At 64.6% G+C, this 56991-nt stretch carries 47 protein-coding genes, 1 pseudogene and 1 riboswitch (2 of these 49 cut by a window edge); of the genes and pseudogenes, 17 read left to right on the top strand and 31 right to left on the bottom strand.

The genetic code is table 11. The annotated features are described in order from the left end of the window. On the bottom strand, positions 1-1077 hold the 5' portion of the coding sequence (locus GYA95_RS10590; RefSeq protein ID WP_015270532.1) for a GntP family permease. Its footprint begins 276 nt before the window's first position; the window shows 1077 of its 1353 coding nt (coding positions 1-1077); it begins with the start codon at positions 1075-1077; its stop codon lies beyond the left edge, outside the window. 111 nt (positions 1078-1188) lie between these two features. Beyond that, a complete protein-coding gene (locus GYA95_RS10585; RefSeq protein WP_015270531.1) occupies positions 1189-1728 on the bottom strand; it encodes a gluconokinase in 540 nt (179 codons plus the stop codon). A 206-nt stretch (positions 1729-1934) separates the two neighbouring features. Here GYA95_RS10585 and gntR point away from each other — a divergent pair, with 206 nt between their 5' ends. The 3 genes and pseudogenes from gntR to GYA95_RS28295 all read left to right on the top strand — a co-directional run bounded on the left by gntR (position 1935) and on the right by GYA95_RS28295 (position 4553). Continuing rightward, entirely contained in the window at positions 1935-2954 is a 1020-nt protein-coding gene (gntR, locus tag GYA95_RS10580; RefSeq protein WP_054572869.1) for an HTH-type transcriptional regulator GntR, read from the top strand. A 243-nt stretch (positions 2955-3197) separates the two neighbouring features. Then, positions 3198-4016, top strand: a pseudogene (locus GYA95_RS28300) (PAS domain-containing protein); the annotation flags it as partial. Positions 4017-4115: 99 nt separating this feature from the next. After that, positions 4116-4553, top strand: a complete 438-nt coding sequence (locus GYA95_RS28295; RefSeq protein ID WP_232873949.1) for a methyl-accepting chemotaxis protein — start codon at positions 4116-4118, stop codon at positions 4551-4553. Here GYA95_RS28295 and GYA95_RS10570 read toward each other — a convergent pair. The 8 genes from GYA95_RS10570 to GYA95_RS10535 all read right to left on the bottom strand — a co-directional run bounded on the left by GYA95_RS10570 (position 4528) and on the right by GYA95_RS10535 (position 12220). After that, a complete protein-coding gene (locus GYA95_RS10570) occupies positions 4528-7800 on the bottom strand; it encodes a transporter substrate-binding domain-containing protein (protein WP_015270528.1) in 3273 nt (1090 codons plus the stop codon). The two genes, GYA95_RS28295 and GYA95_RS10570, sit on opposite strands and share 26 nt — an antisense overlap. A 13-nt stretch (positions 7801-7813) precedes the next feature. Next, positions 7814-8428 carry a response regulator transcription factor gene (locus GYA95_RS10565; RefSeq protein WP_015270527.1) on the bottom strand — a complete coding sequence of 205 codons (615 nt, stop codon included), beginning with the start codon at positions 8426-8428 and terminating at the stop codon, positions 7814-7816. 219 nt (positions 8429-8647) lie between these two features. After that, positions 8648-8890 carry a DUF1272 domain-containing protein gene (locus GYA95_RS10560; RefSeq protein WP_013972792.1) on the bottom strand — a complete coding sequence of 81 codons (243 nt, stop codon included), beginning with the start codon at positions 8888-8890 and terminating at the stop codon, positions 8648-8650. Positions 8891-8956: 66 nt separating this feature from the next. After that, complete coding sequence (cobM, locus tag GYA95_RS10555) at positions 8957-9709, bottom strand: precorrin-4 C(11)-methyltransferase (RefSeq protein ID WP_015270526.1); 753 nt, start codon at positions 9707-9709, stop codon at positions 8957-8959. 33 nt (positions 9710-9742) lie between these two features. After that, complete coding sequence (locus tag GYA95_RS10550) at positions 9743-10129, bottom strand: cobalamin biosynthesis protein (RefSeq protein ID WP_015270525.1); 387 nt, start codon at positions 10127-10129, stop codon at positions 9743-9745. Continuing rightward, the gene (locus GYA95_RS10545; RefSeq protein ID WP_015270524.1) at positions 10129-10815 is read right to left on the bottom strand and encodes a CbtA family protein; all 687 of its coding nucleotides are present in this window, start codon (positions 10813-10815) and stop codon (positions 10129-10131) included. Before GYA95_RS10545 ends, GYA95_RS10550 begins: the two co-directional genes overlap by 1 nt. 10 nt (positions 10816-10825) lie before the next feature. Continuing rightward, on the bottom strand, positions 10826-11014 hold the full coding sequence (locus tag GYA95_RS10540) for a CbtB domain-containing protein (protein WP_003258255.1): 189 nt from the start codon (positions 11012-11014) through the stop codon (positions 10826-10828). 93 nt (positions 11015-11107) lie between these two features. After that, positions 11108-11330, bottom strand: a riboswitch (cobalamin riboswitch). 410 nt (positions 11331-11740) lie between these two features. Then, positions 11741-12220 carry a GNAT family N-acetyltransferase gene (locus tag GYA95_RS10535; protein ID WP_015270523.1) on the bottom strand — a complete coding sequence of 160 codons (480 nt, stop codon included), beginning with the start codon at positions 12218-12220 and terminating at the stop codon, positions 11741-11743. Between the two features lie 133 nt (positions 12221-12353). On the opposite strand from GYA95_RS10535, the gene GYA95_RS10530 reads away from it, so the two are divergent. The 5 genes from GYA95_RS10530 to GYA95_RS10510 all read left to right on the top strand — a co-directional run bounded on the left by GYA95_RS10530 (position 12354) and on the right by GYA95_RS10510 (position 16417). Beyond that, positions 12354-12974: a LysE family translocator gene (locus GYA95_RS10530; protein ID WP_015270522.1), complete on the top strand. Its 621-nt coding sequence runs from the start codon at positions 12354-12356 to the stop codon at positions 12972-12974. A gap of 21 nt (positions 12975-12995) precedes the next feature. After that, the gene (locus tag GYA95_RS10525) at positions 12996-13880 is read left to right on the top strand and encodes an alpha/beta fold hydrolase (RefSeq protein ID WP_015270521.1); all 885 of its coding nucleotides are present in this window, start codon (positions 12996-12998) and stop codon (positions 13878-13880) included. A 120-nt stretch (positions 13881-14000) separates the two neighbouring features. After that, positions 14001-14888 (top strand): pirin family protein, encoded by an 888-nt coding sequence (locus GYA95_RS10520; RefSeq protein ID WP_015270520.1) that lies wholly within the window; start codon positions 14001-14003, stop codon positions 14886-14888. A 154-nt stretch (positions 14889-15042) separates the two neighbouring features. Beyond that, the gene (locus GYA95_RS10515) at positions 15043-15972 is read left to right on the top strand and encodes a DNA-3-methyladenine glycosylase family protein (protein WP_015270519.1); all 930 of its coding nucleotides are present in this window, start codon (positions 15043-15045) and stop codon (positions 15970-15972) included. A gap of 184 nt (positions 15973-16156) precedes the next feature. Further along, positions 16157-16417: a DUF1652 domain-containing protein gene (locus GYA95_RS10510; protein WP_043935665.1), complete on the top strand. Its 261-nt coding sequence runs from the start codon at positions 16157-16159 to the stop codon at positions 16415-16417. A gap of 19 nt (positions 16418-16436) precedes the next feature. On the opposite strand, the gene GYA95_RS10505 is transcribed toward GYA95_RS10510, so the two are convergent. From GYA95_RS10505 to GYA95_RS10475, 7 genes are all read right to left on the bottom strand, one after another. Further along, entirely contained in the window at positions 16437-17051 is a 615-nt protein-coding gene (locus tag GYA95_RS10505) for a Yip1 family protein (RefSeq protein ID WP_015270517.1), read from the bottom strand. A gap of 96 nt (positions 17052-17147) precedes the next feature. Next, positions 17148-17435: a hypothetical protein gene (locus GYA95_RS10500; protein ID WP_013972780.1), complete on the bottom strand. Its 288-nt coding sequence runs from the start codon at positions 17433-17435 to the stop codon at positions 17148-17150. 167 nt (positions 17436-17602) lie between these two features. Then, on the bottom strand, positions 17603-18250 hold the full coding sequence (gene alkB, locus GYA95_RS10495; protein WP_043936173.1) for a DNA oxidative demethylase AlkB: 648 nt from the start codon (positions 18248-18250) through the stop codon (positions 17603-17605). A gap of 164 nt (positions 18251-18414) precedes the next feature. Then, the gene (locus GYA95_RS10490; RefSeq protein ID WP_015270515.1) at positions 18415-19860 is read right to left on the bottom strand and encodes a curlin-associated protein; all 1446 of its coding nucleotides are present in this window, start codon (positions 19858-19860) and stop codon (positions 18415-18417) included. A gap of 16 nt (positions 19861-19876) precedes the next feature. Then, positions 19877-20350 carry a curlin-associated protein gene (locus GYA95_RS10485; RefSeq protein WP_015270514.1) on the bottom strand — a complete coding sequence of 158 codons (474 nt, stop codon included), beginning with the start codon at positions 20348-20350 and terminating at the stop codon, positions 19877-19879. 15 nt (positions 20351-20365) lie between these two features. Then, positions 20366-22597, bottom strand: coding sequence for an Ig-like domain-containing protein (locus GYA95_RS10480; RefSeq protein ID WP_015270513.1), 2232 nt, complete (start codon positions 22595-22597; stop codon positions 20366-20368). Between the two features lie 32 nt (positions 22598-22629). Next, positions 22630-23958 (bottom strand): hypothetical protein, encoded by a 1329-nt coding sequence (locus GYA95_RS10475; protein WP_015270512.1) that lies wholly within the window; start codon positions 23956-23958, stop codon positions 22630-22632. A 446-nt stretch (positions 23959-24404) separates the two neighbouring features. Here GYA95_RS10475 and GYA95_RS10470 point away from each other — a divergent pair, with 446 nt between their 5' ends. The 8 genes from GYA95_RS10470 to GYA95_RS10435 all read left to right on the top strand — a co-directional run bounded on the left by GYA95_RS10470 (position 24405) and on the right by GYA95_RS10435 (position 33605). After that, positions 24405-25145 carry a gluconate 2-dehydrogenase subunit 3 family protein gene (locus GYA95_RS10470; RefSeq protein WP_015270511.1) on the top strand — a complete coding sequence of 247 codons (741 nt, stop codon included), beginning with the start codon at positions 24405-24407 and terminating at the stop codon, positions 25143-25145. Positions 25146-25148: 3 nt separating this feature from the next. Next, a complete protein-coding gene (locus GYA95_RS10465; RefSeq protein ID WP_015270510.1) occupies positions 25149-26933 on the top strand; it encodes a GMC family oxidoreductase in 1785 nt (594 codons plus the stop codon). A gap of 12 nt (positions 26934-26945) precedes the next feature. Next, entirely contained in the window at positions 26946-28190 is a 1245-nt protein-coding gene (locus GYA95_RS10460; protein WP_015270509.1) for a cytochrome c, read from the top strand. Between the two features lie 272 nt (positions 28191-28462). Continuing rightward, positions 28463-29482 (top strand): transcriptional regulator PtxS, encoded by a 1020-nt coding sequence (gene ptxS, locus GYA95_RS10455; protein ID WP_013972769.1) that lies wholly within the window; start codon positions 28463-28465, stop codon positions 29480-29482. Positions 29483-29549: 67 nt separating this feature from the next. Further along, a complete protein-coding gene (locus tag GYA95_RS10450; protein ID WP_015270508.1) occupies positions 29550-30338 on the top strand; it encodes a TIM barrel protein in 789 nt (262 codons plus the stop codon). Continuing rightward, entirely contained in the window at positions 30331-31281 is a 951-nt protein-coding gene (locus GYA95_RS10445; RefSeq protein WP_015270507.1) for a sugar kinase, read from the top strand. The genes GYA95_RS10450 and GYA95_RS10445 overlap by 8 nt, the downstream gene beginning before the upstream one ends. Positions 31282-31338: 57 nt before the next feature. Beyond that, the gene (locus GYA95_RS10440; RefSeq protein WP_015270506.1) at positions 31339-32631 is read left to right on the top strand and encodes an MFS transporter; all 1293 of its coding nucleotides are present in this window, start codon (positions 31339-31341) and stop codon (positions 32629-32631) included. A gap of 11 nt (positions 32632-32642) precedes the next feature. Continuing rightward, positions 32643-33605 carry a 2-hydroxyacid dehydrogenase gene (locus GYA95_RS10435; protein WP_015270505.1) on the top strand — a complete coding sequence of 321 codons (963 nt, stop codon included), beginning with the start codon at positions 32643-32645 and terminating at the stop codon, positions 33603-33605. A gap of 76 nt (positions 33606-33681) precedes the next feature. Here GYA95_RS10435 and GYA95_RS10430 read toward each other — a convergent pair whose 3' ends face one another. Then, positions 33682-34986, bottom strand: a complete 1305-nt coding sequence (locus GYA95_RS10430) for an MFS transporter (RefSeq protein WP_015270504.1) — start codon at positions 34984-34986, stop codon at positions 33682-33684. 520 nt (positions 34987-35506) lie between these two features. Here GYA95_RS10430 and GYA95_RS10425 point away from each other — a divergent pair. After that, positions 35507-36382: an AEC family transporter gene (locus GYA95_RS10425; RefSeq protein WP_013972763.1), complete on the top strand. Its 876-nt coding sequence runs from the start codon at positions 35507-35509 to the stop codon at positions 36380-36382. 120 nt (positions 36383-36502) lie between these two features. Here GYA95_RS10425 and GYA95_RS10420 read toward each other — a convergent pair whose 3' ends face one another. From GYA95_RS10420 to tssH, 13 genes are all read right to left on the bottom strand, one after another. After that, positions 36503-37096: a hypothetical protein gene (locus tag GYA95_RS10420; RefSeq protein WP_161551388.1), complete on the bottom strand. Its 594-nt coding sequence runs from the start codon at positions 37094-37096 to the stop codon at positions 36503-36505. Positions 37097-37511: 415 nt separating this feature from the next. Continuing rightward, positions 37512-38645: an HlyD family secretion protein gene (locus GYA95_RS10415; protein ID WP_161551387.1), complete on the bottom strand. Its 1134-nt coding sequence runs from the start codon at positions 38643-38645 to the stop codon at positions 37512-37514. Beyond that, positions 38642-40291, bottom strand: a complete 1650-nt coding sequence (locus GYA95_RS10410; protein ID WP_015270501.1) for an MFS transporter — start codon at positions 40289-40291, stop codon at positions 38642-38644. The genes GYA95_RS10415 and GYA95_RS10410 overlap by 4 nt, the downstream gene beginning before the upstream one ends. 159 nt (positions 40292-40450) lie before the next feature. Further along, complete coding sequence (gene uvrA, locus GYA95_RS10405) at positions 40451-42967, bottom strand: excinuclease ABC subunit UvrA (protein WP_038409691.1); 2517 nt, start codon at positions 42965-42967, stop codon at positions 40451-40453. A 155-nt stretch (positions 42968-43122) separates the two neighbouring features. Further along, positions 43123-44220 (bottom strand): type VI secretion system protein TssA, encoded by a 1098-nt coding sequence (gene tssA, locus GYA95_RS10400; RefSeq protein WP_015270499.1) that lies wholly within the window; start codon positions 44218-44220, stop codon positions 43123-43125. Positions 44221-44315: 95 nt separating this feature from the next. Beyond that, positions 44316-44834 carry an Hcp family type VI secretion system effector gene (locus GYA95_RS10395; RefSeq protein WP_013972759.1) on the bottom strand — a complete coding sequence of 173 codons (519 nt, stop codon included), beginning with the start codon at positions 44832-44834 and terminating at the stop codon, positions 44316-44318. A gap of 143 nt (positions 44835-44977) precedes the next feature. Continuing rightward, positions 44978-47473: a type VI secretion system membrane subunit TssM gene (tssM, locus tag GYA95_RS10390; RefSeq protein ID WP_015270498.1), complete on the bottom strand. Its 2496-nt coding sequence runs from the start codon at positions 47471-47473 to the stop codon at positions 44978-44980. Then, positions 47470-48378, bottom strand: coding sequence for a type VI secretion system-associated protein TagF (gene tagF, locus GYA95_RS10385; RefSeq protein ID WP_015270497.1), 909 nt, complete (start codon positions 48376-48378; stop codon positions 47470-47472). Before tagF ends, tssM begins: the two co-directional genes overlap by 4 nt. Next, a complete protein-coding gene (locus tag GYA95_RS10380; RefSeq protein WP_015270496.1) occupies positions 48375-52178 on the bottom strand; it encodes a type VI secretion protein IcmF/TssM N-terminal domain-containing protein in 3804 nt (1267 codons plus the stop codon). The genes tagF and GYA95_RS10380 overlap by 4 nt, the downstream gene beginning before the upstream one ends. Positions 52179-52208: 30 nt before the next feature. Next, positions 52209-52925, bottom strand: a complete 717-nt coding sequence (gene icmH, locus GYA95_RS10375; RefSeq protein ID WP_013972755.1) for a type IVB secretion system protein IcmH/DotU — start codon at positions 52923-52925, stop codon at positions 52209-52211. Continuing rightward, positions 52922-54265: a type VI secretion system baseplate subunit TssK gene (gene tssK / locus GYA95_RS10370; RefSeq protein WP_013972754.1), complete on the bottom strand. Its 1344-nt coding sequence runs from the start codon at positions 54263-54265 to the stop codon at positions 52922-52924. Before tssK ends, icmH begins: the two co-directional genes overlap by 4 nt. Further along, positions 54262-54984, bottom strand: a complete 723-nt coding sequence (gene tssJ / locus GYA95_RS10365; RefSeq protein WP_015270495.1) for a type VI secretion system lipoprotein TssJ — start codon at positions 54982-54984, stop codon at positions 54262-54264. The genes tssK and tssJ overlap by 4 nt, the downstream gene beginning before the upstream one ends. A 24-nt stretch (positions 54985-55008) precedes the next feature. After that, positions 55009-56991: the 3' portion of a type VI secretion system ATPase TssH gene (gene tssH / locus GYA95_RS10360; RefSeq protein WP_015270494.1), read on the bottom strand. 615 nt of this gene lie beyond the right edge of the window; the window shows 1983 of its 2598 coding nt (coding positions 616-2598); the start codon falls outside the window, past its right edge; it ends in the stop codon at positions 55009-55011.

Raw genomic sequence — 56991 nt, 5'->3', positions numbered from 1 at the left:
ACGGATTACCGCTGCTACCAGCCAGGCCAGCATGATGGGCGAAATCTCCGCCTGTACGGCCATCTGCCCGATCACGTTGCCCACGCCGGTGTCTACCAGCATCTGCTTGAAGCCACCACCTGCACCCACGATCAGCACGATCGCCGCAGTCGGTGCCAGGCTCTGGTCGAGCATCTTCATGATCTGCTGGCGGTTGAAGCCACGGGCCGAGCCAAAGGTATAGAAGGCCAGCAGCAGGGCAGCGAGCAGGGCGGTGATGGGGTGGCCGATCAGGTCCATCCACTGGCGCACGATGTGCTCGGCAGGCAGCACCACGTCGGCGAAGGTCTTCAGCAGCATCAGCACCACCGGCAGCAGCACGGTGACCAGGGTGATGGTGAAGCTCGGCAGATTGCCCTGGTCGGACTCCTTGGCGATTTGGTCCATCAGCTCCTGGGACGGGGTGCCCGGGATGTAGCGGGAAATGAAATTACCGAACAGCGGGCCGGCGATGATGGCGGTAGGCAGCGCCACGATCAGGCCATAGAAAATGGTCTTGCCGATGTCGGCATGGAAGATGCCGATTGCCAGCAGCGGGCCCGGGTGCGGGGGCACCAGGCCGTGCACCACCGACAGGCCGGCCAGCAGCGGAATGCCGATCTTGATCAGCGATACACCGGAGCGCCGGGCAACGATGAACACCAGCGGGATCAGCAGCACGAAGCCGATCTCGAAGAACAGCGGGATACCCACCAGGAAGGCGGCGAACATCATCGCCCAGTGCACGTTCTTCTTGCCGAAGGCGCGGATGAGGGTTTGCGCGATCTGATCGGCCCCCCCGGAGTCGGCCATCAGCTTGCCAAGCATGGTGCCCAGGGCGAGCACGATGCCGACGAAGCCCAGAACACCGCCAAAACCGTCCTGGAACGATTTCATGACCTTGGCCACAGGCATGCCGGAGGTGAGGCCAAGGAAGCCGGCCGCGATGGTCAGTGCGACGAAGGGATGGACTTTGAAGTGGGTGATCAGCAGGATCAGCCCGACGATGGTAACCAGCGCGTCGAGCAGCAGGAAGGTATCAGTAGCCAGTCCGAACATGGTTTGAAGGCCTCGGTCTTATCGTTGTTTTGGCGTAGCTTTTTTGCAAATTTGCTTGCGCTTGAGGGGCAGGGTAGCGCTGTCTTGGGTGAGCCGGGAAAACCGCCAGGGTCAGGCGGTTTGTGCCAGGCCCGGCTCACTGCGGCCCTTTAGCCAGCTGTCGACCGCTTCGGCAAGCGCTTCGATGGGCTGGGTGGCGTCGAGCGCAAGGGTCAGGGGTTCGCCGTGTGGCGGCTCCAGGGCAGCGAATTGGCTATCGATGAGGCTCGCCGGCATGAAATGCCCGGGGCGGGCCAGCACGCGTTTCTCCGCCTCGGCGGGTGACAGCTCGAGGAACACGAACACCAGCCCGGGCATGGCGTCGCGCAGGGAGTCGCGATAGCGGCGCTTGAGGGCCGAACAGGTCAGGATCGGACGTTCCCCGGCCTGGGTCGTGGCTTGCAGCTCCTGACCAAGACGCACCAGCCAACCGGCACGGTCGCTGTCGTCCAGGGGGATGCCAGCGCTCATCTTGCGGATGTTTTCGGCAGGGTGGAAAGCGTCACCTTCGATCAGGCGGCCGCCGCTTCTGGCAGCGATGGCAGCGCCGATGCAGCTTTTGCCGCAACCGGCCACGCCCATCACCACGATGGCGGACAGGGGAGAATTCATCAGTACCTCCTGCGGGTGAGATAGCGCTGTCTCGTTGTCGACGAACAGCCACCTCCCCGGTGTTATTGGTCTTGTCCCTACGCAGTATGGACGCTTGGCGGCGGGCGCGCGTTGGCCGCTACCAAAGATTACATTGCCTGCGTCCTGAGACAGCGCTACCTTAGTGGCCGTTCCCTTTCCTTGCAAGTAGTAAAATTACAACATCCATGTCCCGCACCGGCTCCCGTACCACAGGTCGTCCCACCCTGGCAGAAGTTGCCAGGCTTTCCGGGGTTTCCCCGATTACCGCGTCGCGCGCCCTGCGCGGGGTCAGCACGGTTGCGCCGGAGCTGGTGGAAAAGGTCGTTGCTGCCGCGGCGAGCCTCGGTTATGTCGCCAACCCGGCGGCCCGTGCCCTGGCATCGGCGCGCAGCCAGTCAGTGGTGGTGTTGATCCCGTCGCTGTCCAACCAGCTGTTCATCGACACGCTGGAAGCCATTCATGAGGTCATGCGCCCGCGCGGGCTCGAGGTGCTGATCGGCAACTATCACTACGATCTTGCCGAAGAGGAGAACCTCATCCGCAACTACCTGGCCTATCAGCCCTGCGGCATGCTGCTGACCGGTTTCGAGCGCAGCGAGGCATCGCGGCAGATGCTGGCGGCCAGTGGCGTACCTTGTGTGCACATGATGGAACTGAATGGCGAAGCTGGTGCATTGTCCGTCGGCTTCTCGCAGCAGCAAGCCGGGCGCGCCGCCGCCCGCCACCTGATCGAGCGCGGGCGCAAGCGCCTGGGGTTCATTGCCGCACAGCTGGATCCACGAGTGATGCAGCGTGCCGAAGGGTTCCGCCAGGCGTTGGCCGAGGCCGGCTTGCAGGCGGCCGAGTTGGAAGTGCTGACGCCGGAGCCTTCTTCCATTGCCCTGGGCAGCGCGTTGTTCAGCCAGTTGCTCCAGCAGGCGCCGGATGTCGACGGTATCTTCTTCTGCAACGACGACCTGGCCCAGGGCGCGGTGCTGCAGGCATTGCGCCAAGGGGTGGAGGTGCCGCGGCAGGTGGCGATGGTCGGTTTCAACGACCTGCCGGCTTCGGCGCACATGGTGCCGCGGCTGACCTCGATTCGCACGCCTCGCGCCGCCGTGGGGCGCGGTGCTGCGCAGGCGCTGCTGGCGCTGCTCGATGGCAAGCGGGTGCCGAATGCGCAGCAGGACCTGGGCTTCGAGTTGATGGTGCGGGAGAGTTCCTGAGTTTGTCTTGAGTGGTGTGGTGGGTTCGAGACCGAGCGCCGCCCGCGCGGCGCTTCGCAGCACAAGGCTGCTCCTACATCTGTTTCAGGCCAGTAACGCCTGTGCCAGAGCGTTCGCGCACAAACCTCACAGGAATAATTGGCCCGAAACAGATGTAGGAGCAGCCTTGTGCTGCGAAGCTCCGCGCGGGCGGCGCTCGATCTCACAGGCGCCACAAAAGCCACGACCTACGCCAGGCGATCTATGCTCAGGACACCGCGCATACAGGAGCCCGGCGTCATGTTCGATTTCCACCGCAAGTCCGATCTGGTCGAAATCCAGCGCAGTCATCAGGCATTGGCCAGCTTGCAGGCCAAGCTGGCGGCGATCAGCCGCTCCATGGCAATGATCGAGTTCACCCCCGACGGCACGATCCTCGATGCCAATGAGCGCTTCTGCCAAGCCATGGGCTACAGCGCCGAGGAGTTGCGCGGCAAGCATCATCGGCTGTTCTGCGACCCTGGCTACGCGAAAAGCGCCGAATACCAGCAACTGTGGCGTGAACTGGGGCAGGGCAAGGCCATCAGCGGTACCTTCGAGCGCATCGACAAGGCCGGACGCGAAGTCTGGCTGGAAGCCAGCTACATGCCGGTACTGGACGAGCAGCGCCAGGTCACCAGCGTTATCAAGGTGGCATCCGACATCAGCCAGCGAGTGATGGAGGAGCACGAGAGCGAAAGCCTGCTCAAGGCCATCAGCCGCTCCATGGCGGTAATCGAATTCACCCCGCAAGGCCGGGTGATCAAAGCCAACCAGAACTTCCTCGACACCATGGGCTATCGCCTGGACGAGGTGGTCGGTCGCCATCACGGGCTGTTCTGCCTGGCGCACGAGCGCGAATCGGCCGAGTACCGCGAGTTCTGGGCATCGCTCAACCGCGGCGAGTACCACTCGCACCGTTTCGAGCGTGTCGACAAACATGGCCAGACGGTCTATCTGGAGGCCTCCTACAACCCGATCTTCGACAGCAAGGGCCGCTTGTACAAGGTGGTGAAGTTCGCCAGCGACATCACCCGCCAGGTCAGCACCCAGCAAAGCGCGGCCGATGCTGCCCATGCCAGTTCGGTACAGACCGATGCCTGCGCGCGCAAGGGCACCGAAGTAGTACAGCAGGCGGTACAGGTGATCGAGCAGATTTCCCATGAACTCAACGACGCGGCACGCAGTATCGATGCGGTGAGCAAGCAGTCGGATGTGATCGGGCAGATAGTGCTGACCATCCGTGGCATTGCCGACCAGACCAACCTGTTGGCTTTGAACGCAGCCATCGAGGCGGCCCGCGCCGGCGAGCACGGGCGCGGTTTTGCCGTGGTGGCCGACGAGGTGCGCAGCCTGGCGGCGCGCACCAGCAAGGCTACCCTGGAAATCGTCGACGTGGTGCGGCAGAACCACAACCTGTCGCTGTTGGCCGTGGCCAGCATGCAGTCGAGCCTGAAGCGTACCGGCCATGGTGTGGCGCTGGCCAACGAAGCCGGTACGGTGATCATGGAAATCCAGCAGGGTTCACGGCACGTGGTAAACGCTATCAGCCAGATCAGTTCGACGCTGCAATTGCACTGAGCACATCGCCCAGCTCGTCCAGCAGGGTCTCCAGGCTGGCCTGTAGTTGCAGGCGAAGGTCAATCGTCGGCAGGCCTTGGTCGTGGGCCTGCTCGATGGCTTCGCAATCCTTGACCAGCGTGCGTACCTTGAGCATCTTCGCCCCACCTTTGATCCGGTGAGCCAAGGCGCGCAAAGTTTCGCCGGGGGCGTCTGCTGGCAACGCCCGCAAGGTGGCCAGGTCTTCGCTGACGCTTTGTGACAACTGCTGCAGCAAGTTCCGCGTCAGTTGTTCGTCGTCCTGGGTCAGGTGGCGCAGTTCGCCAAGGTTGAACCCGCTGGCGCGCCGTGCTGTCGGCTGCTGCCGGGGGTGGGCGTGGGGCAGGTGGGTCTTGAGCGTACGCAGGCCGATGGGTTTGAACAGGCATTCGTCCATGCCGCTGGCCAGGCAGCGGGCACGCTCCTCGGCCTGGGCGTTGGCGGTGACGCCGAGAATGCGGCATGCCGCCAGGCCGCGTTCGCCCTCGAGGCTGCGGATACGGCGGGTCAGTTCGTGGCCGTCCATGACCGGCATGCTGCAGTCGGTGATTACCAGGTCGAAGCGCGCAGCCTGCCAGCGTGCCAGCGCGATTTCCCCGTTTTCCGCCAGCGTGACCCGATGCCCCAGGGTATGCAGTTGCCGCTCCAGCAGCAGCAGGTTGGCGGGGTAGTCGTCGACCACCAGTATGTTCAAAGGGCCGCTGCTTGTTTCCAGCACAGGGTCGTGCTGGTCGGCCTGCACCGGTGCAGCGCAGGCGGGCAACTGCAGGCTGACCTGCACCTTGGTGCCAAGGCCTTCGACGCTCTGCAAGTTCAAGGTACCGCCCATCAACTCGGCCAGCGTGCGGCTGATGACCAGTCCCAGGCCGGCGCCCTGGCGTGCCCGGGGGCCGTCGGCCTGGACGAAGGTATTGAACAGCCGGGCCTGGTCGGCAGGGCTGATGCCGATGCCGGTGTCTCGCACACTCAGCTCTACTGCCAGGCTGTCAGTGTCGGTGGGCGGGGGCAGTAGCAGGCTGGCCTGGACTTCACCGCTGTCGGTGAACTTGATGGCGTTGCTGATAAGGTTGGACAAGACCTGCTTGAGGCGCAGTGGATCAGCCAGCACCCACACCGGCGCAGCGGGCAGTTCGCTGTGCAGGTGCAGGCCTTTGGCCCTTGCATTGCCTTCGAACACCCGCACGGTGGCGCGTACCAGTTCTACCAGGTTGGTGGGCACTGGCTGCAGGGTGACATGCCCGGATTCGATACGGGAAATGTCGAGAATATCGCCAATCAGCTCAAGCAGACCAATGGCCGAATCGTGGGCGGTCTGCAGGGTCTGGGTGTCGCAGCGGCCGCCGCGGCTGTCTTCCAGGGCCAACTCCAGCAGGCCGATCACGGCATTCATCGGGGTACGGATTTCATGGCTCATGGTGGCCAGGAAGGTGCTTTTGGTCTGGCTGGCCTGTTCGGCGTCGTCCTTGGCCTGGCGCAGCTGTTCAAGCAGGCCGCGGCTAAGCGCCAGTTGCGCTTGCAGGGCATGCTGGGCCTCGGTGCGCTGGTTGATCAGCTTGCGCAGGTAGCTGTTCCAGAACACCACCCCGGCCAGCAGCAAGGCCGACAGCACCAGCACTTGCAAGGCCAGCGTGCGGTAGTCGCGCCAAGGGCTGTCACTGACCAGGGTGGTGGTGCGCCAGCGGTTGATCAGCTGGTCCAGCTCTTCGGGTGGAATGCTCAGCAGCGCCTTGTCGAGGATTGCCTGCAGCTGTGGCTGGTCCGCGGCCACGGCGAAGGCGGCGATGGCCGGGTCATCGTCGAGCACGCTGGCAATGCGCAGGCGGTCCTTGAACACATGGCTGATGTAGTAGGCGGCATTGATATGGCTGCTCAGGGCGACGTCGGCGGCACCGTTGGCCACGGCCTCCATCAGGCCGAGCGGGTTGTCCACCTCGACCATCCTGGCCTGCGGATAGCGTTGTTGCAGCACGGCCCGTTGCGGCGAACCGCGTACCAGGGCGATGCGCATGCCATCCAGCGCCATGGCCTGCGGCGGTAATGCATTGTCGCCACGGGTGACCAGCACCCGTGGGCTGACCAGGTAGGGACGGGTATAACGCAGTTGTTTCGAACGGTCTGTGCTGTAACCCAATGCGCCGATCATCTGCGCATCCCCGCGCGCCAGGCGCTCGATCATTGCTTGCGCCGACGGGCTTTCGACCGGCTTGAAATGCAGCCCCGTGCGCAGCGAGATCTGCTTGAGCAGCTCGAGGGTGATGCCGCTGGGGCGATGCTTGGTGTCGTTGAAGGTCAGTGGCGCCAGCGAAGTGTTGACCAGCACGCTGACGTTGGGGTTGGCAGCTATCCAGGCTTCTTCTTCGGCGGTCAGGGCGGTGAGGTGGCGCTGCAGCAGCAGGCTGGTGTTGCCACTGCTCCAGCGGCGCAGGATATTCAGGCGTTCGCTTTCGCTGATACGCGCCAGCGCCTTGTTGACCAACTGTTGCAGGCGCGGGTTGTCACTGGCCATGGCAAAGGCAAACGCGCCAGGGGCAACCTGACAGAAGTGGTCGATCTTCAGTGTGCCCTGGTAACTCTTGCCAATCGCGAAGTCGGTACTGATGGCATCGCCCAGGTAGGCGTCGGCCTCGCCCAGTTCGACGGCGGCCAACCCGGCCAGGGTGGAGCGATACAGGCTCAATTGCGCCTTGGGGTACAGGCGGCGGACGCTGCTGGCCGGCAGGTAATGATCGACCATGGCCAGGCGCAGGCCGGCGAGGTCGGGGGTGTTCTTCAGGCTGCGCCCCTCGCGTGTGACGATGACTGGCAGATCGTCGGCGTAGCTTGAACTGAGGCTGAGCTGGGCATCCGCTGCCTCGAAGGCGTTGGAGCTGCCCAGCAGGTCGATACGGCCGTCGCGCAGCGCAGCGATGGCTTCGTGGCGGCTGTCGAAGCGTCGTACTTCGATGGTTGTACCCAGCTGTTCTGCGATGATGCCAGCGTAATCGGCGCTGAGGCCTTCGTAGTCGTGCAGGCTGACATTGATCTCCAGCGGTGGGTAGTCGGGGCGCGAACTGCCAAGTACCAGGTGCTGGCGTTGCTGTAGCCAATGCCGCTCTTCGCTGGACAGCGCAAGCGGGGACGCGGCGCTGACCGAGCGTGCCAGCAACTGGCGAGGTTCGCTGTTTGCCAGCAGCGCGCCGGAACCGGCCAGGCCGATGACCAGTAGGGCGCTTGCCAGCAGGCGCTTCATTGTCATCGAGCGCTCAGTAGACGCTGTTGCGCTTGGCCAGGTCGACCATTTCAACCAGTGATTCGGTCTTGAGCTTTTCCATGATGCGGCCCCGGTAGGTGCTTATGGTCTTGGCGCTGAGGTTCATGCAGGTGCCGATATTCTTGTTGTTCTCGCCGCGCGCCAGGCGCCGCAGCACCTCCATTTCCCGGTTGGACAGGCTGGACAGGCGCACTGGCTCGCTTTCCAGCGAGTTGCTGTTGACCGACATCTGCGGGAAGGTCGAGTAGCCCTTGACCAGCGCTTTCAGGGCAAACAGCAACGCCTCGTGGTCTTCTTCCTTGGTGACAAAAGCGCCGATGCCAGCATCCAGGCAGCGCCGCACATACAGGTCGGTGGCCTGGCCGGTCAGCACCATGATCTTGGGCGCCGGCTCCAGGCATTGCAGGCGCTTTATCACTTCCATGCCATCCAGGCCGGGCAGGCCGATGTCGAGAATTACCACATCCGGTCGCAGGTCGCGGGCCACCTGCGCCACCTCGCTGCCATTGCCGACCTCGCCGACAACACGGAAGCGCTCGCGTTCGAGCAACATGCGCAAGGACAGCCGGACGATGGGGTGGTCGTCGACGATCAGCACGGTAGTCATGAAGAAAACTCCTGTCAGGATGTGGTCCGCTTCCTGGATCACTCAGGAATACGTCTGCAAGTGGGGTTATCGGAAGCGCTGCACGATACGACCATTCCCGAAATTTGGTAATGCCGAGTATAGAAGTGTTGAAAGTCCACGTGCTTGTTGTTGAAAAGTCCTACAAAAAGTGGGAAAGACATCACCCTGGCAAAGCGGCGATGCCTGTTTTTGTAGTCGTCATGCGCAGGCGGAGTGTGATTTGCTCACGCGCTGGGTTGAGGCGGGGTTGTTGGCCAGTGCCTGGCCGACCCGTGTCGGGCGTGCCACCAGCTGGCCGGTGCAGTTCGGGCAGCGGCCCTGGAAACGGGTTTCGGCGCAGGTGCGGCAGAAGGTGCATTCGAAGGAGCAGATCAGCGCATCGGGGCTGTCACCCGGCAGATCGGTATCGCAGCACTCGCAGTTTGGGCGTAGGTCCAGCATGGGCATGACTCCTGTTTGCAGGCGGGAAACCGGAGTCTGCTACGCCTGCGGCGAACCTGGCAATGCTCAGTCGCCAGGGCGATACAGGTGGGCGTGCCCGGCGCGATACAAGGCCGATTCGGCAAACGGTGTGTCGCCCAGCACGTGGCCCACAAGGATCAGCGCCGTGCGCCGGAAATCCTTGGCCGCGACGCGTTCCACGATATCGCCGAGGGTACCGCGCACCCAGTCCTGGTCAGGCCAGGTGGCACGATGCACCACCGCCACCGGGCAGTGCGTGCCGTAGTGCGGCAGCAGTTCTTCGACGATACGCGACAGGTGCTTGACCCCCAGGTGAATCGCCAGGGTGCTGCCATGGCGCGCCAGCTCGCCCAGCTGCTCGCCGGGCGGCATCGGCGAGCTGTCACCATAGCGGGTGAGGATAACGGTCTGCGCTACCTGGGGCAGGGTCAGTTCGCAGCCGAGCAGGGCGGCGCTGGCCGCTGTAGCGGTGACCCCGGGGATGATCTGGTAATCGATGCCCAGCGTTTGCAGATGGCGGATCTGCTCGCCGATGGCGCCGTACAGGCTGGGGTCGCCACTGTGTACCCGAGCCACATCCTGGCCTTGCTCATGCGCACTGCGCATGGCGGCGATGATCTGTTCCAAATGCAGTTCGGCACTGTTGATCACGGTCTCGGCCTGGTGGCCCTCGAGCACGGCGGCCGGCACCAGCGAGCCGGCATAGATGATCACCGGGCACTGGCGGATCAGCCGTTGGCCCTTGACCGTGATCAGTTCCGGGTCGCCGGGGCCGGCGCCGATGAAGTAGACCGTCATGGTAAGTCCTTGCAGGAAAGAGGGGTGAAACGTTCAACAGGCCAGGGCGAGAGTAGCCGGGCCCAGTACCTGGCGCGTCAGCAGCAACCTGGCCGTGCCGAGCCGCTGGCTGGCCAGGGCCAGTGCCGCACTCTCCGCCACGCCCCAGCAGCCACAGTGGGCATGGGCAGCGGCGGAGCGGTGGCTGAGCTGGAGTTCGTAGGGTTGCAACTGCGCGGTATCGTACAACACCAAAGGCAGGCCGAGGCGTTCGGACAGTTGCTGCAAGCCGGGCTCGTCGGCCTTCAGGCTGATGCTGGCGATGCCTTGCAGGTCGGCTAACGCCAGGCCCTGGGTGGCCAGGGCCTGGCGCAGCAAGATTTCCAGCGTATCCGCCGGGCAACCCCGACGACAGCCGAAGCCGGCGTAGAAGGCAGGCATCAGGCCTGGCTGGAGCGCCGGAACAGCCAGGCGCTGATCAGGCCCAGGGCCAGCCAGAATGCGGCGTTGGTCAGCCAGGAGGCCACTTTGAACTGGGTTTCCAAGGCGGCGGGGGCCAGGCTCTCGTGCACCTCGGGTTGCGGCGCACCGATCACATGGGGAATGACCAGCAGCACAGCGCCCAGCGCCTTCAGCAACCAGTGGCGAGCGAACACCAACAGGGCCAGGCCCAGCGCGGTGGCACTGGCGGTGCCGATCCACCAGGCCTGGCGTTGCCCCAGGTCGGCTGCGGCAGTACCTGGCAGTTCCGGCGGCAGGCCCAGGGTCGGGGCCAGGCAGAACACGGCGAAGCCGGCCAGGCCCCAGAGTGCGCCGGTGCCGGCTCGCTTGGGTTCACGCAGGCTGTACAGGGCGGTGAGAATCAGGGCGAAGCCGACCGCGACCACCAGGTTGCCGCCGGTGGTGGACAGCACTCGCTGCCAGCCGTCTTCAGGTGCCCAGGCCTCGGCGCTGTGTTCATGCGCTGCCACTTCGCCGGCATGCTCGTGCTCGGCGACGGGGGCCGAGGATTCGTAGGTTTCTGCCTCGAGAATCAGCGGGGCGACCCAAAAGCTCTGCAGCAAGGTCAGCAGCAAGGCCGCCAGCAACCCGCTGAAGCCCGCGGTGCGGGCAATGCGTGTGATCATCGGGTTGTACTCAGTGGCAGGGGAATGCGGCGCTGTGGCGGGTGTCGTGGGCGGCGTTGTGCACGGCCTCGATGTGCGAAAAGCCGGCGAAGTACACCAGGCACAGGCCCAGCAGGCTGGCGCCGATGGCGATGACGACACGCTGGCTGAGGGTGACGGGGGTGGTAATGCTGTGTTGCTTGGCGCTGGTGACGGGCATGACGCGTTCCTCTGCTTTTTGTGGGCAACGGGCAAGCGCGGCAGCCCCGAGCGTGGCAGCCCAGGGGAATGCAACAGCGCCCGCCCACCGCGGGGTGTTCATGAACGCCAGGCCGGTCTCCGGGCTTGCGAGGAGGAGCCAGGCTCCTGGAAAGCGTCACCTTCCCATGCCGGGGATCAGGCACAGTGGTACAGACGCTTCGCTCGCTTACCGTTGCGGGGGCAGCACCGGCCTTGTCCGGCCCTGCTGGAGGGCCTGTGACGCACCGGTTTCCCGTTTCACCCCCATCGGGGGCACCTGAACGCGAGGCATAAGGAGACCATGGGGCGGGGCTGGCGTCAATTGCCCTGATGATAGGGCTTTGGTTTTGCAGTGCCTGGGAGATCGAGCGCCGCCCGCGCGGCGCTTCGCGGCACAAGGCCGCTCCTACATCTGTTTCCGGCCAATTACTCCTGTGCCAGGTGGGTTGCAGCCTTGGTGCTTGGCTGAAGATTGATGAGGAGCAGTCGTGCGCCCCTCGATATCGAATGGAACAAACAAGACGGACAGAGGTGAACTCACAGGAGTAACTGGCCCGAAACAGATGTAGGAGCGGCCTTGTGCCGCGAAGCGCCGCGCGGGCGGCGCTCGATCTCCCAGGCGCTGAAAAGCTCAAGGCATGCGCACTCAAGCCCTCATGTAAGCCGGTTCGGCCTGTAGTGGTCTATGCCGTGAGCATCCACCCGGTCAGCCCCGGGCAAACGCCGCCAGCTTCTCGCCATCCAGCCGGTAGCGCACCCACTCATCCTGCGCTTCGGCCCCCAGCTTCTGATAGAAGCCGATAGCCGGCTTGTTCCAGTCCAGAACGCTCCATTCAAGCCGTCCGCAATTCTTCGCCACCGCCTCGCGGGCGATGTGCCGCAGCAATTGCCGCCCGGCACCGTCGCCGCGCTGCTCGGGCGTTATGTACAGGTCTTCCAGGTAGATGCCGTTGCGCCCGAGCCAGGTCGAGTAGCTATAGAAATACACGGCAAAGCCGATTGCCCGGCCATCGCGCTCGCACATCAGGCTATGCACGGTGCTGCCCTCGCCAAAAAGGCTGTGCTCGATATCGGCAACGCTCGCGATCACCTCGTGGCGGGCGCGTTCGTACTCTGCCAGCTCGGTGATGAAGGCAAGTATCTGCTCGGCGTCGGCGCGAACGGCAGGACGGATGGTGAGGCTCATGGGACGGCTTCCTTGATCTGATGGTAGCGGTACAGCGATGTGTATCTACACAATTTCGTTAAACTGTACCGGTCGCAGAGGAGGGCGACTCCGTTAGTGTGACAGCACCCATAAAAAAAGTGGATTGCCTGCCATGCTTGCCTCTGCCGACCTGCTGACCGCCTTCGTGCTGTTCGCCTTCGTGTCTTCCATCACTCCCGGCCCCAACAACACCATGCTGCTTGCCTCCGGGGTGAATTTCGGTGTGCGTCGCTCGATCCCGCACGCCCTGGGCATCAGTGTCGGTTTCATGGTGATGGTGCTGGCTGTCGGCCTGGGCCTGGGCGAGGTGTTCAAGGCCTGGCCGGCGCTGTATACGGTATTGCGTTACACCGGTGCCGCCTACCTGCTGTACCTGGCCTGGAAGATCGCCACCTCCGGGCCGGTCGGCACAGCTTCGTCCAGTGCCCGCAAACCGCTGGGCTTCTGGGGAGCGGCGGCATTCCAGTGGGTCAACCCCAAGGCCTGGGTGATGGCAGTCGGGGCAATCACCACCTACACGCCGGCGCAGGGCTATGTGACCAACGTCATTGTCATTGCTGCCTTGTTCGCCCTGGTCAACCTGCCGAGCGTCGGGGTGTGGGTGATGTTCGGCAGCGCCCTGCGCAACTTGTTGCAGAACCCGCGCTGGCTGATGCTGTTCAATGTCCTGATGGCCTTGTTGCTGGTGATTTCACTGTACCCGCTGCTGTTTGTAGAATCAGCGTTTTCCTGACCCCGCGAGTACGGTAAGCCGATGCAGTTGATCCCCTGGTCTCACGAATGCGCCGAAGGCTTCACCCTGCGGGGCTGGCGAACCCCGGCCAGTGGCAAGCCGTTACTGCATTTTCTGCACGGCAACGGCTTCTGTTGCCTGGCCTACCAGCCATTGCTGATGCGCCTGGGCGAACATTTCGACCTGTGGCTCAGCGATGTGCAGGGCCATGGTGACAGCGACCATGGCGGGGTGTTCCGTGGCTGGAACCGGACCGCTGCGCTGGCGGTGGAGGCTTTTGCAGCCGGGCGAGGCGAGTATGGTGACGTACCGCGCTTTGCCGTCGGGCACAGTTTCGGTGGCGTGCTCACCGGCCTGATCCTGGCCAGTGAACCGCAACTGTTCACGCGTGCCGTGCTGCTCGACCCGGTACTGTTCAGCCGGCGCATGCTGGGTGTGATGGGGATGGCAGCCCTGGTCGGCTTGCACCAGCGCCATGCCCTGGCGCGCAAGGCTGCCAGCCGTCGCAGCCATTGGCCCGACCGCGAGGCAGCCCTGGCTTCGCTGCATGGGCGGGGTATCTTCAAGGGGTGGACCGATGCGGCGCTGCGGGCCTACGTGGAGCATGCCATTGGCGACTGTGGCGAAGCGGTGGTGCTCAAGTGCCGGCCCAGCCGCGAAGTGGAAATATTCAGTTCGTTCCCCAAGCGCATGTGGGCGAGCCTGGCGGCAATCCGTACGCCCACGCGGGTGCTGTACGGCGAGCACACCTACCCCTTCGTACCGCATTCGGTAAATCGCCTGGTGGCGCTCAACCCTAAGGTCAGCGGCAGGCAGGTTGCAGGTGGGCACTGCTTCATGCAGGAGCATCCTGAGGCGTGTGCCGAAGAAGTGCAGGCCTTCCTGCTGCAGGGACCGGCGGGATAGTTTTTTCAGGCAGCTGGCTGTGGATTGTCCTTTAAATGAGACGATGCATGCCATTTTAGCCGGCTATTGCCTGATTGGTCTCACTGGTAAGGTTATCTCAACCAAGAGAGGAGCCTTCTCATGAAAACGATTCTGGGTATTCACCGCAGCCCCCACGCCCACTGGGTAGGTGATGGTTTCCCGGTGCGCAGCCTGTTCACCTACGACAACCTGGCCAGCAAGATCAGCCCGTTCCTGCTGCTGGACTATGCCGGCCCTCATGACTTCACCCCGACCAGTGCGCGGCGTGGCGTTGGCCAGCACCCGCACCGCGGCTTCGAGACCGTGACCATCGTCTACCAGGGCGAACTGGAACACCGTGACTCCACCGGCGCTGGCGGCTTGATCGGCCCTGGCGACGTGCAGTGGATGACTGCTGCCAATGGCATCATCCACGAAGAGTTCCATTCCCCAGGTTTCGCCCGTTCTGGCGGTACGCTGGAGATGGTACAGCTGTGGGTCAACCTGCCGGCGCGGGACAAGCGCGCAGCGGCCGGCTACCAGACGCTGCTGGCCAAGGACATCCCGGTGGTGACGCTGGACGGCGAGGGCGGCAGCCTGCGAGTGATTGCCGGTGACTATCGTGGGCATTCGGGGCCGGCGCGGACCTTTACTGCGATGGATGTCTGGGACCTGCGCCTGAATGCCGGTGCAGCCTTGCAACTGCCGGTCGCCGCTGGGCGCAATGCGGCGCTGGTGGTGTTGCGCGGCAACGTGCGGATTAACGGCGAGCGAGAAGCCGGCCCATCCAGCCTGGTGCTGTTTGACCGGGGCGGCGAGGATGTCGCTATCGAAGCGCTGGAAGGTGCCAGCTTGCTGCTGCTAAGCGGTGAACCGATCGATGAGCCGATCGTGGGCTATGGCCCGTTCGTGATGAACAGCCAGGCGGAAATTGCCGAGTCGTTCGACGACTTCCATGCCGGGCGGTTCGGGCAGATGCAGGATGCACGGGACGGTGCGGCGCATTGATCCTGGTTGATTGAATGGCTTGTCCGGCCCTATCGCCGGCAAGCCAGCTCCCACAGGTACAGCGACAATCTCGAGAGCAACGCTGTACCTGTGGGAGCTGGCTTGCCGGCGATAGGGCCGGTACAGGTTTTACTTTTGCTGGCATGATGCAGCCATGCCAAAGCTCACCCCCCTGCACGCCGTACGCCGATCATTGCCCACCCCCGGCCACCACACCTTGTGGCTGCGCTACCGTGCTCCTTACCACTGGCCCTCGACCCTGGCCTTCCTCGCTGCCCGCTGCATCCCCGGCATCGAGACCTGCCTCGACGGCACCTACCGCCGCACCCTGGTAATTGCCGGCCGACACGCCGTCTTGCACGCCACACCTTCGGGCAGCCAGTACCTGCGGGTCCGCCTTGAAGGCGTCCCGGCCCACGCGCTACCCGGCCTGACCGCCAGACTGAGGCGATTTTTCGACCTCGACGCCGATCCCGTGCGCATCAATGCCGAACTGTCCCGCGATCCACTGATGGCGCGCCTGCTACGGGAGCGTCCAGGCTTGCGGGTGCCACAAGGCTGGGACGCCTGCGAACAGGCAATGCGCACTGTGCTGGGCCAGCAAGTCAGTGTGGCCGGGGCCATGACTTTGGCCGGCCGCCTGGTGCAACGCCACGGCGTGCCCTTGCGCTGGCCCGCACCCGGCCTGAGCCACGTATTCCCGGCGTTGCCGGTATTGGCAGCTGCGAAATTCGATGGCATGGGCATGCCGCGAGCGCGCGCCGCCACCCTGGGCACGCTGGCCAATGCATTGCTCGCCGAGCCCAGGTTGCTGCGCCGCGGGCAGGTGCTGGATGAACTGCTGCGCAACCTGTGCCAGCTCAAGGGTATCGGCCCCTGGAGTGCGCACTACCTGGCATTGCGCCAGGTCGGCGCGGCCGATGCCTTGCCGCTGGGCGATGTGGCGCTGATCAAGGCGTTGCGCCTGCTCGAAGGCGAGGATGCCCAACTTGCGCAACGAGCCCTGGCGTGGCGACCGTGGCGAGCCTATGCGGCACAGCATCTTTGGGCATCGCTGGGGCCTGCCGGGACCGCTCGTCGCTAAGTCTGCCATTGCGTTCGAACGCCCAGCCCGCGCAGGCAATCTTCCACTAAGGTGCTAGAGGATTCCCTGCATGATCATTGCCCAGGCGCATGAGCGCCTGCCCCGGCATGCGCAATATCAATTGGCACCTCGCCCGACAAAGGCGTACTCACACAACAGGCCATCCCAAAGAGAGGGTCGTACCATGTCGTTGATAGGAGTTTCGATGCTAGAAATGCGGCAGATGATCGAGCAGGCCTGCCTGCCCGACCGTTGCGAAGTCAGCTGCACGGATGGCGCCAACCTGACCATACGCCTGGGTCAGGGCCAGAGCCTTGACGAGGGCGTGACCCTGAGCGGGGTCCCCCTGCAAAGCCTCAACAGTTGCCGTGACCTGGTCAACCTGGTGGGGCAGCTGCACGCGCTGCGTGCCAGCCACCCGGCGACACTCAAGGCGATTGCCTGAGGCGCCTGCCGCGCCCCGGTCAGCCCACGCTGGCCGGGCGCACATATTCCGGCATCAGGCCGTTGAACCAGAACAGGATCATCGCCACCAGGATGGTGACCAGCAGCAGTAACCCCACCCCCCACACGCAGGTCGCGAACAGCATGGCCTGTTCCTTCTTCAGCCGCAGGAAGGTCTGCAATCCGCCATACAGCAACACGCTGGCATACGCCGAGGCAGCCAGCAGTGCCGCCAGCGCCAGCCAGCGGATCGGTAGCAGGCCGACCACCCCGGCAAAGAACCATGGTGTTGCGCAGTAGGCGGCAAAGCCGATGCACTGGTTGAGGCTGGGCTGTGCATCGAAACCGCGCGACATCCAGCGGATCATCGTGCCCATCAACATTACTCCGACGACCGTAGTGGCGTAGAGCAAGCCCGCCAGTTGGGCGGCGCTGGTCATGCTCAGGCGCACCCGTTCCTCGGCCGCCAGGCTCCAGCCGAAGGTGGTCGTGCCGACGAACAGGCACACAGCGGGGATCAGTGCCAGGGCCAACAGGCGCGGCAGATATTGCTGCGGGTGGTCTTCCTCGGCCCGGCGGATTTCCAGCCAGGCGTCGGCGGGGTGAGTGAAGAGCTTGAGCAACGGACTGTTCATTGACGTTCTCCGCGTTCTTCGGCAGGCATGGGCCCTTTTGCTATGGAGACGTGACGCGCCCGGTGGGTTCAGCCGGGTTGATCGCCGTTGATCGTCTTACAGCAGCTCCAGCAGCAGGTTCAGGCCGCCATCACCGCACTTGCCCTGGTCGCGGACCACTCCGTGGTAACTGCGCCCGTCCCAGACGAAGGCCACGCTGTGGGCGCGGTCGACCTTGTCGGGCAGGGGCGGGCAGATGTGCAGGCGCAGGCCGGGGCGGCCTTGCAGGTCGAGGGCGGCGAGTTGGCACTGGCACTCCACGCTTTGCGCCACCGGGCCGAACAGGGTGTCGCGTACGTAATCGAGCTGTAGTGAGGCATTGGGCGCGCGGCAGGGCATTTTCATGGGCGCGCGGCTCCGCTTTGAGAGGGCGGGGAACAGGGCTGGTAGGGCATGGCGGGCTCCAGGCTGAACAGGGCATGGCATATCGTTTGAAGCTTGCCAGGCCAAGATGTTCAACCTGTTTCATGCGCGTTTATCCTGTTTGCGCCGGTTACGGGCCGTTGGCCGCTTCAGCCACCGGCCTTGCGCAAGGTCAGGTTGATCCGCCGTTCACCCAGGCGCGGATGCACGCCGGGCTTGATCGGGAGCACGCCGTGAAAGCGCAGCCGGTCCTCGCCACCCCAGACCAGCACATCGCCATGGCTCAGCGGGATGCGCTGGGTCTTGTCGGTGCGCTGCAGGCCACCGAACAGGAACACCGCCGGCAAGCCCAGCGACACCGACACGATCGGCTGGCCGAAGTCCTGCTCGTCGCGGTCCTGGTGCAGGCTCAGGCGGGTGCCCGGCAGGTAATGGTTGACCAGGCAGGCATCCGGCACGAAACCGTCGAACCCGGCCATGGTCGCAGCGCGGGCGGCCAGTTCGAGCAACACGGGGGGCAGGGCGGGCCAAGGTTTGCCGCTGAGCGGGTCGCAGGGGGTGTAGCGGTAGCCGTGTTCGTCACTGACCCAACCCAGCGTGCCGCAGTTGGTCAGCCCTACCGCCATGCGCAGGCCGCCCGGGGTGTGCATGTGCCGGTACGGCGCGGCACGCAGCACCGGGCGCAGGGCATCGAGCAGGGCCTCGATCTCGGCCAGGGCGAAGCCGGGCAGCAGCACGGTATGGCTGGCCAGGCGTTGCGGCTGGGGGCCGAACAGGTCGAGGTCGGACTGGATCATGGGGCAGGCATCGGTTGGGGTGTGGACCATTGTAATGCGCTTGGCAGGCTTGGCCTATTCGCGGACATGCCCGGGAACAGGCCGGCAAGAAAAGAAGTTCTGACAGTAATAAAAAGGAACCGCGGCACCAGGGAGAGGAGCACCGCGGTTCAAGGGGGAGCGATCTACTGCTGGGTCACAGTGGCCACGTTCGCACTGCCCAGTTGGCTGATGGTCGCGGTCTGCGTCACACCGCTCTGGTCGACATACGCCTTGTTGCCCTGGCCTCCCTGGGTCACGTAGGCAATGTTGTAGCTGTCAACCTGCTTGATGTTGGCTTCGTTGCCGCTACCGTACAGCTGGTTGGTGTAGCTCTGGTTGCTGTAGCCGGACTGGTCCAGGTTGATGACGTTGCCGTTGCCCTGGCTGTTGCCGTAGGCATAGTTGTCGGTGCCACGCTGGTCGGCGATCAGGATGTTGTCGGTGCCGTTCTGTTCGAAGTACAGCTCGTTGTTCATGTCGGCCTGCTTGGTCTCCATTTGGTTGCCGGTGCCTTTCTGGGTCAGCGTAGCCAGCTGGTTGTCACCGTTCTGGGTCAGGTTGACGCCGTTGCCATTGCCATTCTGGTTGATGGTGGCAGTCTGGTTGGTACCGAACTGGCCGCCCATCTTGGCGCCTTTCCAGTTGCTGGCGGTGACGCTGTTGCCAGTGCCCTTGGTGTTGATGGTCAGGTTGAGGTTTTCACCGTTCTGGTAGGTGAAATGCACGTTGTTGCTACCAGTCTGGGTGATGGTGGTGGTCGAGTTGCTGGTCTCGAACTGGTCCGACCAGCTGGCGTTGGCCGTGCCCTGTTGCGACAGGCTGACCTTGTTGTTCATGCCGAAGCTCTGGTCGATATAGCCTTCGTTCATCTGGCCGGACTGGGTCACTGATGCCTGGCTGGCGGTCTGGTTGTCCTGCCACACTTCCACCGAGTTGCCGCCACCGTACTGGCCAATGCCGATGGTGCCGCCGGTGCCGTCGCGCTGGTCGCCATACGCCCAGTTGCCCGTGCCATCCTGGTAGACCTGGATATCACCATCGACGTGGCTCAGGTGCTCGGCGGCGGCGTAGTTTTCCTGGCCGGTCTGGTTGATGCTGCTGCGGTTGTTGCTGCCACCAAAGATCTGCTCGATGAAAGCTTCGTTGCGCTGGCCGGATTGCCAGGAGGTGGCCTTGCTGCCTTCCTGGCTTTCCTGCCATACGGTCGAGGCGTTTTGCGCGCCTTGCTGGGTTTGCAGCGACTGGTTGTCCAAGCCCAGTGACTGGCTGGCGAAGGCATCGTTGTAGCTGCCGCTTGCGTGCTGGGTGACCTGGCTGCCGTTCTCGAACAGCTGGTCGGCGTAGCCTGCGTTGTATTGGCCGTTGGCGCTCTGCTGGATATCGCTGGTGCTATCCGATTGCACCGCCAGGTGGTTGTTGCCCTTGCCGGTCTGGGTCTGGGTAGCCGAAGCGAATGGCGCCAGGGACTGGCTGACTTCAGCGATGTTTTCCTTGCCATCCTGGGTCTGGGACGAGGTGCTGTCAGCAGCCATGGCCTGACCTGCGAGGGCCAGGACGATAGCGGCACTTAACGGAGCGAGCTTGTACATGGGGGTGCCTCCAGGTCTATCGGTATTGGGTTATCTGCACGTGCTGGCCATTGCCGGCCTGGGTCACGGAGCTGTTCAGGCCTGTGCCGGACTGCACGATGCTGGCGCTGTTGTCGTTGCCGATCTGCTCGATGGCCGCACTGTTGCTGCTGCCGGTCTGGCGGATCGACGCGCTGTTGCCATTCCCCTGTTGGCTGATGAGGGCCATCAGGTCACTGCCTTCCTGCAAGATGTACGCTTCCTGCGCGCCACCGGCCTGGACGATGCGGCCCAGCAGGGCCTGGCCGTTCTGGTCGAGGGCGGCGCGGTTGCCCGCGCCTTGCTGCTCGATCACCGCAGCCTGGCCGGCGCTGGCCGGCAGCAGACGGATGATCACCGGTTCGCCGAGGTCGTTGCCGGGTGCGAGGTCGGCATTGTCCAGCAGGTCCTCGGCCCAGCAGGCCTGGCCCACCACGGCCAGGCCGAGCAGCAGGGAGTACAGGCGTCTCATTGCAACCTCCGGCCTTTACTGCACGGTTACGTTGACGGTGCGTGTGGTGCCCTGGCTGGTGGTGATCGTCGCCGTCGGTGCCGCAGTCGGGATGATCGTGGTGCTATTGCTCACCGCCAGGCGCCAGCGGCCGGTCAGCGCCACCGTGGCGGTGCCAAGGGTCTGCACGCCGGTAGTGGTGGTTACCCGCACGGTGACGGTATTGCCGGTGGTGACCGACGAGGTACCGCTGAGGTCCCAGTTGTAACGGTTGTTGGAGCGTGCCGTGACCGTGGCGGTCGTGACCGTGAAGGTTTCGGCGGCGGGCCGTGGCGATACGTTGACGGTGACGGTGCCGGCGTTGGACAGGGCCCCCAGCGAGTCACGAGCCTGGTAGGTGAAGGTAGTGGTGAAGGCCGTGGTCACCGTGGCCGGTGGGGTGTAGGTCACCGTGGTGCCGTCGGTACTGACGGTGCCCCGGCCGGCAGCCGGCTGGGTGACGGCAGCAACGCTCAGCGGTACGTTGCCTTCCGGATCGGTGTCGTTGGCCAGCACGTTGATGGTCAAAGGCACGCCCAGGGTGGCGACCGTTTCCGGGTTGGCGGTCGGGGCCTGGTTGGGCGCCACATTGATGGTGACCGTGGCCGGTTCCGACTTCAGGCCCTTGGCGTCCACTGCCCGGTAGCTGAAAGTGGCCACCACGGGTTGCGTGGCCCCGGCTGGCGGGGTGTAGGTGACCGAGGTGGTGCCGTTCATCACCACGCCGCCAAGACCGGTACCGGGCTGGGTGAGGTCGCTGATGGTAAGCGGTACGTTGCCATCCGGGTCGCTGTCGTTCTGCAGCAGGTTGAGGGTGATCGGGATGCCCACGCTGGTACTGCCGGTATCGGCCTGGGCCAGCGGCGGCTGGTTGGCCGCCTCGACCGGCGCGTTGCCGACCACGACTACCGGTTCGACATCGCTGCCGCCGCGTGCCGACTTCACCGTGATGGTGGCTGGTGGCTGCGGCACGTCGTTGACGGTCAGGCTCTGCAGCGTGCCCGCCTTGGACAGGCGACCGTAGCCTTGGGCGATCAGGTCCGGGACCGCCACTTCGTCACTGGAACTGGCCTCGATCAACAGGCGCTTGTTGGCCCAGTCGTAGCGTGCGGTGCCGACCTTGACCACGTCGGTGAGCTTGCTCGACAGCGCGGTTGGCTGGGTACCGCCGGCGCTGTCGCTGGCGGTGACCACCACCACTGCAGGCGGTGCTTCCTGGCCGAACTGCTGGTGGAAGAACAGCCCGTTGTTGTCGGCGGTGAGGGTGTACTGGCACGGCGAGGGCGGGGTGCCGACCAGGGCAATGCCATTGCGCATGCACAGGCTGGCTGCGCTGGGCGCCTTGGCGAACACTTCCGTACGAGTGCCGGTGGCATTGCGCGAATAGGTGGCGCGTTCCAGGCTGACCGGGGTCTGGGCCCGTTGGTCGAGTACCTTGCCTGAAACAGTGAAGGTGTTGGTCTGGATGGTGCCAGCGGGGCCTTGAATGCGCACGAAATTGGTATTGAAGGGGCTGCCGGTCACCGCCTCGGTGATATTGGGGTCGCCGATGTAGGTTTCGATGGCGCCGGTATCGGGGTTGACCTCGGTGTAAGGCCCGCCAACACCCTTCAGCCAAGGGCCGATCGCCCCCGCCAGCGCTCCCCGGAAGTTGCCTGGTGCGCCAATGCCAATGTCCCGGGTGATGTTGATCGCCCGACGCCCCGCCGTGGTGACGTTGACCGTCTCCACCCCGTAGGGATGGGTGATTGTGTAGGTACCGGTACTTGGAACCGAAGCACGGATGCGGATCCGGGCGAAGCTTTGCTGGTCACCATCGACAGGGTTTTCGGCGGCGAAGGCAGCCTCCACCCCGGCTACATAAACCTCCAGTTCATAGCCGCTGTTGCCGACCTGCGGAATGGCGGTTTCCGCCAGGAACCAGAACATCTCGGGCGGCCAGTTGTCCGGGAACACCAGCGGCAGGGCATCGTCATAGATGCCAGGCTCGGGCAACAAGGTACACATGTAGGCCGGTGCCCCCGGCGCGCCTGGTGCACGCGTACTGGTAGCACGGGACTGGCACAGCTCCAGGGACTGGTCGAGGCTGTCCTTGTACCACATCGGATAGCCACCGGTGGCGAAGGTGTAGGGCCCCGGGTCGACATCGGACAGCGCGGCAAACGCGGCGCTGGTAACGGTAAGGGAGAAACCGGCGGCCAACAGCGCACGGCGCGACCAAGTGTTCATGCTGCCTCCTTGAAGGCTGAGCCTTTGTCTGTTCATGGCACCAGCACCACGTCTTCGGTGTCGCTACCGCCGTTGGTACTGGTGACCTGCACCTTGGCCGGCGGGATCGGCGACAGGCTGGTGCTCAGCGTCTTCACGGCACCTGTGCCGCTCAGGTTGCCGATCAGCGCGCCGTTGCCGGTGTGTGCGGTGAGCACTGGCGGCGTGGTTTCGTCGCTGGTGCTGGCCACCAAGGTCAGCTCGCCGGTGGACAGACGGAACTGGGCCTGGGTGATAACGACCAGGTCGGTCAGCGGTACATTGGCGGTGGTCGGGCTGCTGGCAGGGATCGCCACGCTGTTGTCGGCGGTCAGCGTCAGGATCGTCCCGGCGGCCGGGTCGAGCACCGACTGGGCGTACCAGGCACCGGTACCGTTGGCCTCGGTGAGGTTCAGGTTGGGTGTCTGGCTGGTCAGGGTGACGCTGGCCGGTGGCGGCGGGGCCATCACGAAGATGTCCTGCTGGGCGCGCAGGTCGCCGTTCTCGGTATGCCGCGAGTAGGTACTGCGTTGCGGCATCAGCGGGGTTGGCAGGGTCACTTCGGAAAGCTTGCCCGAAACCGCGAACAGCTCGGTGCGCAGGTCGATGCCGCCGGGGCCTTCGATGCGCACGTAGTTGGTATTGAAGGGGCTGCCGGTCACCCGTTCTTCCAGGTTCGGGTCGCCGATGAAGCGCTCGCTGCCTTCGGTGTAGGGGCCGTTGACACTGCGCAGGAACGGGCCCACATCGCCTTTCAGGGCGCCGGTGAAGTCGCCTGCGCCGGCAATGCCGATGTCGCGGGTCATGTTGATCGCCCGGCGCCCGGGCGCAGGTACGTCGAACACTTCGACGCCATAGGGGTGAGTGACCACGTAGGTGCCGGCGGTTGGCACGTCGACCCGGATACGCACCCGGGCGAAGCTGACCTGGTCGCCGTCGACCGGTTCTTCGGCGGCAAATGCCGCTTCGATCGCGGTGCCGTAGCTGAGGTCGATGCCGCGGGTGGCGTCGACGATGGCGGCATCGGCGGTGAACCAGAACGCTTCGTCAGGGAAGTTGGTGGGGAAGACGATGGGTTGGGTATCGTCGAACACGCCGGGGGTGGGCAGCAGCGTGCACATGTACGAAGGTGCGCCGGGTGCGCCAGGCACACGCGAGCTGACCGCCTTCGTCAGGCACAGGTCGAGGGTACGACCGTGACTGTCCTGGTACCAGGCTGGGAAGCCACCGTTGGCGGGAACATAGGCGCCTGGATCGACAGCGTTCAAGGCAGCCTGCGCCGGGAGTTGGAGCATGCCGGCGAAAATGGCCAATGCCAGCGGGTGGGGTATCGGTCGGTGCATGAGACATTTCCTCCTGCAAACGGGCCCATGGACTTGGGGCGTCTGGCAGGAGATCGGCAATAGGCGTGCCAAGGCAGAAAAAATGTGCTGCAGCCCTTGCAGGGCAAGGGATCCATTTCTCTTGCAAGGGCGATTGCAGGGGGTTGCCGTTGGGCACCGTGTCCCCAAGGTTGGGGACTGGGGCAGGTGGTACCGACCCAATCAATTGCGTGAGCGCGGCCCTGTAGGTGCGGTCTTGCGGCGAATACCCCATGTAGCCAGCCAAGGCTGGCCGGCCGCAAAGCCCGGCCAGCCCTTTGCAATCAAGCCTGAAACCGGTTTCAAAACATTTCTGAACGCGCTAGATTATCCGGCTGTTTTCTTGATGGCCCATCAAGACCACCACCCCCCATATTGAAAATCAGATGGCGCTTTTCAAGGCCGCACACAGCCGATGAGGATTCGCAATGCCTGACCATGCCCCAGACAACCCGCGCAGGGACTTTTTGCGCAAGACCTTGACCTTGATCCCTGTGGTCACCGTGGCCAGCACGGGGCTTGGCGTGGGTGCCAGTCAGCTGCTTGCGGCCCCGCAACACGAGCCCAAAGTGCCGGCCACGCCGCCTGTGGGCGACTACCAGCCGACTTTCTTCACTGCCGAGGAGTGGGCCTTCGTGCAGGCTGCCGTCTCGCGCATCATCCCGGCCGACGAACTTGGCCCTGGCGCACTTGAAGCCGGCGCTGCCGAATTCATCGACCGGCAGATGAACACCCCCTACGCAACTGGCGCGCAGTGGTACATGCAAGGCCCTTTCAAGGCCGACGCCGCGCCCGAACTGGGGTACCAGCTGCAACTCAGCCCGCAACAGATCTACCGCCTGGGCATCGCCGCCGTGGACGGCTGGTGCAAGGCCAATTCCGGGCAAGTTTTTGCTGCGCAAGATAGCGCTACCCGAGACCGCATTCTCAGCAAGATCGAGGCTGGAGAGCTGGTTTTCGACGCCGTGCCAGCCAAGGTGTTCTTCAGCCTGCTGGTGCAGAACACCCGTGAAGGGTTCTTCTGCGACCCGATCCATGGCGGCAACAAAGGCATGGTCGGCTGGACCCAGATCGGCTTCCCCGGCGCCCGCGCCGATTTCATGGATTGGGTCGAGCGCAACGAGCCTTACCCGTTCCCCGCTGTTTCGATCCGTGGCAAGAGGGCCTGAGGCATGACGACCGTGATGAAAAAAGTGGACGCGGTGATCGTGGGCTTCGGCTGGGCCGGCGCGATCATGGCCAAGGAACTGACCGAGGCGGGGCTGCAAGTGCTGGCCCTGGAGCGGGGGCCGATGCAGGACACCTACCCGGAAGGCAGCTACCCGCAGGTGATCGACGAGCTGACCTACAGCGTGCGCAAGAAGCTGTTCGTCGATGTGTCGAAAGAGACCGTCACCATCCGCCACGGCATGAACGACGTGGCGCTGCCCAATCGCCAGCTCGGTGCCTTCCTGCCGGGCAAAGGTGTAGGTGGCGCAGGCCTGCACTGGTCGGGCGTGCACTTCCGGGTAGACCCGATGGAGCTGCGCATGCGCAGCCACTACGAAGAACGCTACGGGCGCAAGTTCATCCCCGAAGACATGACGATCCAGGACTTCGGGGTCAGCTACGAAGAACTGGAACCGCACTTCGACTTTGCCGAAAAGGTATTCGGTACCTCTGGCCAGGCCTGGACCGTCAACGGCCAGGTCGTTGGCGAAGGGAAGGGCGGCAACCCCTATGCGCCAGACCGTTCCAGCCCGTTCCCGCTGCCTTCGCAGAAAAACGTGGTGTCGGCCAGGCTGTTCGAAAAGGCGGCGGCCAGCCTGGGCTACAAGCCCTACAACCTGCCCTCGGCCAACACCTCTGGCTCGTACACCAACCCGTACGGGGCGCAGATGGGGCCATGCAACTTCTGCGGTTTCTGCAGCGGCTACGTGTGCTACATGTACTCCAAGGCCTCGCCCAACGTGAACATCCTGCCGGCGCTGCGCCAGGTGCCGAACTTCGAATTGCGGCCCAACGCCCATGTGCTGCGGGTGAACCTGGACGACAGCAAGCGCAAGGCCACCGGCGTCACCTACATCGACGCCCAGGGGCGGGAAGTGGAGCAGCCGGCGGACCTGGTGATCCTGGCGGCGTTCCAGTTCAACAACGTACGTCTGATGCTGCTGTCCGGCATCGGCAAACCGTACGACCCCATCAGGAACGAAGGCGTGGTCGGGCGTAACTTCGCCTACCAGAACATGGGCACGGTCAAGGCGTTCTTCGACAAGGACACCTACACCAACAACTTCATCGGCGCCGGTGGCAACGGCATCGCCATCGATGACTTCAACGCCGACAACTTCGACCATGGCCCGCACGGCTTCGTCGGTGGCTCGCCGATGTGGGTGAACCAGGCCGGCACACGGCCGATTGCCGGCGGCGCCACCCCGCCTGGCACACCGGCCTGGGGCAGCGCCTGGAAGAAGGCCACCGCCGATTACTACACCCACCAGGTGTCGATGGACGCCCACGGCGCCCACCAGTCCTACCGTGGCAACTACCTGGACCTCGACCCGACCTACCGCGACGCCTACGGCCAGCCACTGCTGCGCATGACCTTCGACTGGCAGGAAAACGACATCAGGATGAACCAGTTCATGGTCGACAAGCTGAGCAAGATCGCCCAGGCGATGAACCCCAAGACCATTGCCGTGCTGGGCAAGAAGGTCAAGGACCACTTCAACACCGCCAGCTACCAGACCACCCACCTGAACGGCGGCGCGATCATGGGCACCGACCCGAAAACCAGTGCGTTGAACCGCTACCTGCAGAGCTGGGACGTGCACAACGTGTTCGTTCCGGGGGCTTCGGCGTTCCCCCAAGGGCTGGGCTACAACCCGACCGGGCTGGTGGCTGCGCTGACCTACTGGTCGGCCCGCGCCATCCGCGAGCAGTACCTGAAAAACCCTGGCCCGCTGGTTCAGGCTTGAGGAGCGATGCGCATGAAGACAATGTTGATCGCAACCCTGCTGGGTGCCAGCGTGGCTGCACAGGCTGCGCCGAATGACGATGCGCAGGTGCGCCAGGGCGAGTACCTGGCCCGCGCCGGCGACTGCGTCGCCTGCCATACCGCCAAGGGCGGCAAGCCGTTCGCCGGTGGGCTGCCGATGGAGACACCGATCGGCACGGTGTACTCCACCAACATCACCCCGGCGGCCAGTGGTATCGGCCAGTACAGCTTCGAAGACTTCGACCGGGCGGTGCGCAAGGGTATCGGCAAGGACGGCAGCACCCTGTATCCCGCCATGCCATATCCGTCTTATGCACGCGTCAGCGAGCAGGACATGCAAGCGCTGTATGCCTACTTCATGAAGGGCGTGGAACCGGTCGAGCAGCCGAACAAGGCCACCGATATCCCTTGGCCGCTGAGCATGCGCTGGCCGCTGGCGGTCTGGCGCGGGTTGTTCGCGCCAGAGGCCAAGCCCTGGCAGGCATCGGCGGCAGCCGACCCGGTGGTCAACCGCGGTGCCTACCTGGTCGAGGGCCTGGGGCACTGTGGTGCGTGCCATACACCGCGGGCGCTGACCATGCAGGAAAAGGCACTGAGCCCACAGGATGGCGAGCAGTTCCTGGCCGGCAGTGCACCGCTGGAAGGCTGGATTGCCAAGAACCTGCGTGGCGACCACAAGGACGGCCTGGGTAGCTGGAGCGAAGAGCAGCTGGTGCAGTTTCTCAAGACTGGCCGTAGCGACCGCAGCGCCGTGTTCGGTGGCATGAGCGACGTGGTCGAGCACAGCATGCAACACATGAGCGACGCCGACCTGACCGCCATCGCCCGCTACCTGAAGACGCTGCCACCGAGCAACCCTGACGACCAGCCGCACGTGTACGACAAACAGGTGGCGGATGCGCTATGGAAGGGTGACGACAGCAAGCCCGGGGCGGCGGTGTACATCGACAATTGCGCGGCCTGCCACCGTACCGATGGCCAGGGCTATACCCGCGTGTTCCCGGCCCTGGCCGGCAACCCGGTGGTGCAGACGGCGGATGCCACATCGCTGATCCACGTGGTATTGGCGGGGGGCACGGTGCCAGCGACGCACGCGGCACCGTCGAACTTCACCATGCCGGCGTTCGGCTGGCGCCTGAGTGACCAGGAGGTTGCCGAGGTGGTGAACTTCATTCGCACCAGTTGGGGTAACCAGGGCAGTGCCGTCACTGCCAGTGACGTGAAATCCCTCCGTTAACTGCATCCCTCTGTCTGCACCCCCAATCCACTGTGGGAGCGGGTTTACCCGCGAATGCGTCGGCACATTCAAAATCGCATTCGCGGGTGAACCCGCTCCCACAGGGTTTTGCATTTACTTTTCTATATTTATCAGTTAGTTAAAGAGCATTCTTATTGCATTTACTATGCATGGATATCGCACTCCCGACCAACGGCATGTTGACGAGCGCGTGCGATTTTGCTGTATTGAAACCGGTTTCATCGCTATCACAACAATCATAAGGACAGCCCATGACCGACGCGCCTGCCCATGCCCGCGAACGGGTCACCATCAGCGAAGTAGCGCGTGTCGCTGGCGTTTCCAAGGCCACCGTCTCCCGTTACATCGGCGGTGACCGCCAGTTGCTCGCCGAAGCCACCGCCAAGCGCCTGGAAGAGGTCATCGAGCGCCTCGGTTACCGCCCCAACCAGATGGCCCGTGGCCTGAAGCGCGGCCAGACGCGCCTGATCGGCATGCTGGTGGCCGATATCCTCAACCCCTATTCAGTGGCCGTGATGCATGGCGTGGAAACTGCCTGCCGCCAGCACGGCTACAGCCTGGTGGTGTGCAACACCAACCGCGACGACGAGCAGGAGCGTCACCATCTTGTGGCCCTGCAGTCCTACAACGTCGAAGGGCTGATCGTGAACACGCTTGGCCATCACCCCGGCGAATTGCTGAACCTGCAGCGCGACATTCCCATGGTGCTGGTCGACCGCCAGTTGCCCGAACTGAATGTCGACCTGGTGGGCCTGGACAATGCCGATGCGGTCGAGCAGGCCCTCGACCACCTGCAAGCTCAAGGCTACCGCGATATCCTGGCGGTAACCGAACCCCTCGATGGCACCAGCTCGCGCCTGGAGCGAGTACAGGCGTTCGGATCCTCGGTCAGCCGTCGGCCCGGCATGCGCCAACAGGTGCTGGAGACCGGCACCGGGCTTGATGAGCAGTTGGCTGCGTTCCTCGCCGGCAACGGCCATGGCCCGCAGGCCATCTTCACCTTCAACGGTGTCGCCACCCTGGCCGTGACCCGGGCCCTGCACGAAGCAGGGCGCAATCTGTTCGTGGACGTCGGGCTGATCGCCCTCGACGACCTCGACTGGTACCCCTTGGTCGGCAGCGGCATCACTGCACTGGCCCAGCCCACCGAGCGAATCGGCGTGGCGGCATTCGAGAGCCTGCTTGGCCGCCTGCGCGGCGACAGCGGGGCAGCCCGGCGCATCGACTTCAAGGCCGAGCTGATCATCCGAGGTTCAACCCAGCCACAGTAATCACAGGCAGGCACCTGCGCGCCTGCTGTCATCAAAAAATGAAACCGGTTTCATAAGGACAAAAACAATGCACTCGAACCCCGTTTCCATCAGCCTCTCCAGCTACGGTGCCGACTTTGTCCGGCAACGTGGCCAGCAGCAGTTCCTTGACCTGCTGGCTGCCGCCGGCGTTACCCGCGTGGAGCTGCGCGAAGAACTGTTCACTCGTGCGCCGGACACTGCAGCGCTGGCTGCAGCCATTGCCGCGCTACGCCTGGAGTGCCTGTACTCCACACCCCTGGAACTGTGGACCGCACAAGGCGAACTTGACCCGCAATTGGCGCAAAAGCTGGAAACTGCCCGCGCCCTTGGCGCGGTCGCGCTCAAGGTTTCCCTGGGCCACTACCATGCGGGCTGTGACGTCGCGGCCTTGACGACGCTGTTGCCGGCGCACGGGCCATTGCTGCTGGTGGAGAACGACCAGACCGCGCAAGGTGGACGGATCGAACCCCTGCAGCAGTTTTTCCAGCGCGCCGACGAGCTCGGGCTGACCCTGGGCATGACCTTCGACATCGGTAACTGGCAGTGGCAGGGCGAGCCTGCCCGGCACGCCGCACGGCAGCTTGGCCGCTGGGTGCGCTATGTGCACTGCAAGGCCGTGCAGCGCCGGGCCGATGGCCGCCTGGTAGCCGTCCCGCCAGAGACTGCGGACCTGCAGGAGTGGGCCGAGCTGATGGCCGAGTTCACCCCCGGCGTGGTGCGTGCTGTCGAGTACCCGCTGGTGAGCGACGATCTGCTGGCGCTGACCCGTGCCCAGGTGCGCGACCTGGCGGCGCTGGGGCAGGGCGTATCGAGTGAGGAGCTGAGCCATGCATGAGCATGACGTGTTGTGTTTCGGCGAGACCATGGCCATGTTCGTCGCCGAGCAGGCCGGCGACCTGGCCAGTGTCGGCCAGTTCGGCAAGCGCATTGCCGGCGCCGACAGCAACGTGGCCATCGGCCTGGCGCGGCTGGGCTTCAAGGTCCGCTGGCTGAGCCGGGTGGGTGACGATTCGCTGGGCCGTTTCGTGCTCGACAGCCTGCGCCGCGAAGGGCTGGACTGCTCCGGCGTCGAGGTGGATGCCAGCTACCCCACCGGCTTCCAGCTCAAGGCCCGCTGCGATGACGGCAGCGATCCGGCGGTGGAGTACTTCCGCCGTGGTTCGGCAGCCAGCCGGCTGTCGCCGGCGCTGCTGCGCCCGGGTTCTCTGCAGGCCCGCCACTTGCACGCCACCGGCATCCCGCCGGCGCTGTCGGACGGCTGCCGGGCGCTGTCGCATGCGTTGATGGACGCCATGCGTGCCGCCGGGCGCAGCATCTCGTTCGACCCCAACCTGCGCCCCTCGCTGTGGCCTGACCAAAGCAGCATGGTGCGCGAAGTCAATGCCCTGGCGGCCAAGGCCGACTGGGTGCTGCCAGGCCTGGAAGAGGGCCGCCTGCTGACCGGGCAGCACACCCCGGCAGACATCGCCGCTTTCTACCTCGACCAAGGGGTGGAACTGGTGGTGATCAAGCTGGGCGACGCCGGTGCCTACTTCCGCAGCGCCAAGGGCGAAGGCCAGGTGGCGCCAGTGCCGGTCAGCCAGGTGGTAGACACCGTTGGCGCCGGCGATGCCTTTGCCGTCGGCGTGCTCAGTGCGCTGCTGGACGGCCACCCGGTAGCCGAGGCAGTGGCGCGTGGCAACTGGTGCGGCAGCCGCGCCGTGCAGTCGCGTGGCGACATGGAAGGGCTGCCGCTGCGCCATGAGCTGCAAGCCCACGACCTGCGCAGAAGCGCCTGAACACTTGACCCGAAACACCTGTTGCAACAAAAACAAAAAGCTCAGGAGAAACGAACCATGCAAAGCCAAAGCCTGGCACCTCGCCGCTGGTGGTACATCATCCCGATCGTGTTCTTCACCTATAGCCTGGCGTACCTGGACCGCGCCAACTACGGGTTCGCCGCCGCTTCCGGCATGGCTGAAGACCTGCATATCACCCCCGCACTGTCTTCGCTGCTGGGGGCACTGTTCTTCCTTGGTTACTTCTTCTTCCAGGTGCCCGGTGCCATCTATGCCGAAAAGCGCAGTGTGAAGAAGCTGATCTTTGTCTGCCTGATACTCTGGGGCGGCCTTGCCACGCTCACCGGCGTGGTCAGCAACGTCTACATGCTGATCGGCATCCGCTTCCTGCTCGGGGTGGTGGAGGCGGCGGTGATGCCGGCCATGCTGGTGTACCTGTGCCACTGGTTCACCCGCGCCGAGCGTTCGCGCGCCAATACCTTCCTGATCCTCGGCAACCCGGTGACCATCCTGTGGATGTCGGTGGTGTCGGGCTACCTGGTCAAGCATTACGACTGGCGCTGGATGTTCATCATCGAAGGCCTGCCCGCCGTCGTCTGGGCGTTCTTCTGGTGGCGCCTGGTGGATGACCGCCCGGCCCAGGTGAACTGGCTGAGCGCGCAGGAAAAGGCCGCCCTTGAGCAGGCGCTGGCTGCCGAGCAGCAAGGTATCAAGCCGGTGAAGAACTACCGCGAGGCGTTCCGCTCGCCGCAGGTGATCATCCTTTCGCTGCAGTACTTCTGCTGGAGCATCGGTGTGTATGGCTTCGTGCTGTGGTTGCCGTCGATCCTCAAGCAGGCGGCCAACCTCGACATCGTGCAGGCCGGCTGGCTGTCGTCGGTACCTTACCTGGCGGCGGTGCTGGGCATGGTCGGTGTGTCGTGGGCGTCCGACCGCTTGCAGAAGCGCAAGCGCTTCGTTTGGCCGCCACTGCTGATCGCCGCCGTTGCGTTCTATGGCTCGTACGCCCTGGGCAGCGAGCACTTCTGGCTGTCGTACGCGTTGCTGGTGGTCGCCGGCGCCTGCATGTACGCACCCTATGGCCCGTTCTTCGCAATCGTGCCCGAGATCCTGCCGGCCAACGTCGCCGGTGGTGCCATGGCACTGATCAACAGCATGGGCGCGCTGGGCTCGTTCGGTGGCTCGTGGCTGGTGGGTTACCTCAATGGCGTCACCGGCGGGCCTGGTGCCTCCTACCTGTTCATGTGCGGTGCGCTGCTGGCCGCAGTGGCGCTTACCGCCGCGCTCAATACTTCCCAGACATCTGGCCGGGCCAAGCGCGGCAACTCGCGTCTGGCCATGAACCATTAGGAACCTGTGCAATGAAGAAGCGAATCGTCCTGTACAAACGCCTGTCCGACGACTTGATGGCACGCCTGCAAGAGCGCGTCGAGGTGACCTGGGTGGATACCTCCCAGCCCGATGGCCTGGCCCGTCTGCGCGATGCCTTGCCGGGTGCGCACGGGCTGCTGGGGGCCAGCCTGCGCCTGGACGCCAGCCTGCTCGACCTGGCGCCACAGCTTGAAGTGGTGTCCAGCGTTTCGGTCGGTGTCGACAACTACGACATCGCCGAACTCAGCCGGCGTGGCGTGATGTTGACCAACACGCCCGACGTGCTGACCGAAACCACCGCCGACACGGGCTTCGCCTTGATCCTGGCCACCGCCAGGCGGGTGGTGGAGCTGGCGAACTGGGTGCGAGACGGGAACTGGCAGGCCAACCTCGGCCCGGCGCATTTCGGCAGTGATGTGCACGGCAAGACGCTGGGCATCGTCGGCATGGGCCGCATCGGCGAGGCCCTGGCCCGGCGCGCCGCGGCCGGCTTTGGCATGCGTGTGCTGTATCACAGTCAGCGTGCAAAGCCAGAGGTGGAGGCGCGCCATGCTGCGCGTCAATGCAGCCTGGACGAGCTGTTGCAGCAGGCGGATTTCGTTTGCCTGACCGTGCCGCTGAGTGCCAGCACCGAAGGCCTGATCGGCGCGCGGGAGCTGGCGCTGATGAAGCCCCAGGCAATCCTGGTGAACATTTCCCGCGGGCGCGTGGTGGATGAGCAAGCGCTTATCGAAGCGTTGCGTGCCCGGCGCATACGCGGCGCCGGCCTGGACGTGTTCGTGCAGGAGCCGCTGTCGGCGCAGTCGCCGTTGTTGCAGCTGGACAACGTGGTGGCGACCCCGCATATCGGCTCGGCGACCGAGGAAACCCGCCAGGCCATGGCGCGCTGTGCGGTGGACAACCTGCTCAGTGCCCTGGCTGGTGAGCGCCCGGCCAACCTGGTGAATGGCTAAAGCCAGATCCACAAACCTGCGCGGCCCCTGTGGGAGCGGCCTTGTGTTGCGAAAGGGCTGCAAGGCAGCCCCGGAGTCAATGCGATTCTGAACGCTGCGCCTGCGCTGGCGCAGCACTCTCCACCGGCTCCAGCGGTGGGTGCTCCTGCGCCGCGTGCATCAGATCTTCGGTCACCCGCAGCTCGGCACCGGTCGGCGAGAAGGTGGTCGAAGCTGTAAACGGAGCCGGGTGTTCTGCCGCCGGGCGCTTGCCTCGGCGCCACATGAAGAAGCACACCATGGCCAGGTTGACCACGGCAAAGGCCCAGAACAATCCGGCCTCGCCAAACTCGGTCATCATCGGCGAAATCGCCACCGGCGCCATGGCCGAACCCAGCGAGTTGATCAGCAGCAGGCCCTGGATCATCGGCACCAGTGCATCCGATGGCGCGCGGTCGGCCGCATGGCTGACCGCCACCGGGTACAGGGTGAACACGCCACCACCCAGCAGGAACAGCATCGCCGGCAGCAGGATCGAGTCAGGCGGCAGGAACACCGTCACCAGCGACAGCAGCACGCACAGCCCGGCCAGGGCGATCAGCACATCCTGGCGGTCCTTGCGGTCAGACCAGCGCCCGACCGGGTATTGCAGCAGCATGGCACCCAGAATTACCCAGGCCATCATGTTGCCGACCTCGCCCACATCCAGGCCGATGCGCTGCAGGTACAGCGGCAGCAGGGCATAGATGCCGGCAATGGCCACACCCGAACCGAAGCAGCCGACCAGGCCCGACGGCGCAACGCCCAGCAACTGGCGCGGCTTGAGCGGTTCGACCTGGTCCAGCAGTGGCGACACCCGCGGCAGGATCACGATGGGCAGTACCGACAGGGCGGCGAGCACGCCGGCCAGCATGAACGGTGCGGTGTCACCCATCTGGGTGATTTCGCCAAGGCCGGCCTGGGCGATGACCCCGGCGCCGTAGAAGGCGATCATGTACAGCGCCAGCAGGCGGCCGCGGATCTTGGCGTCACCGGCCAGCAGCAGCCAGCTTTCGATCACCAGGAACACGCCCACTGCCGCCCAGCCGTTGATCAGGCGCAGCACCGACCACCAGGTGACGTCGTAGAACAGGCCTTGCAGCAGGATGGTTACGGCGATCAGCGAGGCGAAGCTGGTATAGGCGCGGATATGGCCGATGCGCAGGATCAGCCGGTCGTTGAAGATGGCACCCAGGGTCAGGCCGATGAAGTAGGTCGAGGAGACCACACCGATGGTGGTGGCTGATTCGCCGGCAGCGCCCAGGCGCAGGGTGGTAAGGGAAGACATGAAGCCGTTGCCCAGGGCAATGATGAACAGCCCGAGCAGGGGCGCCAGCGCCATGGCCAGCAAACGCGGAGACATAGGTACCTCTAGTTGGATGAGCGGAATGAGCGCCTTTTCGGACGCGCACACCGGCTCGACCCGAACGGGGCCGAGTGGCTGCACGGATGTGCCTGGGCTGGATGCGACGTTGCCGGTTGCCACCGTTCAAGGCGACGGGCGAAAAGGAAGCGCGATTCTACGGGCTTGCGCGGTTTTGCCCAAGGGGCTTGGGTGTGCGACGAGACGCCGCAGTCTGTGGGCGACACGAATGCGTCTTGGGCGGACATCCCGGGGCCGCTTTGCGGCCCAATCGCCGGCAAGCCAGCTCCCACCTCGACTGCATCGCCCTCAAGCATTGTGCAGTACCTATGGGGGCCGGCTTGCCGGCGATGAGGCCAGAACAGGCAACACAAGACAGCTACTCCCGCATGGTGGTGATACCTCAAGGCTTGGCGCTGTACCTGTGGGAGCCGGCTTGCCGGCGATTGGGCTGCAAAGCAGCCCCGGCAATCCCGAAGACTGCGGCATAATGCGGGGCCCACCCCCAAGGAAGGCCCCCATGTTCGCTTCGCTGTTCGCCGTCCTGGCCCCGGTTTTCATCGTCGCCGGCATCGGCTATGCCTGGGCCCGCAAGGGCCTGGACTACCCCACCGAATTCATCGCCCGGGTGGTGATGACCGTCGGCACCCCGTCGCTGGTGCTCTCCACGCTCAGCCGCACCGAGCTGGACCCGAACGCCTTCACCAGCATGGCCATGGCCTGCCTGCTGTGCACCTTGGGCATGGCCCTGGCCGGCTTGCTGGTGTGCCGCGCTTCGGGCATGCACTGGCGTGTGCTGTTGCCGGCGTTCATGTTCCCCAACACCGGCAACATGGGCCTGCCGATCAGCCTTTATGCCTTTGGCGAACACGGGCTGGCCTTGGCCGTGGCGTTCTTCCTGACCCTGTCGATCGTGCAGTTCACCCTCGGCATGGCCATTTCCGGTACTGCGGCTTCGTTCAAGGCACTGCTGCGCAACCCTATCGTGATCAGCCTGGCCGGCGCCATGCCGATCATCTTTCTCGATTTCGAGTTGCCGCGCTGGCTGGCCAATACCGCAGACCTGCTGGGCGGCATGACCATCCCGCTGATGTTGCTGACACTGGGCGTGTCGCTGGCCAGCATTCGCCTGCGCCATGTGGGCAGCGGCATGCTGCTGGGCGGCTTGCGCATTGGCCTGGGGGCTGCCGTGGGCTGGGCGGTAGGTGCGGCGCTGGGCATGGGCAACCTGGAGCGTGCGGTGCTGGTGGTGCAGTCGGCGATGCCGGTGGCGGTGTTCAATTACCTGATGGCGGTGCGCGCCAACCGCGAGCCGGAGCAGGTAGCGAACCTGGTGATGTGTTCCACGGTGCTGTCGTTTGCCTGGTTGCCGGTGGTGCTGGCCTGGTGGATGTAAGCCGCTTGTACCGGCCTCTTCGCGGGCATGCCCGCTCCCACAGGTACAGCGCAGCTCTCAAAACCAGTGGTGCACCTGTGGGAGCGGGCGAGCCCGCGAAGAGGCCGGTAAAGCACACGGCTATTTCTCCTGCAACCGCCACCCCTGGCTGGTCAGCACCATCGCCCGGGTTTCCTTGAGCGGTGCGTCATTGCTGGCCACCGCCTTGCCCAGTTCGGCAATGCTGGCCTTGACCCCGTCATCCCCGGCCCAAGCCGGTAACCCGGTGATCTTGTAGGCATAGGTCACATTCGACATCTTCTGCCCAGTCACCTTGCTCGGCTCACTGAACTGCTCGATCGCGGTGACCTGAGCCTTGCCGAAGCACAGCCCGTTATCCGCCTTGTAATACTTGCGGCCTTCGTCGGTGAGGTCATAGGCGTAGTAGATGTCCGTGCGTGCCGCTTGCCACAGGCGGGCGGGCACCTCGGTGCGCGAGATCTCCTTTTCGCTGACCACACCTACCTGGGCCAGGGCATGCAACGCCTTGTTGGTGCCATGGAGGTCGAAGTCCTGGGTCTTGGTCGGGAATGAACTGATGACGAAGCAGTGTGGGTACTGGGTATCGAGGTAGGCCTGGGCGGCCTTCTGGAAACTGGCCTCGCTGGTTTCCTCGCTGTTCGAGCAACCGGCCAGCGTTGCCAACAGCGCCAGCGGCACGATCTTCCTGTACATGGTGACACTTCCTTGAGTGACAAAGGCAAACGGGTCGTGCGCGATTAGAACCTACGGGCTAGAGCGGCGCAATCATGGCAAGACGGCATCTCTGTGTGGGCTGCTGTGGCCCAATCGCCGGCAAGCCAGCTCTCATAGAACAACACATGACTCATTGGTTCGGCGAGGTTCTATAGGAGCAGCCTTGTGCTGCGAAGAGGCCGGTACTGACAAAGCCTGTCTATTGGCTGTACCGGCCTCTTCGCAGCACAAGGCTGCTCCTACAAAGGACGCGTCAGACGAGCGATATTGGTTCTGTGCGCGAAAGCGCAGCCCAAAGGGCTGGGCAATCTCCCACAGGTACACCACAGGCCTTGAGAGCTGCACCGTAACTGTGGGAGCTGGCTTGCCGGCGATTGGGCCGGTAAAGGCAACATCACTGTTCGCCACGGGTATCGATACTGACCACCACCGACATCCCCGGCCGCAAGCGCCGAGCCTCCAGCTGGTCGGCATCCACGGTAATCCGCACCGGTATGCGCTGGGCAATCTTGACGAAGTTGCCGGTGGCATTGTCCGCCTGCAGCAAGGCGAACTCCGAGCCAGTGGCCGGTGAGATCTGCTGCACATGCCCATGCAGCTTCAGATGGTTCAGCGCATCCACGGTGAAACTCACCGGCTGGCCAATGCGCACATTGGCCATCTGGGTTTCCTTCATGTTTGCGATCACCCACAAGGTGTCGGGCACCAGCGCCATCAACTGCGCACCGGAATTGACATAGGCCCCCAGTCGCGTGCCGATCTGCCCCAGCTGGCCGTCGCGCGGGGCGGTGACGCGGGTGTTGTCGAGGTCGATGCGGGCCAGTTCCACGGCGGCCTTGGCGTTTTCCACCGAGGCCTCCAGCGCGGCCCGGTTGACCACCACCGTTTCGCGGTCCTGGCGGGCGATCTCCAGTGCTGCCTTGGCCTGGGCCAGGCTGGCGACCGCTGCAGCTTCGCTGGCTCGGGCCAGGTCCAGGTCGCGCCGCGACACCGAGCCATCGCTGACCAACGCCTGGTTGCGGCCGAGGTCGGCCCTGGCTTTGGTTGCCTGGGCGGCGGCATCGCCGATGGCGGCCTGGCGCTGGGCAATGGTGGCTTCGGCACTGTTACGTTGCTGCAGGTTGTTGGCCAGGGCCGCCTGTTGTTGCTGCAGCTGGGCGATGGCCTGGGCCAGGCGTTGCTTGTAGATGCGGTCGTCCAGTTGCACCAGCAGGTCGCCGGCCTTGACGAACTGGAAGTCATGCACCGGCACATCGACGATATAGCCGCTCAACTGCGGCCCGATGATGGTTACCTGGCCGCGCACCAGGGCGTTCTCGGTGCTTTCGATGGCGCTGCTGAATGGCGGCAGGCGCCAGGCATACAGCACCAGCAGAATGCCGGCCAGGGCCACACAGGCGAAGCTGATCGACGACAGGATACGCACCCGCCGCGAACGCACCGGGCTGGTCGGCTCGCTGGGCGGCGTGGCGCCTTCCGGGGTTTCGGCGATGGCGGTGGTGGTCGTGGTGCGGGTGTTGTCGGTCATCGGGTGGGCGCGCCGGGGGTGGAGTCAGGGGAAAGGGCCCGGCGTTTGGTGTGCCAGAGCCAGGTGCTACGGATACAGATCCAGATCATGGTCAGGATAGCGATGCTGCCGATCAGCACGAACACATCGTTGTAGGCCATGATGTTCGCCTCGCGGGTGGCGGCACTGGCCAGCAGGCGCATGCCGGCTTCGCTGCGCAGGGCCGGGTCGGCAATGATGCCGCCGTAGCCGGCACCGCCACTTTGCACGCGGGCCGTAACCAACGGTTCCAGGTAGCTGAGGCGGTCCATCAGGTGGCTGGAATGGAATTTCTCCCGCCAGGTCTGGAAGGTTCCCAGCAGCGCCGCGCCAATCAGGCCGCCGAGGTTGTTGCAGATGCCGAACAGCACCGAGAAACTCACCAGGTTGCGCGGGTTGGCGCGCACATGGCTGATGCCAAGGGCCATGGATGGGCCGAGGAAGAAGGTGCTGCCGAATGCCAGCAGGAACTGGCTGAGGTACATCTGTGCCGGGCGGGTGAGGTTGCTCGAGCTGCTGTCCATGAAGGCGCCGGTGGCCATGGCCAGCAGCGAGATGAACAGCGGGATCACCAGGTGGTTGGGGTTGATGGTGAGGGCACTGCTGACCAGGCCTGCCACCGCGCCCAGCAGCATGACCGCGTATAGCGTGCGCATCTGCTCGCTGCCCAGGTTCAGCGCCTGCAGGAAGCCGACCGCCCCGGTGGACTGCTCCGAGGTGACCATGCGGATCAGCACCACGCACAGGGCCAGGCGAATGATTGCGCCGCTGCCCAGCCAGCGGGTCATCAGCAGCGGGTTCTGGCGGTTGTGCTCGATGGCCAGGCCGCTGAAGATCAGCGCGATCGAGGCCGCCAGGGCCATGCCGATCCAGGGAGCCTCCAGCCACCAGTCGATACGCCCGAGTGACAGTACGGCGCAAAGCAGGGCGGTGCCGCTGGCCATCAGCGAGAAGGTGAGAAAGTCCAGCGGCTCGAAGGTCTTGAAGCGGTCACCGGGGGGCAGCTTGAGCATCAGCACGCAGCCCAGCGCGGCCAGCGCCAGGCCCAGCTCGAACAGGTACAGGCCGCGCCATTCGGCGATCTGCAGCAGGTCTTCGGAAAATATCCGCGCCAGCGGCAACGCCAGCTGCGAGGCGCCCAGGCCCAGCACCATAGCCTTCAACCGCCATTGCGCCGGGAACGCCTGGATCATGTAGTACAGCCCCAGCGAGCTGAGCGCGGCACCGACCATGCCATGGGCCGCCCGCACGGCGATGGCCGAGTTGAGGTCGTTGACCAGCAGATGGGCGAAGGTGACCAAGGCATAGAGCACCAGGAACACCTCGGTGAACGCGCGCAGGCCGAACTGCTGGCGAAACTTCACCAGCAGCAGGTTGATGGACACGTTGGTCATTACGTAGGCGGCCGGCAGCCAGGCCATCTCCGCCGTGGTTGCGCCCAGCGCACCCTGCAGGAATACCAGGTTGGCGGTGACCAGCGCGTTGCCCAGGCCACCAGTGATCGCCACCAGCAGCCCGACCACGCCGTAGGCCAGGCGTTTGGCGGGTGTGTGCAGGGGCGTGGAGGGGGAGCCCGGCAGGCTGGGTTTTTCGTGGGGGAGCCACTGGCGTGGGGCGTATTTGTCCATGGGGCAGACTGTACTGGAGCGGCCGTTGCAAAAAAACAGTCTACAGCGTGCACCGACCTCTTCGCGGGTAAACCCGCTCCCACAGGGTCACCACAGATCTTGCAAGCTGTGTAAGTACCTGTAGGAGCGGGTTTACCCGCGAAGAGGCCGGTGCAGGCGCTACAAGGCCTTGGCCAGAAACGCCGCAGTGCGGCTTTCAGCACACCCGGCCACCACCTGTGGCGTGCCGCTGACCACCACCTGGCCCCCGGCATCCCCGGCCCCAGGCCCGATGTCGATCACCCAGTCGCTCTGCGCGACCACCCGCATGTCATGCTCGACCACCACCACGCTGTGCCCGCCATCGACCAGGCGGTTGAGCTGCACCAGCAGCCGGTCGATGTCCTGCGGGTGCAAACCGTTGGTAGGTTCGTCCAGTACATACAGCGTCGCCCCGCGGGCCATGCGCTGCAGCTCGGTGGCCAGCTTGATGCGCTGCGCCTCGCCGCCGGACAGTTCGGTGGCCGGCTGCCCCAGGCGCAAATAGCCCAGGCCGATGTCCTGCAGCACCTGCAGGCAGCGGCGCGCCGCTGGCTGCTCGGCGAACACTTGCAGGGCCTGGTCGACGGTCAATTGCAGCACCTGCGCGATGTTCATGCCTTGCCAGCTCACCGCCAGGGTTTCCGGGTTGTAGCGAGCGCCATGGCAGGTTGGGCAGGGCGCGTAGACGCTGGGCATGAACAGCAACTCGACACTGACGAAGCCTTCGCCCTCGCAGTTCTCGCAGCGCCCCTTGGCAACGTTGAAGGAGAAACGCCCGGCATCGAAGCCTTGTGCCTTGGCCTGTTCGGTGGCAGCGAACAGCTTGCGTACATGGTCGAACAGGCCGGTGTAGGTGGCCAGGTTGGAACGAGGCGTGCGGCCGATCGGTTTCTGGTCGACCTGCACCAGGCGCTTGATGCTGCCAAGGCCGGCGCTGACAAACCCGCCGCTGGCCTGTTCGGGTTCATCTTCCAGGCTCTGCTCCTCAGGCTCGCTGCGCAGGTCGGCATGGCCCAGGTGCGCCCCCACCAGCTCCAGCAGAGCCTGGCTGACCAGGCTCGACTTGCCCGAGCCGGAAATACCGGTGACGGCGGTAAAGCAACCCAGCGGGAATGCGGCACTGAGGTCGTGCAGGTTGTTGCGGCTGATGCCTTCGAGCTTCAGCCAGTCGCGGGCCTGGCGAGGTGTGCGCGTGGCCTGGGCCAATGTACTGAACAGGTAGGCCCGGGTGCATGACTGCTCGACCCGGGCCAGGCCGGCGGGCGGCCCGCTGTAGAGAATGGTGCCGCCATGCTCGCCAGCGGCAGGCCCTACATCCACCAGCCAGTCGGCGCGACGCATGGTATCCAGGTCGTGCTCCACCACATACACCGAATTGCCAGCCTGCTTCAGGCGCTGCAGCGCTTCGAACAGGGCTTCGCTGTCGGCCGGGTGCAAGCCGGCCGACGGCTCGTCCAGCACGTAGATCACGCCGAACAATTGCGAGTTCAGCTGGGTGGCCAGGCGCAGGCGTTGCAGCTCCCCAGAGGACAGGGTAGGGGTGCTGCGCTCCAGGGCCAGGTAGCCCAGGCCCAGGTCGAGCAGGGGACCGATGCGTTCGAGCAGTTCGTTGGCGATGCGTTGCGCGGCGAGGCGTTTTTCCAGGGTCAGGTTGCCGTCGTGCTGCTCCAGATAGCCTGGCGCAGCAACCTGACGGAACACCTCGGCCAGCGCCTGCAACGACAACCGCGACAGCTCGCCTATGTCGCAGCCGGCGAAGGTTACGTCCAGCGCCTCACGCTTGAGGCGCTTGCCCTGGCACTGCGGGCATGGGCTGGGGCGCATGTACTGCGACACACGCTTGCGCATCTGCGCGCTCTGCGAGTGCATGAAGGTGTGCAGCACGTAGCGCCGGGCACCGCTGAAGGTGCCCTGGTAACTCGGCTCGAGCTTGCGCTTGAGCGCAGCGCGGGTCTGCGCCGGGGTCAGGCCGGCATACACCGGCACCGTGGGTGTTTCTTCGGTGTAGAGAATCCAGTCGCGTTGCTGCTGGGGCAGGTCGCGCCAGGGGGTATCGACGTCATAGCCCAGGGTCACCAGAATGTCCCGCAGGTTCTGCCCCTGCCAGGCCATCGGCCAGGCCGCTACGGCCCGTTCGCGGATGGTCAGCGACGGGTCGGGGACCATGGTCGCTTCACTCACTTCATAGACCCGCCCCAGCCCATGGCACTCCGGGCAGGCACCTTGCGGGGTGTTGGGCGAGAAGTCCTCGGCATGCAACATCGGTTGCCCGGCCGGGTAGCTGCCGGCGCGGGAGTAGAGCATGCGGATCGAACTGGACAGTGTAGTCACGCTGCCCACCGAGGAACGTGCACTCGGCGTGCCGCGTTGCTGCTGCAGGGCCACGGCCGGCGGCAGGCCTTCGATGGCGTCGACGTCCGGCACGCCGACCTGATCGATCAGGCGCCGGGCATAGGGCGCCACCGATTCGAAGTAGCGGCGCTGGGCTTCGGCGTAGAGGGTGGAGAAGGCCAGCGAGGACTTGCCCGAGCCGGACACCCCCGTGAACACCACCAGCGCGTCGCGAGGGATATCCACATCGATGTTCTTCAGGTTGTGCTCGCGGGCGCCACGAACGCGAATGAAGCCGGTGGGGGCGGGTGAACGTGGCGGCATCTGAGCGGTCCTTGGCGGTTGAGAGCACTCACGTTAGCAGTATTTGTGGTGCCTGTACCGGCCTCTTCGCGGGTAAACCCGCTCCCACAGGGACCGCGTACAACCTGGGTGGGAGCGGGTTTACCCGCGAAGAGGCCCGTGTAGCCGATACAGCATCAGGATCTTGGCTCGCGGGTGCCCAGCACGTCGCGAATGTTGTCCACCACGTTGCTGTCCTTGATCACATCGCTCAGCCAGCCTTCCAGCGGCATGTTGCCCCACTTGATGGCGCGTTCGATCAGGTAAGGCACCGGGCTCTGCGGTTCGCTCTGCTTGAAGAACTGGGCGATACCCGCAAGCATGGTGAAGGCTTCGTCGCGGGTCAGGGGCGTCGTGCGCATCGGCGCAGGCGTGGTGGCCTGGACGGGTGTGTTCATCGGTTCACCTGCTTCGCTGGTGGGGGCAACAGTGGCTTCGGGTTCTGCCGCTGCCACAGTGGCGGGGTGCAGTTCGACACCGCGGTCCTTGAGCAGTTTTTCAGCCAGCTGGCTGGCGCGCGACAGCATGTCGGCAAGGCTGGCAAAGCTGGGCGCCTCATGGCCGAACAGGCGGTCGGCACTGGCTTGCAGGGCTTTGCAGGCCTCCAGGCTGGCGGCGATCTGCAGGGCCTTGGTGCGCAGGTGTTCGGTGTCGCTGAGCGCCACCGAGCGCTGGAAGATTTCGGCGTTGATCTTGCCTTCGTTCAGCGCGGTCTCCATTGCCTTGGGGTTCTGCAAGGCAAGGTTTTCTACGTAGCGTGATTCGTCATAGCGCAACACGCCAAAATTCTGCCCTTGGGTAATGGGCAAGCCACCGGCAATGTCGGTGAGCGTGGTCTTCAGCCAGGACAGCCGCGCAGCGCGTTCGTCCAGGCCATCTTCGAGTGTTGGGTACAGCGTGTCCCAGAATGCTTCCAGTACCTGTTCGGTCAGCCGAAGGCCAAAGGTGATGCCTTCGAAATGTTCACGCTGGGCCAACCCTTCGCTGAGCCAGGCTACCAGCATCAGATCCTTGCTTTGCTGCGCCAGCCCTTGGGCCGACAGGTTGACCACCTGCTCCCAGTCGGCGGTCTTCAGGTCGGTTTGCCAGTCGCCCTGGGTCAGGTAGTCAGGGTCTGCCCGGCGCGCCTCCTTGATCTGGTCGAACAAGGCAGAGAAGCTCAAGTCTTCGCCACTGCCACCCTCGATGGGTGCGGTCAGCGTTGCCAGCGAAAGGTCATTGAGGATTTCAGGCATAAAACACTCTGGTCATGGCAGATGAACAGCGTGCCAGGTCACCTGGCACGCTGTGGGATGTGGGCCGCCGTAGCGGCCCCCGGGTACGCAGGTTATCAGGCAAACACTTTGTTCGCGGTGCGGTCCCAGCCGCCGACGATGTTGCCGCCAGCCTGGCCGTCGGTGCGGTTCTGCTGGGTGTAGGTAGTTTTGATGCGGGCGAAGTTGAAGCTGATTTCTTCGACCGGCAGGTCGCTCACAGCCTTGTCTTCACCGTTCTGGTTGCCACCGGCGATGAAGCGCACCGAGGAGACCACGACTTCTTCCATGTCGATGGTCAGGTAGGTGACCTTGTCACCACCGGCGCGGTTCACGTTCAGCTTCAGCTTGGCGATGTGCTTGCCGGTGCAGCAGTGTTCGAACAGCTTGGCCGAAGCCTTGTCGACCGCCTTGCGGATCTTGAAGTCGCTCAGGGCAACACGCTCGGACGACGCACCGCCCGAGGAGCTGGCGGTAGCCGAGGTGGCCTGGGTGGCGCCGTACTCGTAGCCCAGCACTTCGATCCAGTCCTTGTGCTTTGCATCCAGTACTTCGCCCGGGATGCCGTCGATTTGGATATACGCGTCAAATGCCATTGTGAAACTCTCCATTAACAACATTTAAAGGGTTGCTCATGCGCCCCTTGGTTTTGACCTCGCCGAACCTGTCGGCAGAGGTAGCTTTCCGCTACCCGGGCCTCCTCCTGTGAGGCCCGGGTAGCCGGTTCTTGCAGCGGGCTTCAGTTGAGCCCGCGTACTTCGATTTCCACCCGGCGGTTGGGCTCCAGGCACTTGATCAGTTGCGCCCGCGGTTGCTGCAGGTCGCAGTTGACCAGCGGCTTGCGGCTGCCTTCGCCCTGGGCGACCACCAGTTCGGCAGGTACGCCCTTGCCGACCAGGTAGGTGCGAATGGTCTGCGCCCGCTGTTTCGAAACCTGCAGGTTGCCTTGGCTGTCGCCGAGCTGGTCGGCGTGGCCGGAAATGATGATCTTGCCGATGTCGGGCGTGTTCAGCAGTTTGCTGGCGATCGCGCTCAGCTGGCGCTGGCCCTCGCTCTTCAGGCTCTGGAAGTCGGCCCGGCCGAAAGCGAACAGGGTGTCGGACTCCAGCGTGATGGTCTCGATCGAACGCAGCGACTGGGCGCGCAGGCTGTCGATGTAATTGCGCGAACTGGACATCAGGAAGGCGTTGTCGAGGATACGCGGCACATCCGGCTCACGAATCTGGTCGCTGTAGAAGGTGATCTGGCGGCTGGCGTACAGGTAGTCCTGGTTGCCGCCGGCCTCGCTGGCGGCCGCGGCCATGCTCTTGCCGGTATGGCGAGCGATGGCCGGGTACCAGTAGTCGGGCAGGTGCGCCTTGAGAAACGCCGGGTCGGCGTTTTCGCGTCGGGCCGGCGAGAGCATCACGTAGGTATCCAGCGCTGCCTTGCCGAAGTCGGCGATCGACTGCGCGCGGTTGTCATGTGGCAGCGCCTCGGCCTCGACGCTGTCCACGCCGCTCACAGGCTGCAGTTCGCGGGTGTTGCGCTGGTACACCTTGATCGTGGTCAGCAGGTACAGGGTGCGGGTCAGGTTGTCTGCCGTGGGCTTGAGCATCACGTTCTGCAGCGTGGCGAAGTAACGGCTGCGCAGCAGCGGCTCGACCTCATGGCCCTGGTACAGGCCCAGGCGCATGCCCAGCGGCACGCCCTGTTCGCGGTGCTGCTGATAGTAGTGCTCGGCCCAGAAGCGCAAGCGGTCAAGGCTATGCCAGGCGGCGTACTGGCCGCGGGCAGCTTGGTCGTCGGCCTTGGCCTGGGCCAGTTCGCCGGCGATGCTGGCCAGGGTGGCGCGGTTGTTCAGGTACGACCAGCCCCACAGGCTGCACAGCACCAGGGCTGCCAGGCCGGTGGCGGCAACCCAGCCCGCCTTGCGCCGGCGCTCCCGCGTGTTGCTGGTGTACAGCGCCACCAGGTGCTGGTCAGGGATGATCACCTTGCGGAACAGGCTGTTGATGAACAGCGGCGCCGGCTGGCTGACGGCAGTGGCGGTGCCTTCGGCATGTTCGAGGGCGAAGCGTTCGGCCACATGCTGGCCGTGGCTGCCCCACAGGGCTTCGTCGGCCTGCAGTGCGGCAGTGAAATAGAACCCGCGCAGCATTTCGGCATTCTGGTACGGGTTGGCACGCAACAGGCTGTCGACGAACTGCTGCAGGCGCGGCTTGAGCGCGGCCAGCTCCAGCGGGAAGCGGTAGGCAGCGTTGTTCTGCCGGGTGACCTGAATGTCCTGCTGCACCAGGTGCTGGCTCGCCACCTGCTGCCAGTAACCGGTCAGTTCGTCCATCGCCTTGCCGAAGCGCTGGCCCCAGTCGGCCTGCGCGTAACCCTTGTGCGAGAAGGTCTTGCCCATCACCTCGCCACGCGCGGCGTCGTCAAGCTGGCGATAGAACGGGGTGAAGCCGGGGATCAGGTCGCACTTGGTGAACACCAGGTAGATCGGCAGGCGCACTTCCAGCAGCGCGCAGCTTTCCTGGATCCGTTCACGCAGGCGCTTGGCCACGCGGTCCTGGTCCTCGGCCGAGCCATGCAGGATGTCGGCGATGCTGACGCTGACGATCAAGCCGTTGAGAGGGCGGCGTTGGCGATGCTGGCGCAACAGCTGCAGGAAGCCGCGCCACTTGCCGGCTTCTTCGGGGCTGTTCATGTAGCGCCCGGCGGTATCCAGCAGCACGGCTTCGGAGCTGAAGAACCAGTCGCAGTTGCGCGTGCCGCCAAGCCCCGCAACCCGTGCGCCTTCGCGTTCGGCATAGGGGAAGTTCAGGCCCGACTGCAGGATCATCGTGCTCTTGCCGGCGGCCGGCTGACCGATCACCAGGTACCAGGGCAGGGCGTACAGCGCGTCCTTGGCCGAGGTGCCGCGAGGTGTGTTGCTGCGCAGGCGCTCGATGCTCTGCAGCAGGCGTTCGCGCAGCAGGCTTACTTCTTCGCGGTCGGCGGGGGTGGCGTTGAGTACCGCCTGGTCGGCATCGTCGCGCAGCAACCCTTCGAGGTTGTGGTGCTGGCCGGCGCCGCGGTACAGCAGCAGTACATAGCCCGCCGACAGCAGCAGAAACACGCCGATACCGGCCAGCAGGCTATGCAGCGAGGCGAAGCCCAGGGCGCAGCCGATGGCCCAGACCAGGAAGATCGCCAGGAAGAACGCCACTCCCAGCAGGTAGGGTTGGTAGCGCAGGCAGTAGTACTTGATCTTGTTCATACAGGTGTCGCATCCAGCGCATCGACGAACTGGTCGATGACATGTTCAAGAGATCGGTCGTAATCGTGCAGCCGTGGCGGTACCGTCAGCGGGTCGAGCGGCTCCAGATGCTGACCTGCTTCGGCGCAACCACTGAGCAGGCGGTAGGCACAGTTGGCGTGGCGCGACGGCAGGCAGTACAGCCGTGGTTTCATGAAGTCGTCGGCCAGCAGGCTCACCGCCGGCACGCCGGGCTGCCGGCTCATGCGGGTCAGCCAGGTCAGCCAGAGGTCGGCGGTAGGGTTTTTCAGGCCGCGTTCGGCCGGCAAGGGCAGCTCGATGCCACCGGCGAAATCGTTGTGCAGCACGGCTCGGCTTGCCTGCAGCAGCGCAAGCGCCTTGTCACTTTTGAAGTCCGGCCAGGAGCGCAGCAGGGCGCGGGCGACATCGGCCAAGCTGAAATCCTTGAGGAATTTGGCGTGCACCTGGCGAAACAGGTCGAGGTCCTGGGCCTGCAGCGGCCGCAGGGCCTTGATGCGTTCGAACAGGCTGGCGCAGTCAGCGCCCTGCACCGCCTGGTGCAGCATCGGCTTGATCTGCGCGCTGAACAGCTCGCCGAGGGTGAACGGGTTCACCAGCATCGTGGCTCCCTCGCCCTTGAGCAACTGGAAGATGAAGAACGGGTAGCGTCGCTGGCTGGCATCCCGCGAGCTGAGCAGGCCACCCAGCAGCCAGTTGCCGTTGCTCGCGCGGTAATTGAAGAAGCACATCGGCAGTGCGTCGAACAATGCCTGCCAGTCTTCGCGGTGGCGCATGGCCGCCAGCGCAGACTGCAGCCAGGCGTCGAACTCGCAGACTTCTTCCGCCGCGCCATGCAGGCTGACGAAGTCTGCGCTCGACGGCAGCTTGCCGAAGCAACCGATCATTGGGCGCCCCTGTCGTTGAGGGCGCTCAGCGCCTTGACATCACCCAGGTCGGTCAGTTTCACCCCACCGAAGTTGCGCACTACAAGGCTCACGCGGCCGCTGGCGGTGTTCCAGCTGAAGCGTTGCTGAATGCCGTCCAGGTCTTCGACCCGGGCGCTTTCGTTCATGCGCAGCAGGCCCCAGCGCCCGGGGAAGTCGAACACGGTGACCCGCGCGCCACTGAGGGTGACCACATCCAGGCGGGCACCCGGAGCGTTGCTGGTGCCCGGCCAGGCGAAGCGGTTCCAGCTACTGCGGCCGTTGCGGTAGTGCTGTTCCTGGCCATCGAGGGTGAACACGATGTCGGTGAAGTTGGCAGAAGGTTCCAGCATGATTTCGAAGCCGTTGTCACGGTCCGACAGGCTGGCGATCACCTGGCCCACGGAGCTGGCCTTGTCGATGCTGTTGAGCATGCCTGGGTTGACCAGCGCCGGTGCCTTGCCGTCGCCCACACCCAGGCCTTCACCCCCGGCCAGGTTGCCGATTTCGTTGCGCTTGAAGGCCGGCAGCAGGCCGCTGTCGGGGTCGACGAAGCGCTGCAGGTCCTTTACCGACGCCTCGTTGCGGCTGCTGCCGGCAATCGGGTAGCGGTGCGCCATGACCTGTTCCCAAGGCTTGGCGATCTGCTGCGCCCAGGCCTTGGCGATCTGCTGGCCGGCCGGGTCGCGCAGGGTCGCCCAGGCATACTGGATAGGCAGGCTGAACAGCCCCTGCAGCGAGCGCGACAGGCCGTCCTGGCTGGTGTCGACGCTGCTTTCCACATAGTTGCGCACGTTGGTGACTTCGCTCGGCTGGCCTTCTAGGGTCTCGCTGATCAGCTGCTTGCTGCTCTTGCCCACATCCTGCGAACGCTGGATGTTGTTCATGCGCACCTTGAGCTTGCGCAAGGCGGCCAGGTAGCGGTCCATGATGGTGCTGTCGGCGCCTTCGGCGTTGTTTTCGGCAAATACCCGCGCCACCGGTTCGAAGCGCTTGGCCAGGCTGCCGTCGTCCACCGCCGGCAGGGCCGGGGCGACGTTGGCGGGCAGGGCGTCCTTGGTGTCGAGCAGGCCGGAGACCTTGCTCCAGAAGCCGTCTTCGCGGGTACTACCGGGGGCCGGGATGGCGTGCTTGACCGGCAGGTCCCACTGGGTGTTGTCATTGACCGCCGCCAGCAGGTTCTTTACCGGCGAGTTCTGCACATCGCTGAGCAGCCCCAGCTGCTGGGTGGCCGAGGCCAGGTCGGCGAAGTGGCGTACCCCCACGCTGCTGACCATCTTGTACCAGGCCTGGGTGTAGTCGCGCTTGTAGCGGGTCATGAACTCGCGCACGAAGTTGGCCTTCTGCACGATGGCATCGCCGCCTTCACCGTCCAGCACCCAGTCCGACTCGTTGCGCAGGTTGCCCGACACCAGCTTGATCAGTTCCGGCTTGACGAAGGTGTCCCAGCCCTGGCGGGTATAGATTGCCGGTACGCCAGCAGAGCCATACAGCAACGCGCGGCCCGGTTGCGGCACCAGGTCGTTAAGGCTCAGGGCCGGGAACTGGCGGCTCGACTCGAGTTGCAGGCGCAGGTACTCGCGATCGACCAGCGAGCTGGAGATCATGAACGACTTGAGGTTTTGCCGGGTTTCGTTGATCAGCTGTTCGTTACGCGGCAACGACGGCGCCTGGCCTTGTTCCAGCAACTGTACGTAAAGCGGGGCATTTTCTGCGATCACGGCTGCGTCGGCCGGAGTGCCTTCGGTGGCGGCGCTGGCCCAGGCCTGGGGCAGGTTGGCAGCGACGAAGGCCGGGTCCGGATGGCCTTGGGGCTCGGTCAGCAACAGGTACAGCTTGAGGGTGTTGTAGGCATCGATGATCGAGGCCACCTGCTGTTCGTCGAGGCGCCCGAGCATTTCTTCGGACAGTGACAGGCCACCGGTGGTGGCAGACAGCTCGGCGGCATCGCTGGCGGTGGCCAGGTTGACCTTGGCGGCATAGGCACCGGCGCGGCTGTTGCCCAGCGCAGCCTGGGCCTTGGCTGCAATGGCCGGGGCCAGCGGCTTGCCATTGCGTTTTTTCGGTGTCGGGGCCGGGGTGAATTCCAGCTCCTGGTTGATACCGTTGGCGAAGGTGTTGAAGGCCCGCATCTGCACTTGCAGGCTGCGTGCGATCGGCTCCAGCGCCTGGCTGCGCAGTTGCGCCAGGTAGGCGGTGCGAGTCACCTGGTGGATGGCTTCGCCATGGTACAGGCCACCCCCCAACTGCAGTGGTACACCCTGCAGGCGATGGTTTTCGACGCGGGCCATCTGTTCGCGCAGCACTTCCAGGCCCTTGCCAGCGGCCAGCTGCTGCTCGCGGTCTTCTGCCTGCTCGATCTGCGCCAGCTGCACGCGCAGGCTGTCCAGCCATTGGCGGTTATTGGTGAACGACAGTGCCTGCCAACCGATGAACAGCAACCCGGTGGCGGCGGCCAGGCCCAGCAGCAGCGGGCTGAACGCAGCCTGGCGGCCCAGGCGCGACTGGTACAGGGTCAGGTCGCGATCGGGGAAGATCACCTGGCGGAAGGTGTCGGTGATGAAGTAGCTGCGGTTGCCCGCGGCCTTGCCGACGTTCTCGGTGTGCTCATCGTAGGCGGCTTGCAGGGCGAATTCGTCGGCGATGACGTCTTCGTATACCTGCCCCAGCTGCTGCCCGGTCTGCAGGGCGCTGGTGAAGTACAGGCCGCGCAGCAGCAGCGGGGCACCGCCGCGATGGCCGCGGGTGAAGTGCTCCAGGAACTGCTCGAGGACACCGCTGAGTGCGGCGAAGTATTGCGGGAAGTTCAGCAGGGTGCTGTCGGCTTCGGCACCGAGGGCGATCACCTGTGCGTCGACATGCTGGCGAATGTGGTTCTGCAGGTTGCCCAGGCGCGTCTGCAGCACGGCGTGCAGGCCGTTGTTGCGGATTTCCGACAGGCCGAAGGTCATGCCCAGCGGTTGCTGGCGTTCATGCAGGTCAAGGCCGTCGAACGCCTGGCTGAAGCCCGGCAACTGGTCGGTCTTGCTCAGCATCAGGTACACCGGCGGGTTGGCGTCGAGGCACTCGGCGTATTCTTCCACCCGCGCCACCAGCTGGGCCGCCAGGGCATTGCGTTCGTCGCTGTTGGCTGCCAGCAGCTCGGGCAGGCTGACCACCATTACCAGGCCATTGATCGCCGCCTTGCCGCGCTGCTTGCGCAGCATGCGCAGGAAGGCCGAGAACTCGCTGGCCGACTGGTCATCACGCAAATAGCGGCCGGCGGTGTCGATCATTACCGCGTCGGGGCTGAAGTACCAGTCGCAGTGCTGGGTGCCGCTTTCGCTGTCGTTGGCCGTGGCAATGCTGGCCGACAGGCCGGAATGGGTCAGCAGCGAGGTCTTGCCGGCTGCCGACATGCCAACCACCAGGTACCAGGGCAAGTCGGACAGTGCCGCCTTGCCACCGCCTCCAGCGGAGCGGTCGGTGCGCAACATGGCAATGGCATGCTTGAGGCGTTCGCGCAGCACCTGCTGGTCACGGAACTCGCCAGTGGCATTCCACGAGCGATCAACCTCGATCTGCAGCAGGTTCTCCAGGTTGTGCTCGGCGCGAATGCGCTGGTATTGGCGCAGCACGATCACCAGCAGGAAGCAGGCGCTGATGATTGCCAGTGCTTCGGGCAGGTGCTGTTGCAGCCATGGCAGCAACGGGGCGACCAACCAGCAGGTCAACAGGCTCGCCAGCCACAGCAGCAGCAGGAGAAACCAGAAATTCTTCAAAAGGCGCAGTAATGTTTTCATGTCTTCCTGACTCGGCTACCTGACGTTTGCTCAGGCACTGAACAGCTGGCGGATTTGTTCGGAAAGGGCGGCGACGTCCTTGTCCAGCAACCAGTCCAGCGTCAGGTACACGGCGACGCAGACCAGCGCGATCAGCGCCAGGTAAACCCACAGCGGCACCTCGTGGCGCAGCATCTGCGACACCTGGTCGGGCAGTGCCCAGTCCGGTGACAGTGCTTTGGGCGCCTTGCGGTAGCGGGCAATATCCTGGCCCAGGGTATTGGCCAGGTAGCGCAGCTGGTCTTTCTGGCCGAGGCTGAACTTGCCCTCGAAGCCCAAGGCCAGGCACAGGTGGTAGACCTCGAGCACATCGATGTTCTGCTTGACGTCGGCACGCAGCGCATCGACCTTCTCGAAGAAGCCTTCACCCGCCAGGTGCACGCCGAAGTAGCGGAACTGCAGCGGCTGCAGCTCGAAGTGCTGGCGCAGCTGGTTGTCGCTCGCGCGCAGCACGCTCTCGTCGAGGAAGGCACACAGCGCGTACTGGGTGTCCTTGACCTGTTCGGCGCTGTAGTTGGCAGCGCGTGCTTCGCGTTCCAGGTTGGCGAAGAAGCGTTCCACGCTGGCTTCGAAGGCCGGCACCGAGGTGACCTGACGACCACGCCGCACGATCAGGGCCATGCTGATGAAGTCCTGGACCAGGTCCTTGAGCGTCGGTTTGTCGTTGGCGGCCGCGACGGCGCCCTGTTGCAATACGGCTTCGGTCATTTGAGCACCGCCATCAGTTCAAGCTTGAGGTTGGTAAAGGCGCTGGGCGCGTAGAAGCAGATGGTCTGGGCATTCATCATTCGCTCGTAGACATGGCCATGCGGCTCGATGGCGAAGTACTGGTTGTCCAGGCGCACCGGAATTGCGTTGGGCAGCCGTGCGGCATGGTTGAGCGTGACGCCGGGCATCGCGCTGTTGACCACCACCTCGATGTCTTCCGGCGAGCCGACCTTGAATGCCCGCGGTACCAGCTCCAGCAGGCTGGCACCAGGCATGTCGGCATGGACCGAGATATAGAAGTCGGCCTCGGTCAGGCGTGGATCGTGCAACTGGCCCTGCCAGTACGACGGCTTGGTCTGGTTGAGGTTGATGACGATGCACTGGTTGGGCACCACGTTGTCGAGCATCACCCGGATCATCTCGTCGAGCTTGACCAGCGACGCGGCCGGGTCGTGATGGTCGTATTCGGGGATGTCGCTGAGCTGGGTGTCCAGGGTGAACGTCAGCAGGCCACCCGCCAGGTCGGCGAGGAACAGGTACAGGCGCTCGGGGTGCAGGCGCGGGTGCGCCAGCAGATGGGCCAGCTGCGGGTGGGCGCGGTTGACGGTGTTCAGCAGCCAGAACAGGGTTACGTCGCTGGAGCCGAACTCGGCGATCTGGTCGGCGCGTTCGCGGCGTCGGCCGGACAGGGCCTTGCTCTTGGCCTGCAGGGCGCCGAGCAGGCGCTTGCCGATGCCGGCCAGGGTCTCGTGGCTGCCCAGATGCAGAGTGGGGTGGACGAAATGCGGGTCGAGATTGAAACCGCCCATGCTGTTGCGGGTCAGCCTGGCCAGCGGGCAGTGGCTGTAGCCGTCCAGGCTGTCACCGTCCACCAGCAGCACCACGTTCAGGCGCAGGCTGGTGATTTCGTTTTCCAGCTCGCCTTCATTGAGGTCGGGCAGGGTATCGAACTGCTTGCGGAAACGCCGCGCGGCCTTGTGTTCCTGGCCGTCCTCGACATAGTTCAGGCCGAATGGCTCGGGCAGTTTCAAGGCAGCATGGACCTTGAGGTCGTTGGCCTTGAGCAGGTCCTTGAGGTCGCGGGCAGCCGGCAGCGGGTCATGCTGCGGCGCGTCGTACAGGCTGCCATCGGGGAACACCAGCTTGAGGCGCTTGAGCTGCAGCGAACCGTTGGCCAGGGCGTCCTCATCCACCTGCAGTACCTGCACACCCCAATGGAATGGGGTGGTGCGCAGGGTCGCCTCGGCCAGCTGGTGCTGGTGGAACTCATCCTGGTACTGGAAGTGCTGGGGCAGCAGGAACATGCCTTCCGACCACATCACCCGGCTCTGCTTGCTCATTTGACGCTATCCACTAAAGAGTTGAAGGTTGAATCCATGGTGTTCTGTGCCGATTTGCTGGCGGCATCGCTGGCCTTGTCGAGCACGGCGTCCTGCACCTTGTCGGTGAGCGTCGGTGCGTTGTCCCGGGCCTTCTGCGCGGCTGCCAGCTGGTCGGCAGTCGGCGGTTTGTTCAGTACGTCGACGCCACGCATGGCGCTGATTTCGGTGTTGTCCACCAGCACCCGCAGGCCGTCGGAAGAGAACCAGATACCGTCCTTGCGCAGCGAGTTGGCGTCGAAGGCGACCTTCCAGCGCGCGTCCTGTTCGTTGCGGAAGAAAGCTGCCACGCCGACGTAGCGAGCGCTTTTGGCCAGTGGCCATTGGTCGATCTGGCCGATGCCCGGCAGCAGGGTGATTTCGCGGGCTTCCACCAGGGTGTTGCCCAAGGCCTTTTCCGGGGTGTCCCACAGGGTCTCGGCATCGGTCGCGGCGAAGCGTTCGAGGTCGGTCAGCTGGTACACGCGCATCACCACCGACAGCGGCTTGCCCTCGGCATCGGGGTTGAGCTGGTTGCCGCCGTCGGAGGTCAGGATGACCTTTTCGCTGTCGGCCAGCATGTCGGCCGCCCAGCTGTCTTCCATGCGCTTGCCGATACGGTCGGTGACCCCGCAGCCGGCCAGCGCCACCAGCAAGGCAGCTGTGGTCAGGCGTTTGAGGGCGGTGTGCTTGTGTTGCATGACGGCAAAACCTCCGTGTACTGGTCAGGCCACGCGATAGGCGAAATCGCCATCGCTGCCCAGCTCGATCGCAAGACGCTGGATCGGCGTGTCCTGGGCCATGCGCTCGAGCACGCGCTGGGCGAGCTCGGGCATCAGGGTCTGGGACAGGATGTTGTCGATGTTGCGGGCACCGCTGTCGACCTCGGTGCAGCGCGCGGCGATGGCCTTGACCAACGCCTGGTCGTAGCTGAGCTCGGCCTGGTGGTTGCGGGCGAAGCGCTTGGCGATGCGTTCGAGCTTGAGGGCGACGATGCGCTCGAGGATCTGGTCCTGCACCGGGTAGAACGGCACGATGCTCAGGCGGCCGAGGAAGGCCGGCTTGAACACATGGTTGAGCTGGTCACGCAGGTCTTCGACGATCGCTGCGGGCGTCGGCAGCTCGGTGGCGTTCAGGCAGGTCTGCATGATGCGCTCGGTACCGGTATTGGAAGTGAGGATGATCACCGTGTTGCGGAAATTGATCTCGCGGCCTTCGCCATCGTCCAGCACGCCCTTGTCGAACACCTGGAAGAACAGTTCGAGCACGTCGGGGTGGGCTTTTTCCACCTCGTCGAGCAACACCACGCTGTACGGCTTGCGACGCACCGCCTCGGTCAGCACGCCGCCTTCGCCGTAGCCGACATAGCCCGGAGGCGAGCCCTTGAGGCTCGAAACGGTGTGGGCTTCCTGGTACTCGGACATGTTGATGGTGATGAGGTTGCGTTCACCGCCGTACAGGGTATCGGCCAGGGCCAGGGCGGTTTCGGTCTTGCCGACGCCGCTGGGGCCGAGCAGCAGGAACACACCGATCGGTTTGTTCGGGTCTTCCATGCGTGCGCGGGAAATCTTGATGCGCTTGCCGATTTCGTGCAGGGCGTGGTCCTGGCCCAGCACGCGCTCACCAAGCAGGGCCGGCAGGCGCTGCACGGTGTCGATCTCGTCACGCAGCATCTTGCCCAGCGGGATACCGGTCCAGCCGCTGATGACCTGGGCGATGGCGCCGCTGTCGACCAGGGCATGGACCAGAGGCTGGTCGCCTTGCACGCGGGCCAGTTCGGCACGCAGGGCGTTGAGCTGCTTGGCATCGGCCTCGCTGGCGGCGTCCAGCGCCTTGAGCTGTTCGACCAGTTCCAGCTCCTGTTGCCACTGCGTGTTCAACTGCTGCTCCCGCTGCTGCTCGGCCTGCAGGGCAGCCTGCAGCTCGCCCAGGCGGCGAGTGTGGTCGTGGCCTTTGCCGGCTTCGTGGCCGAGCACGGCGATTTCGGCCTGCAGGTTGTCGATCTGGCGGCGGCAGTCTTCCAGGGCGCCAGGTTGCGACGATTGCGCCAGGGCAATGCGCGCGCAGGCGGTGTCGAGCACGCTGACCGCCTTGTCGGGCAGCTGGCGGCCGGTGATGTAGCGGTTGGACAGGCGCACGGCCTGCACCAGCGCTTCGTCCATCACCGCTACCTTGTGGTGTTCGCGCATCTTGCCGAGCAGGCCGCGCAGCATGTGGATGGCTTTGTCTTCGTCGGGTTCTTCCACCTTGACCACCTGGAAGCGGCGGGCGAGGGCGGCGTCCTTCTCGAAGTACTTCTTGTATTCGGCCCAGGTAGTGGCGGCGATGGTGCGCAGCTCGCCACGGGCAAGGGCCGGCTTGAGCAGGTTGGCGGCATCGTTCTGCCCGGCCTGGCCACCGGAACCGATCAAAGTGTGGGCTTCGTCGATGAACAGGATGATCGGGTGCAGGCTGCGTTTGACCTCTTCGATCACTGCCTTGAGGCGGTTCTCGAACTCGCCCTTGACCCCGGCGCCGGCCTGCAGCAGGCCCAGGTCGAGGGTGTGCAGGGCCACATCCTTGAGCACCGCCGGCACGTCACCTTGGGCGATGCGCAGGGCCAGGCCTTCGACCACGGCGGTTTTGCCGACCCCGGCCTCGCCCGTGAGGATCGGGTTGTTCTGGCGGCGACGGGTAAGGATATCGACCATCTGCCTTACTTCGAACTC

The sequence above is a fragment of the Pseudomonas asiatica genome (assembly GCF_009932335.1).
In the GTDB taxonomy this organism is placed as follows: Bacteria; Pseudomonadota; Gammaproteobacteria; order Pseudomonadales; family Pseudomonadaceae; genus Aquipseudomonas; species Aquipseudomonas asiatica.
This window is presented reverse-complemented; position numbering and strand designations above follow the sequence as displayed.

Coding starts and splice junctions, on each gene's coding strand:
- GYA95_RS10515 (WP_015270519.1), top strand. CDS start 15,043: ATGCCAAAGCTCACCCCCCTGCACGCCGTACGCCGATCATTGCCCACC.
- GYA95_RS10485 (WP_015270514.1), bottom strand. CDS start 20,350: ATGAGACGCCTGTACTCCCTGCTGCTCGGCCTGGCCGTGGTGGGCCAG.
- uvrA (WP_038409691.1), bottom strand. CDS start 42,967: ATGCCGCCACGTTCACCCGCCCCCACCGGCTTCATTCGCGTTCGTGGC.
- GYA95_RS10410 (WP_015270501.1), bottom strand. CDS start 40,291: ATGGACAAATACGCCCCACGCCAGTGGCTCCCCCACGAAAAACCCAGC.
- GYA95_RS10565 (WP_015270527.1), bottom strand. CDS start 8,428: ATGACTACCGTGCTGATCGTCGACGACCACCCCATCGTCCGGCTGTCC.
- gntR (WP_054572869.1), top strand. CDS start 1,935: ATGTCCCGCACCGGCTCCCGTACCACAGGTCGTCCCACCCTGGCAGAA.
- GYA95_RS10505 (WP_015270517.1), bottom strand. CDS start 17,051: ATGAACAGTCCGTTGCTCAAGCTCTTCACTCACCCCGCCGACGCCTGG.
- tssJ (WP_015270495.1), bottom strand. CDS start 54,984: ATGCAACACAAGCACACCGCCCTCAAACGCCTGACCACAGCTGCCTTG.
- icmH (WP_013972755.1), bottom strand. CDS start 52,925: ATGACCGAAGCCGTATTGCAACAGGGCGCCGTCGCGGCCGCCAACGAC.
- tssM (WP_015270498.1), bottom strand. CDS start 47,473: ATGAACAAGATCAAGTACTACTGCCTGCGCTACCAACCCTACCTGCTG.
- GYA95_RS10490 (WP_015270515.1), bottom strand. CDS start 19,860: ATGTACAAGCTCGCTCCGTTAAGTGCCGCTATCGTCCTGGCCCTCGCA.
- GYA95_RS10480 (WP_015270513.1), bottom strand. CDS start 22,597: ATGAACACTTGGTCGCGCCGTGCGCTGTTGGCCGCCGGTTTCTCCCTT.
- GYA95_RS10470 (WP_015270511.1), top strand. CDS start 24,405: ATGCCTGACCATGCCCCAGACAACCCGCGCAGGGACTTTTTGCGCAAG.
- GYA95_RS10420 (WP_161551388.1), bottom strand. CDS start 37,096: ATGTACAGGAAGATCGTGCCGCTGGCGCTGTTGGCAACGCTGGCCGGT.
- GYA95_RS10475 (WP_015270512.1), bottom strand. CDS start 23,958: ATGCACCGACCGATACCCCACCCGCTGGCATTGGCCATTTTCGCCGGC.
- GYA95_RS10425 (WP_013972763.1), top strand. CDS start 35,507: ATGTTCGCTTCGCTGTTCGCCGTCCTGGCCCCGGTTTTCATCGTCGCC.
- GYA95_RS10550 (WP_015270525.1), bottom strand. CDS start 10,129: ATGCCTGCCTTCTACGCCGGCTTCGGCTGTCGTCGGGGTTGCCCGGCG.
- alkB (WP_043936173.1), bottom strand. CDS start 18,250: ATGATCCAGTCCGACCTCGACCTGTTCGGCCCCCAGCCGCAACGCCTG.
- GYA95_RS10540 (WP_003258255.1), bottom strand. CDS start 11,014: ATGCCCGTCACCAGCGCCAAGCAACACAGCATTACCACCCCCGTCACC.
- GYA95_RS10560 (WP_013972792.1), bottom strand. CDS start 8,890: ATGCTGGACCTACGCCCAAACTGCGAGTGCTGCGATACCGATCTGCCG.
- GYA95_RS10585 (WP_015270531.1), bottom strand. CDS start 1,728: ATGAATTCTCCCCTGTCCGCCATCGTGGTGATGGGCGTGGCCGGTTGC.
- GYA95_RS10440 (WP_015270506.1), top strand. CDS start 31,339: ATGCAAAGCCAAAGCCTGGCACCTCGCCGCTGGTGGTACATCATCCCG.
- cobM (WP_015270526.1), bottom strand. CDS start 9,709: ATGACGGTCTACTTCATCGGCGCCGGCCCCGGCGACCCGGAACTGATC.
- GYA95_RS10520 (WP_015270520.1), top strand. CDS start 14,001: ATGAAAACGATTCTGGGTATTCACCGCAGCCCCCACGCCCACTGGGTA.
- GYA95_RS10395 (WP_013972759.1), bottom strand. CDS start 44,834: ATGGCATTTGACGCGTATATCCAAATCGACGGCATCCCGGGCGAAGTA.
- GYA95_RS10500 (WP_013972780.1), bottom strand. CDS start 17,435: ATGAAAATGCCCTGCCGCGCGCCCAATGCCTCACTACAGCTCGATTAC.
- GYA95_RS10530 (WP_015270522.1), top strand. CDS start 12,354: ATGCTTGCCTCTGCCGACCTGCTGACCGCCTTCGTGCTGTTCGCCTTC.
- GYA95_RS10430 (WP_015270504.1), bottom strand. CDS start 34,986: ATGTCTCCGCGTTTGCTGGCCATGGCGCTGGCGCCCCTGCTCGGGCTG.
- GYA95_RS10435 (WP_015270505.1), top strand. CDS start 32,643: ATGAAGAAGCGAATCGTCCTGTACAAACGCCTGTCCGACGACTTGATG.
- GYA95_RS10415 (WP_161551387.1), bottom strand. CDS start 38,645: ATGACCGACAACACCCGCACCACGACCACCACCGCCATCGCCGAAACC.
- ptxS (WP_013972769.1), top strand. CDS start 28,463: ATGACCGACGCGCCTGCCCATGCCCGCGAACGGGTCACCATCAGCGAA.
- GYA95_RS10460 (WP_015270509.1), top strand. CDS start 26,946: ATGAAGACAATGTTGATCGCAACCCTGCTGGGTGCCAGCGTGGCTGCA.
- GYA95_RS10570 (WP_015270528.1), bottom strand. CDS start 7,800: ATGAAGCGCCTGCTGGCAAGCGCCCTACTGGTCATCGGCCTGGCCGGT.
- GYA95_RS10445 (WP_015270507.1), top strand. CDS start 30,331: ATGCATGAGCATGACGTGTTGTGTTTCGGCGAGACCATGGCCATGTTC.
- tagF (WP_015270497.1), bottom strand. CDS start 48,378: ATGATCGGTTGCTTCGGCAAGCTGCCGTCGAGCGCAGACTTCGTCAGC.
- tssA (WP_015270499.1), bottom strand. CDS start 44,220: ATGCCTGAAATCCTCAATGACCTTTCGCTGGCAACGCTGACCGCACCC.
- tssK (WP_013972754.1), bottom strand. CDS start 54,265: ATGAGCAAGCAGAGCCGGGTGATGTGGTCGGAAGGCATGTTCCTGCTG.
- GYA95_RS10525 (WP_015270521.1), top strand. CDS start 12,996: ATGCAGTTGATCCCCTGGTCTCACGAATGCGCCGAAGGCTTCACCCTG.
- GYA95_RS10450 (WP_015270508.1), top strand. CDS start 29,550: ATGCACTCGAACCCCGTTTCCATCAGCCTCTCCAGCTACGGTGCCGAC.
- GYA95_RS10545 (WP_015270524.1), bottom strand. CDS start 10,815: ATGATCACACGCATTGCCCGCACCGCGGGCTTCAGCGGGTTGCTGGCG.
- GYA95_RS10380 (WP_015270496.1), bottom strand. CDS start 52,178: ATGAAAACATTACTGCGCCTTTTGAAGAATTTCTGGTTTCTCCTGCTG.
- GYA95_RS10510 (WP_043935665.1), top strand. CDS start 16,157: ATGTCGTTGATAGGAGTTTCGATGCTAGAAATGCGGCAGATGATCGAG.
- GYA95_RS10535 (WP_015270523.1), bottom strand. CDS start 12,220: ATGAGCCTCACCATCCGTCCTGCCGTTCGCGCCGACGCCGAGCAGATA.
- GYA95_RS10465 (WP_015270510.1), top strand. CDS start 25,149: ATGACGACCGTGATGAAAAAAGTGGACGCGGTGATCGTGGGCTTCGGC.